The following is a 57,671-nucleotide window of genomic DNA, read 5'->3' on the forward strand; positions in this document are numbered from 1 at the left end:
GTCAGAATTTCTCGCGAATATGTCCCACGAATTGCGGACACCGTTAAATAGCTTGTTAATTTTGGCGAAATTGCTGACAGATAATGTCGATAAAAACCTCACTGCTAAACAAGTCGAGTATAGCCGTACGATTTACTCAGCAGGCAACGACTTGTTAACGCTGATAAATGACATTTTGGACTTAGCAAAAATTGAATCTGGAACGATGTCAATTGACATAGACCAGATGTTGTTTACAGAATTGCAAGAACACATTGAGCGCACCTTTAGGCAAGTCGCTATTGACAAGGGACTCAATTTCACCGTTGACTGTGCTTTGGATCTGCCGAGAAGCATCCACACTGATGCAAAACGCTTACAACAAGTCTTGAAGAATCTGCTTGCCAATGCTTTTAAATTTACAGAGCGTGGAGAAGTCCGCTTGCACGTCTTCGTGGCAACGCAAGGGTGGAGTCCCGACCAGGGAAGTTTGAGTCGCGCTCAGACTGTGATCGCCTTCGCAGTCAGCGATACAGGAATTGGCATTGCCCCTGAAAAGCAAAGAATCATTTTCGAGGCGTTTCAACAAGCTGATGGTACCACAAGCCGCAAGTATGGTGGTACGGGGTTAGGCTTATCAATAAGCCGCGAAATCACCCGTCTTCTTTGTGGAGAAATTAAACTAACGAGCCGTGTTGGGCAAGGTAGTACGTTTACACTTTACTTACCCCAGTCACTTGGCTATCATCAAGAAATGGGAACATGGGAAGATGGGCAGAGCATTTCACCACATCAGCCCACCACAGCGCTTCGTCAAACACCCCAACCTTTGCTAAGCCCTATGGCTTCTCCTGACAGAAACGCTGCGGGAACAGGACGGCGTAACTCCTCCGGGCAGCCACTTTCGGTACCTAGTCTCCCCCAAGGGCTGACGGACACACCACGCGAGACACCCTTTGCACAAAACGCACCGCAAGCATACGCGAACTCTAGCGCGGAAGAAGCCGAACCTCCTACAACAAACCCCAACACCATATCAGTAGAGCAAGTCACCACTTCTTTGCTTGATGACAGAGGCAATATCCAAGAGGGCGATCGCATACTTCTGCTTGTCGAAGATGACATTCATTTTGCCCGTATTCTTTTAGACATGGCGCGACAACAAGGATTTAAGGGCATTGTCGCCCACAGTGGCAGTACGGGTTTAGGGCTGGCACAACAATTTCAGCCTTCAGCAATCATCTTAGATATCCGCTTACCTGGAATGGATGGTTGGGCAGTGCTGGATCGCCTCAAGCATGACCCAAGTACCCGTCATATCCCAGTTCATATTATGACAGTTGAGGAGGGACGACAGCGCGGATTGCAACTAGGCGCAATTGCTTATATCCAAAAGCCCGTTAGCAGTGAGGCGTTGCATCAAGCATTGACCAAAATCAAAGGTTTCGTCGAACGCCGGGTGAAAAATCTACTCGTCGTGGAAGACGACGAGAATCAACGCCACAGCATTGTGGAATTAATTGGCAACACCGATGTTGCTACCACTGCTGTTCGCACCGGTGCTGAGGCGCTAGAAGCCATACAAAATGGGTATTTTGATTGTGTCGTTCTCGATTTAGGTTTGCCCGACATGAACGGGTTTGAACTGATCGAAAAAATCAAACAACAACCCAATGGTGAAGCACTACCAATTATCGTCTATACTGCCAGAGAGTTGAGTAGGGCAGAAGACACTCAACTTAGGCGCTTGGCAGAGACGATTATTATTAAAGATGTGCGTTCTCCAGAACGTCTGCTTGATGAAACAGCTTTGTTCCTGCACAGAGTTCAGGCAAATATGCCTGCGCCCAAGCGAGAAATTCTGGAACAGTTGCATTCCACTGACTCGGTACTTGTGGGAAAAAAAGTTCTCATTGTAGATGACGATGTGCGTAATATCTTTGCCCTCACGAGTATGCTAGAGCGTTATCAAATGCAGGTCTTATACGCTGAAAATGGCAGAGATGGCATCGAAGTTTTGCAAAATACACCTGATATTAATGTGGTGTTGATGGATGTGATGATGCCAGAAATGGATGGTTATGAAACAACCCGCCAAATCCGACAGAACAATCAATTTAAATCCCTGCCGATTATTGCACTGACCGCAAAGGCAATGCAAGGCGACAGAGAAAAGTGTATTGAAGCAGGTGCATCAGACTACATCACCAAACCTGTAGATATCGAACAGTTGCTTTCACTGTTGCGCGTGTGGTTATTTCGGTAGGATTACGGTTCAGATAACATCGTTTGCAGCTTGCACCAGTTTATAACTTATGTAATGAAAGTGCATGCACTTTCATTACACCCATAGGATTCTCACAAATAATATAATAAGAAATCTGGGTTTAATCACTCCGTATTTACAATAGCGATCGCTCGTTTTTTCACCACTCTGTAAAATGATTATCATTATTGTTAATTATTTTATTTTTTGGTAGTTTTTTTAGCAACATTTTTATCACCACCATAATTTTTATCAATATCAAAAGCTCTAGTATAAAGCAGCAAGTAAAAGTACAATAGATTGTTAATCAGGGGTTATAGCAATTACTGCTTCATTAATACCAATTCTGTGTGAAGCTGCACATTATTTTTCCCCCTCCTAACCTCCCTATGAATCAGGGGAGGTGCCGCAGGCGGTCGGGTTCTTTCTATGCATCTTTATATGGAAACGGTATAACTTAGAATTTGACGATTATTAGGTCAGGTAAACCAAAAAGTTTAAGCTGTGTTTCGTTAAACTTTTCGATTTATCCTGCCAAAGAAACTTGGCGAACTATTAGGTATAAAGGAATAATGTTGAAACGTCGCACAATACTAGCTGGTTTAACTGTACTAGGCTTCACGCTGGCTGTGAGTACAAAAGTCTATGGACAATCCACTAGCGGGTCAGAAGCTTGGCAGACTGTCTACAATGATGCGGTTGCCGGGGCAACAAGGACAGTTACAGTTCCGCTTTTGAGTCCCTTATTATCATTGATCGTGCAAATATTCTTCAACTTGGCAGGTTTTTGGGGCGGTTAATCCTTTGTCTCATACCCAAACAGAAAAAGAGTCTAAATAGACGCTTTTGCAGTGTAATTTTTTGGTAAATTCTCAGCCTGCGATGGCGTTCCGCCCACCGTAGGTGATCGCCTAGCTATATCTCTCATTCGTTAACGCAGATTATCCCATAGCCAAATATTCCATAACCCGTGAGGACTTTTCTTTTTATGTTCAAACCTCGCACAATTTCTAGTGCCTTAACTGCTATTATCCTAGCGTTTGTCATAGGTACACAGATATATATACAACCCGCAGTAGCCGCTGGAGGAACGTGTAATCCAACTGCGGCTAACCTACCTATATGCCCAAGTGCAGCACCGTCGGCGTCCGCTACTTTCGTCGATCCAACTGCTACAATCACCAATCCAACAAATATTAGCTTGGGCGAAAAAGTCTACGTCGCACCGTTTGCCGAGTTAAACGCTACTACAGCCCCCATTACCATCGCGGCAGATTCTAACGTCCAAGACCAAGTGAGAATTCTGGCTTCCGGAACAGGAGTGGAGATTGGTTCGCGAGTCATTATGGCACACATGGCTACTGTCAAAGGTGCAGCCAAAATCGGTACTCAAGGCTCAACAGGACCCTTTAGCGACCCGATTACCAACACTCAGTTCAACAACGATATTGCAGAGACATTTCTCGTCTTCAACTGTGAAATAGATGGTGCAACTATAGAAAGAAACACCGTAGTCAGCTTTCTCTCGCGGGTTGGCCCTGGTGTTACCTTACCTGCTGGTAAAGTTGTCCTGCCAGGTAAAAACGTCACAACCAACCTAGAAGCTAGTAGCGGCACCCTTGGAAAGGTTGCAAACCTGACACAAGCTGACGTTGCATTAATGGAAGGTATCATTGAAGTCAATGAAGCATTTGCCAAAGGTTATACAGACTTAGCTAGAGCAGACTTGACAAACGTACAAGGGATAAATTACGCTCCAGTAACCTTTTTTAACCCCGGAGGTCTGCCGCAGAGAGGTGGGAGTGTCACTCGTGATCCAAACTTCCGTAACCGCATCATCGGTAATATCGTTCTGCAAGATTCTCTGCCACAGCTTGACAACAAAATAGGTAATAGAATTTCGCTGCGTGCTGATGAGGGTCAACCTTTTAATGTCGGGCAAATTGCTGGTATGGCAAACGATGTTGTCTTTCACGCTTTAGAAACAACTAGCTTGACTCTTGGTAATGGGATTGGTTATGGGCCTCGCGCTCTAGTTCATGGCGGTAGACAGGTTGTCAATGGTGTTGCTAATGGCCCTGAGACCAGCGTAGGTGATGCTGTAGGTCTAGCACCGAACTCCGTTATATTCCGCTCAGTTATCGGCGCAAGATCAGCAGTTGGGCAAAGAAGCGCAGTCTTCAACTCTACAGTGGCTCCCAGAACGGAGATCCGTTCTCGAACAATCTATGCCGACAACGGCAGCCTTATTTTACCTGTGGAGTGGTAAGCAATTAACTTTTGCATAATGATGAATTTGAAAAGATTGCCAGTAGTGCTATTAAAATGCCTACGATTGATTCTGCTGTTCACTTTGATATTTGGACTGATACTAAGTGTTGATGACGGTTCATCTTTAGCCGGACAGAACATTGGGCAACCTGGATTTATAGACCCCGTAAATGCTGACATCACCTCCAATCAGCCTCAGGCGGTACAACCTCCAGTCACCGGACTTGTTTCTACATTGTCGGATGAAGTCCAAGAATTACCAGCAGAGCTAATTCGCTGGTCAACTTACTGGCAACTTTGCTGGGAACCATATCCCGAAGCTAAAGAATACGAACTGCAAACGGTGCTTATGGAAGGGAAATCTCCAAAGTTGAAACGTCAAAGCGATCGCTGCTTTCGTATACAAGCTGCATCTAATGAAAACCAAAAATCACAAGGATTACTCAACCGTGAATTAATCTTGTTGATGCATAAGATTCAGCTTGGTTATCGAGTGCGAGCTGTCTTAGATAGCAACCGCGTCAGTGAATGGTCTCAAGTAATGGCAGTCGGTGCAACTACTGTGTCTGAATAGAATGGTACTAGGATAAGCGCATGACAAAATGACTCAGTGTCCCTGAGTTGATGAGCTACGGTTATGAAGAGGTCAATGTAGAGACGTTGCATGTGAGTCCAGCGCTCTTGGTAGGGTTTCCAACGACAGTTACCTACGGCGGGTCTCCCGCCGTAGGTACTGTCTCCTCCGCAGGCGACTGGCGTAAGCGCAAAGCGTGCCGCAGGCTTACGCGTAGCGTGCCGTATCTCCTTCGGAGACGCTGCGCGAACGGCGATAGCCGTGGCGTTAGCCATAGGCATACCCGTTCGCCCTTGGCGTGCCGCAGGCATAGGGCAACGTCTCTACATGTGTACAATCTATGGCACATTCGTGCCACGCGCTCGTCCCTGAGTCCTTACGGACACGCTGCGCGTATCCCTCACGGGATCCGTTCGCGTTCGCGTCCCGTGAGGGATACGCTATCACCAACAATCCTTAACTGAGCCGTATTGTATTATAGGCAATAGGCATTGCCTACCCTACACAAAACCTCTGTAACTGAACGGTATTGAGCCTGCTGCAATCAAAGCATTAGCATTAACGTCTTGTTGTTGCGCAAACAATGTCCCGGTATTGCTATCTTTACTTGGGGTGTTGTTAGCTATTTGAGGCGCTAGTAATGTCTCAAAGATTGTGTCGAGACGACCTGTAACAGCTTTGTCGTCGCTCAGTTGAAGGTTTTTAACGCAGTCAGCGTTTGCACCTTCACCAACTACGAAACTCTCACCTTTAGGAGCGGTTGAGAGCGTGTTGTTGTCCACACCACCGTTGAGCAGCCAATCATTAGGTTGCTTGGTTATGATGTCACTACCACTTCCTTTGCTGTCAGAACCAGATCCAGGTGTAGGTTGAGAATCCGAAGAAACAATACTGCCCAATGTACTTGTAAGCCTGGACGTAGATTCCGGGGCAGGTGCTGATTGGGCTACAATCTCTGAGTTAGATGTAGAGCCTGGTATGTTGCTAATCGGGTTTGTATCACCACTACCAAAGCCCTGAACCCAATAGTTGTTATAAAAACCAACGCCGATATCAGTATATTGGGACCTGAGGATATTAGCTCGGTGTCCAGGGCTATCCATCCAACCTTTTACAACCTGTTCAGGTGTTCTTTGACCTGCAGCTATATTCTCTCCCATCATTCGAGCTTCATAGCCAACTGCCTCTGCTCGATCCCAGGGTTTAGAGCCATCTGGTCCTGTATGACTCAAGACACCACGTTTTGACATCTCTTCAGCATATTTGTCCGCAGCATAGTTCAACTCAGCATTTGCTTTCAGAGGTGAAAGACCATTCTTGGCTCGTTCTTGGTTAGTGAGTTCAAAGACCTGCTGTTCAAATGTCCTGTTGTTTAATTCCATCAATCCGTCCTCCTAAAGATTTGTTCAGATGAATTCAGCAGGGATAACAATTCTGCTGCAACTTTTGGTAGAAGCAAACCTGAGGAGTGTTACTCCGTTTCCACGCAAAGATTACCCATGATCGCAGCTTTCGGAAGCAGGAGAAGCAGGGGGAGAGAAAATAGGAAATTTTACACGCAAAAAGGGGAGTAAGTAAACAGTGAAAGCGTATCTCACCAGAGAAAGTGTGTATGGCAGAATACCAAACATAATTACGGGTAGTGACGAAGCTGCAACAACCGTGCTTGCGACGAGAAAGTCGTGTCTTGGGCGCATCTGCACTACGTGAGCTACAGGCTGTCCTCTTTGGAGACTTCTTTGTCTGGTGTCCCCATGTAAAAGGGGTGAAAGTAGCAGTTGCATGGCTGCCGATTGCTGCAGTTTTCTTTTAGGTGGGCAAAACGAGCAAGGGTATTTTGTAGTTATCGGAACCGCTACACTGTCAGCGGTTTGCTACTTTGCTTTATTCACAACTAAGCAAGTAGAAACAAGTATCTCCACAAAAAAATGAGATACTTGCGAAATCTAGGGGTTAGGATGCAAACCTGTATACGTACGCTCTATGACGTATTTGCTTTAGAAGAAGTATATCAACTTGATCGATTTTTGTATATATAAAAAATCGAAAATAGTCCTTCCGATTTAAAGATAAGTTAAAGTATTACCTTTATGATCGTTAGTCCTGCGTATATGAAGTAAAGCTATCAAAACAAGCTGTTTCAGCAAAAATCATGCCGTTTACTATGTTAAAATTTTCCTCAAGTTGATGAAAATTACAGTAATATTTTTATACTAAAAAATCAACAAAATTAAGTAATAATATTGAGTTTATTTTTTTACTATTGTAGAAATTTCATCAAAAATCGCAAGTGCAATTTTTCAGTGGCTTAAACACAGTTAAAGTAGGGGCACAAAGCAATGCCTTGTGCCCCTACCATGTACTCCATGCAATTGAGAACCGCTATACGTGGGCAAGTAAAATTTTTCAAATGATAATACCTCACAGCCAAACAAAAGTTAACACCAAAGTCCTACCAGGTGTGGTAAAAAATTGGTCTGCTCGCAAAAGTTGGCTACAAACATTATTAAGTGCTTTCACCTTCGGAATCCTCTCCAGTATTACCACCACAACTCCGGTACTAGGAGCAGAGGGAATTGAATTCTTCTATCCTCCGTTTGGTGAGTTTTCTATCTCCACAGCTTCCTTAGAAGTGTTTGCCAAGGAAGGTAAGATTACTAAAGAATTTTCCTTTTATGCTAAACGTGTCCCACCACAGCAGTTGGCACAACTGCGAAACTTCCTCCAAACAAGGTTTAATGTTACCCCCACCCTAGTCTCTCAGTTCAGCTACTCAGCCATTGGTGAAAACTTGCTGAAACGTCTGGGCGAATTGCTACTTACAGAAGCTAGACAAAATGGTTTCTACGCTCTACGTTCTGCGCTCATCTTGGGTGCTGCTGACTCAGAAGGCTTAACTGTTGTGAATGTAATCCGTCGCTATCCTAGCCCAACTATCAGGCTGAATTTGAGCGAAACCCAAGGAATTATCGGTAGCTTATCAGAACTCCTTCAGAAAAGAGATGCAGTTGTTGTTGTACTCAAACAAATAGCAGAAACAGAAGCAGGAAATCAGGCAAGCACGGATTTTTCAAAACAGCCAGACTTACGACGTGCAGGTTCTTTTCGCTTCTCAAAACAAACCCTGACTCTCAATGATAACTCTCGAAGTCGGCGTTTTGAGGCTGATTTATATCTACCTCAAACAGCAACGAAAACTCAAAATACCCAAAAGCCTCCTTTCCCCGTGATCGTGATTTCTCACGGCGTAGCGGAAGACCGGCAGACATTTGCTTACGTGGCTCAGCATTTAGCTTCTTATGGCTTTGCAGTTGCTGTCCTCGAACATCCTGGGAGTGATGCTAAGAAATTTGAGCAATACTTTGCTGGTTTGGCTAGTCCACCACAAGCTACAGAGTTAATTAATCGTCCACTGGATGTCAAGTTTCTTTTGGATGAACTTCAGCGTTTTTCTGAAACTAACCCCACCTTTAAAGGACAACTGAATTTGCAACAGGTAGGCGCAATTGGTCATTCTTTAGGAGGATATACTGTTCTCACCTCGGCAGGAGCAACAATTAATTTTGAGCAAATTCGTAAGGATTGTTATCCCAATCGTTCTTTGAATTTATCAGTTTTCTTACAATGCCGAGCTGGTGATCTGCAAGCTGATAACTATCCCCTACAAGACCAAAGAATTAAAGCAGTGATGGCACTCAATCCCTTGGGTAGTACGATTTTAGGACAAGAGGGATTTCGCCAAATCCAAGTTCCTGTGATGCTGGTTGGAGGTAGTCAAGATATTTTTACGCCAGCTGTACCAGAACAGATTCGTCCGTTTACCTGGCTGCAAACTCAAAATAAGTACCTTGTCTTAATCGAGAACGGAACGCATTTCTCTACTGTGGACAAAATAAATCCTAATACGGGACTTTTACCTGTTCCCCCGAGTTTAATTGGTCCAGATCCGGCGATCGCTCACTCCTATGTCAATGCTCTTAGCTTGGTATTCTTCCAAACTCATTTGATCAATCAACAGCAATATCGCCCTTATCTGAGCGCATCCTACGCCAAATTTATTAGCCAAGCACCGTTAAACTTGAGTCTGGTACAGTCTTTTACAGCCGAACAGTTTGCCCAGATATTTAATGGGACGTATCCACAGTCAGGCACTTCCAAAAGTCAACCAACCTTAAACACGCCCTAGTCACAATAACTCAACTTTTAGCTCACTCTACCTCAAGTTGAGCTGCCGTCACTGCATCAAAAGCAAAAGCCAAAACTAGAGGCATTGGACATTTGAGCAAATAGGTAGACATCACAGCTACAAGTGTGCCAATAACTGCTGAGACCGACCAGAATTTTTCCTGAGATGTCAGTCCCTTTTGAGCTTTAATCAATTTGAGAGTGTGAGTCGGAATTGGCTCAGGCATAACTGCTCCTGGAGGAAATGCCCAGTAGTTGTTACACCGCTCCTCAAAGAGATCTGTCCAGCCATTTTCTAGGCACCATTCCTCAATCCATTCATTACGATAATGCTTCATATTGGGGCTGGGAAGTTGAATTGGCATAATGTTTAGAACCTAAATAGAAATTCCTTGCTAATGTTTGACGACTCAACCAATTGGTATAGAACTAAAGATTAATCACTAATTGTGAAGCTTTGTTAACAGTCTGAAACACCTGTAATAGAGTTGAATTGCTGCTTTGCTCAATTCACAGGCTAACAGTATCTACCCTATTCTTGCATTAAAAAAAAATAAACTTGGTTTGGAAATTTGAAATGCAATAATTCTAAACAAATCAGTGATTGCTCTAAAAACAGTTATGCCGGCTTTCAATTGCATAGAATACCTTTTGAAAGAACGTAGAATGCATTCTAATTGGTGAGTTTTGAGTTTTCGCTCTTGTTGGATGTACTTCACGGATTTGAAAACCGCTACTTTTAGGCTTTAGCTAAATAGCTAGGAAAAAACATATCTACCTTAAGAAATATAAAATATAAATAAATATATATAAAAAAATGTGACAAAAACAAAGCCACCAGAAATCGAGCGTCTATATAGCGCTTCATAGCGCTTCGAGCAATGGTTTTTGCTCAACAATGTAAAGAACTAGAACACAGGAGTCAGGGTCATTCGCAAGTCAGTGTTTCTACGCTGGGCTAGTAGCTTAAGAAAGAGTATCAACAGGTAGAAGCTGCTTTGCAATGACAATATTCAAGGAGACAGCATGCCTGATGCCGACTTTCAGAATAATCCACCATTGATTCTTGTTGTAGATAATGAAAAAGCTTTTCGCTTACTGCTGCAGCGGGCTATGGAGAAGGAAGGATATCGATTTGCCGAGGCGTGCAACGGACAACATTGTTTAGATATTTGTCAGCAACAACCACTAGACATGGTTTTATTAGATGCGATGATGCCAGGAATGGATGGCTTTGCTTGTTGCGCCAAGATGCGAGCTATTTTGGGTGATGATTGTCCTCCAGTTTTGATGATTACTTCTCTTGGCGATCGCAAGTCGATTCATCGAGCTTTTGAGGTAGGCGCAACGGATTACATTACAAAACCAATTGATTGGGAAGTACTGCGTCAACGAGTGCATCGCTTAGTAGCATATAAAGGGGCAATGACGGAAGTACGACACAAAATTCAACGAGAGTGCCAACTCACAGTGCAACTGGAGGAGGTAAACCGGGAGTTGCAAAGCCTTGCTTGTTTTGATAACCTCACTAAGCTCGCGAATCGTCGCTACTTTGATGAATATTTACAGCGCGAATGAAAACGATTGGAAAAAGTCCAATTACCTCTTTCTTTGATTTTGTGTGAAATTGATTTTTTCCCAGCTTACAACGACCAGTATGGAGTTCAAGCTGGAGATGAATGTTTTAGCCAAATTGCTTACACGATTAGCAGCTGCAAGCGGCGAGCAACGGATATGATAGCCCGCTATGATCGTGAGAAATTCGCGATCATTTTGCCAAAAACTGATGCAGAAGAAGCTTGGCTGGTAGCAGAAACAATTCGAGCTTCTGTAAAAGCCCTAGGCATAGTCCATGCTGCTTCAACAGTCAGTAAATTCGTCACGCTTAGTATAGGAGTTGTAAGTGTTATTCCTTCTGCCAAATTATCTGCATCTGATCTCCTGACAATAGCCCACTCATCTGTTGAGCAGGCAAAGCAGGAAGAATGCGATCGCGCTTTTGTCCCGATCTTGGGGCGCGATGCTTCCTCTGGAAGCCACCCAAAGGGCGATGGGCTACGCCCCGCCCAAGGCGATTGCACAGGTGCCAGTACCCTAAAGGGCAATCGCGTTGTGATATCAAATCCGGTAGCATCTGAATTATAAAAAAACCACAGAGACGCTGAGGGCGCACCAGAGAGAGGAAGGAGAAATCATTCCTATACAAACGGTTTGATATGATTCTATCACTCTAAAGTCTTGTAACATAGTGGTGCTAAGCTTAAAAGCAGCATCTAAACACCAAACTGGCTAATCAATATGTTTTGGCGGGGATTGGCGGCTGTACTTTCGCTCATGAGTGTCTTGTTTTGTGCCTCCCCTGCACTGGCAGACTGGACTCATCCTATGTCATTTAGCAATGCAGAGTTGACAAATCGCGATTTTTCTGGTCAAAGTTTGCAAGCCGCAGAGTTTTCTAACGCTAATATGGAACTGACTAACTTCACGGGCGCTGACTTGCGAGGAGCAGTTTTGAGTGCTTCTGTAATGACGAAATCTAATTTGCACGGAGCAGATTTAACAAATGCAATGGTAGATCAGGTAAACTTAACAGGGGCAGATTTGAGTGATGCTGTTTTAAAAGAAGCCCTCTTGTTCCGCGCTACATTTAATAATGTAAATATTACTGGTGCAGATTTTACTGACGCAATTCTAGATAAAGCGCAAATTAAGGAACTGTGCCAAAAAGCAAGTGGTGTAAACTCTAAAACTAACGTGGAAACTCGTAATTCCTTGGGGTGTCGATGAAGCGTGTTGGTGTCATTGGTGGCGGACAATTGGCATGGATGATGGGAGATGCCGCAAAGAAGTTGGGAGTAGAATTGGTGGTACAAACTCCTAGCATCAACGATCCAGCTGTATCTATATCAGTAGACAACATTTTTGCCTCTGTGGATGATGCTCACGCTACGGCTGAACTTGCTAAGAAATGCGATGTCATCACCTTTGAAAACGAGTTTGTTGACATACAAGCTTTATCAAAGTTGGTACAACAAGGGGTTTGCTTCCGCCCTCAACTCGAAGCTTTGACTCCCCTTTTAGATAAATATCACCAACGCTGTTATTTACGCGATTTGGGTTTACCCGTTCCTCGGTTTGTCGCCCTAGACTTGGCTTTTGCTGATGATGCGACTTTCAACCAACTGGGCTTTCCTCTGGTTCTCAAAACCCGACGCCACGGTTATGACGGTCAGGGGACTTTTATAATCAAGGGAATAAAAAGTTTAAAGCAAAAATTAGAATTACATAACATAAATGAAAGTCAAAATATTTTTCTTCTAGAAGAATACATTCCTTTTGAACGGGAATTAGCAGTCATTGCGGCGCGTTCTTTTCGTGGCGAAGTTGTCATTTACCCAGTTGTAGAAACCCAGCAGGAAGAACAGGTGTGTCGCCGAGTGATTGCACCTGCTGATATTTCACTAAACGTGGCTGTTGAAATAGAAAAGATTGCCCGCACTTTACTAAATAGTCTCCAATCTGTGGGAATTTTTGGTATAGAGTTATTTCTTACGGCAGATGACAAGGTGCTGGTGAATGAAGTAGCACCGCGCACTCACAACTCAGGGCATTTCTCTATAGATGCCTGCGTGACTTCTCAATTTGAGCAGCATCTGCGAGCAGTTTGTGGTATGGAGTTAGGTAACACTGCTATGATTTGCCCGAGTGCTGTTATGGTTAACCTCTTGGGCTATGAAATTTCCCAGAGTGATTATATGAGCAAGCGCCAGCAAATAGAGCAAATTCCTCAAGCACGCGTCCACTGGTATGGAAAAAGTGAATCGCGTCCTGGGCGCAAGCTAGGACACGTCACCGTTTTACTCGATAATCACAATCAGGAGCAGGGGATGCTTGCCATTGCCCGAAATATAGAATCTATCTGGTATCCAAATTGAATCTGCCAAAAATTTTCATCTGGGGACACACAACCGATTTTTGAAAGCTATAATAGTTTTGTTGCACTGCAACGTTGGTGACTGCCATAAAGTTTTTTGATCTATGTCCGAAAAGAAAAGGGAACCAAATAATTCTCGTGGCAGTAGACCGGACTAAGTATCCGGAAACTTTAAACGAGAGACATCGGTACCCACCTGGTTTATCCAGGTCATAAACTTAGGTAAAACGGCGTTGCGGTCGACAAAATATAGAGCTCCCTTGGTCAATTAGAACATGGGAGCTTTAATTATAGAAAATGAGTCTATGCCCGTAGGGCAGGGTGTAAGGGTATAAGGGTGTGAGGGTGTAGGGTAAAAGAAGCAGGAGCACGCTACGCTCAAGAGCTCTTAGAACAAAGCAGGGAAAAAAGCTAATGGAAAAGAACTCTTCTCTTCCCAGCACCCTGCGCCCTGTTCCCCTTCTTCCTCCCCCTACACCCTTACACCCCCACTCCCCTATCCCCAGTTCTGGTCACAAATGTAATACATAAGCAAACTTCACGTGTATTTGGCAATTAACATCCATAAGCTTGTTTTAGGCTTCATAATTTATAGATAATGTTCGTATCTTGTCAAGAAAAATCTCTGTAAAGTCATCCGAATCTAGATACCAATAAGGGTTAAAATCGCAACAATTAAGCGAAATTTTGGTTAAAGCTGTAAAAAATTGTTAAAAAACCTGATGAATGCCGCGTTTCCAGCCTCGGTTTTCCAACTAGACAACGGTTTAACTTTGATTCATCAAGAAATTCCTACTACCCCTGTAGTTGTGGCAGATGTTTGGGTACGTGCAGGTGCGCACTTAGAAAAAGAACCGTGCTTCGGTATGGCTCACTTTTTGGAACACATGATTTTTAAAGGGACTGCGACGCTAGCGCCAGGGGTATTTGATCAAAAAATTGAAAATCGAGGTGGAGTAACCAATGCGGCGACAAGCCACGATTACGCCCATTACTCTCTCACCACAGCAGCAGTGCATCTAGAAGATACTTTGCCCCATTTGGGAGAGTTGCTACTTAATGCGGCAATACCAGAAGATGAATTTAGCCGCGAACGGGATGTTGTGCTAGAAGAAATTCGTCAAGCACATGATGATCCAGATTGGATAGGATTTCACGCTCTGATCTCTAGCGTCTACCAACATCATCCTTACGGACGTTCCGTGTTGGGTAGTGAGCAAGAATTAATGCAGCAATCTCCAGAGATCATGCGCTCTTTTCACCGCAATCACTACCAACCAGAAAACATGACGGTGGTGATTGTCGGCGGAATACCCGAAGAATCTGCTATGAAATTAGTGAGCCGGACATTTGTTGATTTTGGCAATCGCTGCTGTGATTCTCCGGAAAAAAAAGAAGTGACACCAGTCATAGCTGGAATTCGCCGTCAAGAACTTCATTTACCTCGTTTAGAACAGGCGCGGTTGTTAATGGCGTGGACAGGACCTGGAGTGGAACAAGTTTGCACTTCCTATGGTTTAGATCTGCTGTCTGTATTACTTGCAGAAGGGCGGACTTCCCGTTTAGTGCGCGATTTGCGGGAAGAGCAGCAATTGGTACAAGGTATTTGCAGTAATTTTTCACTGCAACGAGAAGCAAGTTTATTTACAATTACAGCCTGGTTAGAACCAGAAAATGTAGAACGCGTGGAATCGTTAATTCGCCTTCACTTGAATGATTTAATATGCAACCGAATCAGTGAGCAGGAACTAACACGCTGTCAACGCTTGCTATGTAACGATTATGCCTTTTCAACCGAAACACCAAATCAACTTGCAGGGCTTTATGGATACTATAACACCATCGCCCAAGCTGAATTAGCAGTGACTTATCCCTGGCAAATTCAATCTTATAGTGCAAAAAAACTGCAAAAATTAGCACAAGAGTATCTTTCACCCAATCATTACGCGGTTACAGTACTCAAACCCTGTTAGTCATAAGTCATTCGTCATGAGTTATTAGTATCAAAAACAAATGACAAAAGACCGCCCGTAGGGAAAACGTAAACCCTGCGGACAGGCTATGAATTACGCGTAGCGTCTCCGACGGGACAAGGAAAGGTAGGACAAATAACAAATGACAAAGGACAAATGACAAATGACAACATCTGTGCAAAAATCGCATATCCATCGCACTGTATTGAACAATGGCATTGTAGTGCTGGTGGCAGAAAATCCGGCTGCGGATATTATTGCAGCGCGGATTTTTATCCGGGCTGGGAGTTGTTATGAAAACCAGGAGCAAGCTGGGTTAGCACATTTGCTATCAGCGGTACTAACGAAAGGCTGCGAGGGACTTTCGAGTTTGGAGATTGCAGAACAAGTCGAGTCTGTCGGGGCGAGTTTGGGCGCAGATACTGCTACTGATTATTTTTTGCTGTCGTTGAAGACAGTTACATCTGATTTTGCAGAAATTTTGAGTTTGGCATCACGGATTTTGCGATCGCCGACATTTCCAGAAACAGAGGTAGAACTAGAACGGCGTATTGCGCTACAAGATATTCGCTCGCAACAAGAGCAGCCGTTTACCATTGCCTTTGACCAATTGCGGGATGCAATGTATCAAAATCATCCTTATGCAAGGTCGGTATTGGGAAATGAAGCCACAATGAGCCGCTTAACTCGGAAAGACTTAGTCCAGTATCATCAGACTTATTTCCGTCCAGATCATGTCGTGATTAGTATTGCTGGACGAATCACACCAGAAAATGCGATCGCTCTTGTGGAAGGAGTTTTTGGAGATTGGCAACACGCAACTCAGCCGCTGCAAAAACTAGATTTACCAGAACTCAACGTTGAACCCCAAATCAAAATTAAGCCCCAACAGACACAGCAGTCCATCGTCATGTTAGGTTATTTGGGACCATCGGTGCTATCTTCTGATTACGCTGCATTGAAGTTGCTCTCTACTTACTTGGGAAATGGTCTTTCCAGTCGCTTGTTTGTGGAATTGCGCGAAAAACGCGGCTTGGCTTACGAAGTCTCGGCATTTTACCCCACACGGCTTTTTCCAGCATCATTTGTTGTTTACATGGGTACAGCACCCGAAAATACCCAAGTAGCTCTTCTTGGTTTGCAGACAGAAGTTGACTTACTCTCCAGAGCGCAGCTAGAGGAAGATGCACTCCAAGCGGCTAAAAACAAAATACTAGGGCAGTACGCCTTGGGCAAACAAACCAACGCGCAAATTGCCCAAATATATGGTTGGTATGAAATTTTGGGACTAGGAATTGATTTTGATCGGAACTTTCAGGAAACAATTGCCTCAGTTACTGCTCTTGATGCAATGACAGCTGCTTCCCGATATTTACGGGAACCTTATGTGTCATTAGTTGGTCAAGAAGAAGCGGTGAATAGTGCAATTGTATATTTTAATTCTTAATAAAGATTTAAAATACCGCAACTATAATAGTTGCATTATACACCAATTACCGATAAGTGTATTAGCATGAGATTACCCAGGGGCAATTCCCATGAAAGACAGCATGAAAATAAGTATCTTAAGTAGCTTAGGGTTTCTCAACCCGTCCGTAAATTGCTGTGCAATAAAAAGGGAGCAGAGGTATAAATCTTTGTTAGGGGTTGAAATACTGCTCTACTGTGCTATGTCTGGGTTGCTTGGCTTCTCTGCTACAGTATCGGTTGCAGCTCAACCACAACAAATCGCACAGACAAGTTCGCCGGAAGCCATCAACCGTCCGACTCTCCAAGTTGGTAGCAAAGGAGAGCGTGTCACGGAACTTCAAGCAGCTTTAAAACTTTTGGGCTACTACACAGGGACAGTAGATGGAGTTTATAACGAAAGTACCGTCCTCGCTGTTTCCCGCTTTCAGGAAGCTGCAGGTTTGAAAGCAGATGGTGTTGTTGACGCAACGACTTGGCAAAGGCTCTTTCCAAACGAGCCAACGGTGGCGTCTTCTGGGTCGTCACCCAATACAAGCAGGTTTCCTGTTCCGTCTGGGACTTCCAACACCAATAGGGTTGTTGTTCCGACTTCAGATTCAAGACCTACAACATCAACTGCAACTACCGACACCACAGTTGCTACTTCCAATCCGGAGCCAAGATCTACAACTTCAACGACAACCACTAGCATCAGAACAGAGAATTCCAACCCGGAACCAAAACCTGTAACACGGAATACAGCGACCACCACTAGAGCAGAGAATTCCAAACCGGAACCAAAACCTGCAACACGGAATACAGCGACCAGCACCAGAGCAGAGAATTCCAAACCGGAACCAAAACCTGCAACACGGAATACAGCGACCAGAACTAGAACAGAGAATTCCAACCCGGAACCAAAACCTGCAACACGAAATAGAACTGCTAGTTCACAAAGGACGTACACACCACAATCAACATCTACTCGTTCTCAACAAACCACTCGTCCTACCTCAACGACTCGTACTCAGCAAATTTCTTCAATTCAATACACCTCAGAAGGATTAGCGATTTTACGTCTAGGAGCGCGTGGTTCTGAGGTTACTAAGTTGCAAAGACGACTGCAAAGGCTCGGTTTCTTGAATGAAGGCGATGTTGATGGCAATTTTGGCGCAGCAACCGAGGCTGCAGTGATAGCTTTACAAAAGCGTTATGGTTTGGATGCTGACGGTGTCGTTGGTGGAGGAACTTGGGAGATTCTCATGCGGCGGCGCGGACGATAAACAATTCAAAATTCAAAATATAGCAATCCTAAATTCTTGGTGAACAACAAGATTCCCGACTTCTTCAAGAAGTCGGGAATCTTAGCGAAGTAGCTAAATTTTAGCTTTTGCAAAATTGGCTCTATATTTTTATGAAACCGTTGCAAAGTTGAATTGAAACCAACCCCTGTAATACGATAAAGATACCCCCAACAACAAGGTATCATTAAATGTCAGTGCCTAAAAAGTCTATTTTTTTAAGAAAAAATAAAAACTAAGAAGATTCTAAAAAAACTTATGAAACACTTTTTATTAACTTGGCTAGGCACTGCAGTAGCGTTGCTCATTACAGCTCATATTGTTCCTGGATTTTCTATAAAGAATTTTGTAGCTGCTCTTGTTGCTGCGATAATTATCGGGTTAGTAAATGCAATAATTAGACCTTTTTTAAGCATTTTGACATTTCCTATTACCTTGCTCACTTTTGGGTTATTTACATTTGTTATTAATGCTCTGACTTTATTGATAGCAAGCGCCCTTACCCCCCGTGAGCTTTTTGAAATTAGTGGTTTTGGGGCTGCTTTGTTAGGTTCAATTATGTTAGCAATAGTTTCTAGTATTATTAATTATTTTTTAAGAAGGATTGAGTAAAGGGAACTGGGGATAGTCAACAGTGAACAGTGAACAGTGAACAGTGACCAAAAAACTGGTAACTCGAAACTGCGCTGGTACATGATAACTGATAACTGATAACTGATAACTGATAACTGTCCCCAGTACCCAGTCCCCTTTATGAGTTTGGTAACATTTGAGCAACAGCTACCGTTACCGCTCTTGGTTGCCCTTCTAAACGGAAAATTTGTTTAGCAACTAGTAACTCCCCTAACTTTTGTGTTGTGCCCTGATGGGGAGACTCTAGGGGGGTGAGGTTAGATGCTGCACACAAAGCAGCAGCTTCCGCCACGCTAGGGGTTCCCACTTGTTTGGCGACAACTTTAGATGGGTTGGGGACTGAGACTTTGTTGAGAACATCAGAGGGAAATGTTTTCAAAGGCAAATTACGTTGGTGGCAAAGTTCCACTAAACCAGTTTCATGAGATTTAATATCAATAGTCGCAATACCTGCGATCGCACTTTCTGCCAGTTGATTTTCTCTAAAAACGTGTGCAATTGCCTTTTGGATCAACTGTCGTGAAGTTCCCCTCCCACACCCAATTCCCACCCACAAAACCCGATGGCTGCTTGCTACTTCCATCATTTGCCTCTTTAATTTATACTTACTTAAAATTTTAAAATTATAAAGTTTGAGTAATTTTTTTGCAAAGAAATACAGTATTAATACCATCAATACTTTTGCCACTCATACGTAAGCCTATATAATTAGGAAAAATTGAAGCATCTTAATACACACTTTAATTCCAAGAATCTACCGCAAGTAAATACATTTCACGTTTAGCCAGGGTGAAATAGTCAACACAGGTGTATCTATCACTCGTTGTAAATTCAACAAAAAACACCAGTGTGGCAAATGACTACGGAAATAGAGCAAAAAAACGCCCTCAGAGTAAGTGGCGTAAGTCTTTTTATATCTCATTTCCAAATACACAGTTCACCTGCAGGAGCTAGTTGCATGGCATCAATCACAAGCTTAAAGACAAAACTTAAAACCAAAGTCAAAAAGCTAACAGTATTATTTGGCAGTGCTGCTGTGATGACATTGGGCATGAACGCCTCAGCAATGGCAGCAACAATGTACGATGTCACCAACTTAGGTAATGTAGGTCAATTTTATTTCAATTACGCCTTAGGCATTAATGATGCAGGTCAGGTGGTAGGTTCTTCAGGTATTAATCCTAATCGCGCCTTTTTGTGGAACAGCAGCACTGGCATGACTGACCTCGGCACCCTTCCAGGAGGGAGGGACAGTTACGCCTATGGCATCAATAATGCAGGACAGGTGGTGGGGTCTTCAGATGGCCAGGGCTTTTTGTGGACCAGTAGCACTGGCATGACTGCCCTTGGTACGAGTGCTGCCAATGCTATCAATAATGCAGGACAGGTGGTGGGTGGGGAGAATCGCGCTTTTTTATGGAGCAGCAGCACCGGTAGTACTGATCTTGGTACCCTCCCAGGTGGGTCTTCCAGTCGCGCCTCTGACATAAATGATAATAGCCAGGTGGTGGGGACATCCAGTACCAGCAATGGCACATCTCACGCCTTTTTATGGAACAGCAGCACTGGTATGACCGACCTTGGCACCCTCCCAAACAAGAATTCCAGTTCTGCCTCCGCTATCAATAATGCAGGTCAGGTGGTGGGGAATTCAGGTAATAGCAATGGCAGTCAAGGTAGTCGCGCCTTTTTGTGGAGCAGCAGTACTGGCATGGTTGACCTCGGTCTGCCGCCAGGTCGATTTCCTGCTTCCGATAATGACTCTAGTTATGCCAATGATATCAATGATTTAGGACAGGTGGTGGGGAGTTCAGATAGCACCTTCAACGGTCGTCGCGCCTTTTTGTGGAGCAGCAGTAATGGCATGGTTGACCTTAACACCCTAATTGACCCTGGGATAAGGCTGGATACAGCAACAGCTATTAATAACAAAGGTCAGATTGTCGGTTATAGCAGAGCAGGTTCATATGACTATCGTGCTTATTTACTAACTCCTAAATCATCCACACCAGTGCCAGAACCCTTGACAACAGGCGGTAGCATACTTGCAGGAGCTGGTTTAGTCTATCTGCGTCGCCGCTATGGTCGCCTATATCGATCGCAGAACAAGCCCCTACAAGAATAATTTTATTCACCACTGCTTCGACCATTCCAGACATTTAAGTACATTTGTACCGGGGGAAGTTCCGTTTCAACTGCATGACGACTCAACCACCTGGAGCCAACCCGGACAAATATTCTTACTCCTGTGCGCCCGCTATGCGCAGGCTCCGTACGACACCGGGGTAGTCATTAAACTCTGCGAGCATCAAAGCTGTATAACCACCCTGATTTTTGACATTCACGTCTGCCCCAGCCTGTAGCAACAATTGCACCGCCTCGCCATAACCCCGCGAAGCTGTCCACATCAACGCTGTCGCCCCTGCTGAGTCTTGCAGATTCACATCTGCTTGCTTTGCCAGAAGCTGGTGGATCACGCCTATATGGTTGCGTTCTGCTGCCTTAATCAAAGCGGTTTTTCCATCATCGGCTCGAGTATTGACATCAGCACCATAATCTAGTACGAACTTCACAATTTCAGTGTGTCCCTGGGTTGCTGCTAGTGTCAACGGGAACTCACCCAAGTTTTTTTCGTTCACCTTCGCTCCTTGACGCAGCAGTGCTTCGACAATTTGGCTGTGTCCCTGCAAAGCTGCTAAAAGTAGCGGTGTATCTCCTAAATGGTTCCTGATTTGCACATTAGCATTTTGGCTGAGTAAGACTGCTACCACATTGGTATAACCTTCTACCACAGCAAGGTGCAAAGCTGTTTCACCATCTTTATCTTGAAGATTGACATCAGCACCGTGAGCAAGTATTGCTGCTGCGATCGCACTATGTCCCGCTGCTGCTGCTGCTGATAAAGCCGTACTTCCATCAAGGTTTCGCAGCTTTACATCAGCCCCTGCTGCTAACAGTGCTTGCACAACTTCCAAATGTCCCAAGTCTGCCGCAATCATCAATGCGGTTTCTCCCTCTTCATCTTGAGCATTGACATCTGCATGAGTTTGTAGTATTGCTTGTACAACTGCGGTATGTCCAGCGCGTACTGCCACCTCAAAAGCTGTGTCCTCATCTTTATCTTTGACATCTACCTTGGCACCAGCAGCAAGCAAGGCTTGCACCACCTCCGTGTGTCCTTTGAGAGCGGCTACCATCAAGGCAGTGCTGCCATCTTCATTCGTGGCATTGACATCCGCACCTCTAGAGAGTAAAAGCTTTACAATGTCAAGACTGTTAGCACTCGCTGCTAACATCAAAGCCGTCAACCCATAGCGCTTTCTTTTCAAGTTGATGTTGGCACCTGCATCAAGAAGCGATCGCACAATTTCGGTGTAGCCTAAATGAGCCGCAAACATTAAGGGCGTAGTGCCATCGCGATCGCCCGTGTCTACAACAGTATTAGCATTCAGCAGTGAATGCACCTGCTTGATATCACCATTTCTAGCAGCCGACAGCAGCAAGATATCGTTATTTTTAATCATTAGTCATTGAGTCATTAGTCATTAATTGGGAGCCGGAAGGTGGAGATCACAACTGGTGGAGTTTTTCCGATCTCCCTCATCTGTCAATCTCATCTTCCCATCTACCTATTCCCAATTAGGTTATGCTAATTTTTATGAAGATTTAAGGATAAGGGGAACAGCTATGAATTTGGAACTTTCACCATCAGTAAAATACTGGTCAAACTTCTTTCACCCAGTCTTAATGTGGGCGCTCTTACTACTTTCGTTATATGCAGCATACCTAGGACTGCAAGTCCAACGTACCAGAAATGCTGAGGGTGAACAAAAGAAAGAATTAGTAAAAGGTAGATACAACGTTAAACACTACCAAATCGGCTCTATACTTTTGGCTTTGATGGTGACAGGCGCTGTTGGTGGTATGGCTGTTACCTATATCACCAATGGTAAGTTGTTTGTTGGACCTCACCTACTAGCAGGGCTTGGTATGACAAGTTTAATTGCCTTCTCTGCTTCTCTGTCGCCTTTTATGCAAAAAGGGGCAAATTGGGCGCGTATGACTCATATTTTGTTAAACTTTGCCCTTTTAGGTCTATTTGTTTGGCAGGCTCTTAGTGGCGTGGAAATTGTCCAAAGAATTCTCAGTCAAGCATAGTAGTTAGTTATGACTCATGAGTCAATAGTCAAGAGGATTCTCCTGACTATTGACTCTTGACTTAGCGCTTTTTATTGGAATTGATCCCAAAGGGAATACCACATGATTGGTGAAAATCTTCCTGCACTTTGCGAGTCAAGCGGCGAGAAACTTGGCGGACAATTTGGTTAAGTAGGCGATCGCCTGTAGATTCAATTAAAGACTTGGGTAATCGCTGAATAAACTTGGGAAAGTGAATATCGACTGTCAAATCCAATTCCCATTCGACTCGTGTCATTTCACCAACGCTGATTGAAGCATCGTTTGTCACGTTTTCTACTAATCGTAGGGAAGAGCGGTAGTCTACATCATAACCAGGAGGCTGATAGTCAGGAACGGCGATCGTACGGGTACGGTAGACCCCTTCCTCTGGCGGTAACAGTTCCAAACCAATTTTTGGCTCTACTTCATAACCAAAAGCGCCAAAGCGACCGATGACTAAAGCATAGCCATTTTCCCCCAGAGGTTCCACTTTCATCGGTTCAGCACACCGGGAAAACCATGAAGCGTGACTATCGAGATATTCTGCAACGGTTCCAGGTGCAGCGTACATTTCCATACAGTCGCTATAACGACCGTAAAACCTTGTTGGTGTCCCTACAGCTTTCTCTTGGGTTCCGTCAGGTGCTTCTTCTAGAGTCGATGTCACGGACAAGACTGCTTCAGTTGTTTCAAACGATTGACAATCGGTGTTTTTTGAAAGCATAAAAGGGTTCTTCTATAGTGAGAGCGTTTGTCTAAATTAAGAATTCCCCTCGCAGGGACAAAGTTTCGCACTAAATCCCCATTTTGGCGGAAATCTCAATCATCTGTCATATAGTTCATCTAATCTCTACATAATCTCTACAATAGAAAACTGAAAAACAGATACTAGTTTTCTAGGATAGCGCTTATTATGAAAGCATTAGTAGCAGGGGCAACAGGTGAGACAGGTCGCCGAATAGTACAAGAGCTGATAGCGCGGAATATTCCCGTTCGTGCCTTAGTGCGGGATGTACAGCAAGCAAGGAGTATTTTGCCAGCGGACGCCGAGTTGGTGCAGGGCGATGTGTTAAAACCAGAAAGCATAACTGCTGCTTTGGGAGACAGCACAGTACTACTGTGTGCCACTGGCGCAAAACCAAGCTTTGACCCGACCGGACCTTATAAAGTGGATTATGAAGGAACTAAAAATTTGGTAGATGCAGCAAAGGCAAAGGGAATTGAGCATTTTGTCTTTGTTTCTTCTTTGGCTGCTTCTCAATTGTTCCATCCACTGAACTTGTTCTGGCTGATTTTGGTTTGGAAAAAACAAGCTGAGGAGTACCTCCAGAAAAGCGGTCTGAACTATACTATTGTGCGACCAGGTGGTTTAAAAAATGAAGATAACTCCAACTCAATTGTGATGCAAAGCGCTGATACATTGTTTGATGGCAGTATTCCCCGGCAAAAAGTCGCCCAGGTTTGCGTTGAGGCATTGTTTGAGCCAGCAGCCAAAAATAAAATTGTAGAGATTGTTGCGAAGGAAAACACTCCCGCGAAAAGCTTTGGAGAACTTTTTGCGAATGTCGCCTAAGTTAAGTACTGGGTACTGAGTTAAAAGTTAATAGTATAATAACTATTGACTTTTGACTCATTTTGTGAAAATTTCCTGAATGAGTGCGTCGAACACTGTTGTTATATTTTGATGACAATAGCAGGTAACTGTAAGGAGTCGGACTCTGAAAAAAGGCTTAGAACGCAAAGGCGGCGTTGAAGAACTCATAGGACCAATAGCCGCACTTCTTGGCTTGGTATGTTTGTTGCAGTGGTATGTCTTTGGAGATTTGCGATCGCATTCTGATCCCACCTTTGGCAACAAACAGCCTCCCTTAGTTATGAAAGGGGGCGATCCTTACATCCGCGCTTTAATGCGAACTATCTCAGCCAGTGAAGCAAGTAGTTTTCGTCCTTATTCAGTGTTGTATGGTGGACGCCACGTTGACAACCTCAGCCGCCATCCTCAGGTATGCGTCACCATTGTCACAGGTCCCAACAAGGGAAATTGTTCTACAGCTGCTGGCAGGTATCAAATCATTAATACTACCTGGTATAATCTAGCTCCTCGCTATCACCCAAAGCCAGGACAATTTATGTTTTGGGTTTCTTATAGTTTTGAAGCAGAGTATCAAGACGCAGTGGTTTACCGGTGGCTGAGCGATCGCCAATTCTGGGGAACTGATATTTCTCAACAACTGCGCCAAGGAAAGTTACAAGAAGTTTTGCGGCGGCTGTCTCCTACTTGGACAAGTTTGGGATATGGTATTGAAACTAATTCTGTGACTCGATCTTTACCACAGATTTATCAGAAAATTTTGCAAGAAGAATTAAAGGCGGCTGGAAAATCACTGTGAGGAATGCAGTAGGCATTTCTATCGCAGTCCGCCCTTGGATTTGTGAAATACCTCCCCCAAGTCTTCCTTGTCTTCGGGAGCATCCCAAATGTTTGAGTTTATTTTAAAACGCAAAGGGTCGCAGAGGTTGGCGCAGCGAAAAGTTCTGCAGGAGGTGAGACCAGTGCTGCAGGAGGGTTTCCCTCCGTAGGCAACTGGCTCTCCCGTTGGGGTTTCCCGACCTAGGAAACTTTTCAAGACAAAGGAACACAGAGTGTGAATCAGAGCTACTTTGTTTTGCGTTTTGAAAAAATTGGGATGCTCCCTTGTCTTCCCTTTTTCACAAAATCAAAGAGGATTGCTATATGTGTCGGCTGTCCTCATCATTTTCTCCAATATCTGCCAACCCATGACATTAGTCCTACTCAAGATTCCTACGAAAGTCATGTCGGGTTTATGACTTCCATACCTGTTGTATGACAGAGTGAATTTCTATCTTAGATATTAAGTCGGCTAAAAATTGCACCGACTGAATCTAAGATAATTGAAAGGAGATTTATTGATGAAACGCATTATCGCAGGTACAATGCTTGCTCTACCATTAGCTATTGCCTCGATACCAACACAGGCATCGGCATTCGAGGTTATCGTAAACCCTCGCGTTCACACAGTTCCAACCAAAGCCGTAGTTGCTAGGCGAATTCAACGGCAGCGGTTTGAACGCCAGAGGTGGGTTCCTGGACGTTGGGAGAGAAGACAGAACCGTCGGGTATGGGTTCCTGGTCATTATGAGCGTTACTAGGAGCAAACTGAGCTCAACTTGACCGATTTTTAGTTAACTTAGGGGATGTATGAAGGGTGCAAATACCTGGTTAGAGGCAATGCCCACATTAACTCTAACCAACTTTCCCGTCAACTTTAGCGAAGGCAGACAACTTTAAGCTAAGCAAGTATGAAATCAAGCTTTAATTATAATTCTATCAAACATTTAAAAGATTCTACCTCAACGAAAAATCTTCTAAGATTTTCAACAAATGACTTGACATTCTCAAAATGAATATTATGTCCAGAACTGTTAATAACTTTTAGCAGGCAATATTTACAATTTTTAGTCATTTTTGTATTTAAATCTATAAATTTTTCATCATACTCTCCTGCTAATAAAAGCAAAGGATTTTTATTCTCCTTCAGTTTTGTCCATAAAGAATGTTGAGATCCAGTCCCCATTAATCGCAGTGATTTCGCTAATTGAATGGGATTATTTTGCAAACGAACTTCTATAATGTGCTGAAATTGGGAATGGTTTTTGATACAGCCAAAAATAGGCTGATTGTACCAGTTGGATAGAAAAACAGCAAAATCATTCTTATTAACACTTCTTTCTAATTTCCTGGCTATTTGCTCATCACGTTTCACTCGTTCTACTCGTTCTGCTTCTGTAAACAAACCAGGAGAAGCTGATTCTAAAAGAACTTTAGAAAAACGGTGAGGAAAATGTAGGGTGAGGTATAAAGCTAACCTCCCTCCCATCGAATAACCAACCAATAAGCATTTGGTAATTTTTAAATCGTCTAGTAAATTGATTATGGCATGGGCAGTGTTTGGCATTGTATAACACTCATCACCACCTAAAACTTTGGTTTCTCCATGTCCAGGAAGGTCAACTGCCAGACAGTAAAATTCATGAGACAGTAATGAGATAGCTTGATCAAATTCATGGCTGTTACCCATGAATCCGTGTAAAAAAAGAATCAGTGGTTTATCTGGATTGCCACTGAAAGAATAGTGAAATTGATAATTTTCAATCATCATATTTAGTTTAGAAAGGGTGTGCTTTGCATATATTTACGAAATTAACTCCTGTTTTTTGAAAAATGCAAATTGCACACAAGTCCCCTAGGGTAAAAACCTATCCAATGCCGCTTTAAGTTGTTCCAGTTCAACTTCAATATCGCCTCTTTTGCCGCTCTAGCAATACACTCTGTTAAATGTTCATCTAGGACAATTCGCGCCACCCGATCCAGCGCTCCCCGCACTGCGGCAATTTGGAGTAATACATCAGGACAAGGACTACTTTGCTGCACCATTGTTTTGATGCCGCGAATGTGCCCTTCTATACGTGACAGCCGATTCTACTATTCGCCGCAAAGACTCTTCGCTATGAACGTGAGAATGAACCAACTCTTCAGGGTTATGAATATGCTGTGTATTGTGTTTATCTGTATCGTTAAGAGTAGATCCTTATCCTGTTTAGAAGTAGGTAAGGACTGTTTTGTTAATCGGTTCGATCCAGTCATAGGTTTTTAGAGGTGCTGCCAGTAAATAAGATCCTAGCCTAGACAAGAGAGGAGGGGATGGGGGGATGGGGGGCTTTGGGGTTCCCTTTTTAATACTGAGTAATTAATTTACATAAAAATTTCTTGAAGATGTGAGTAAATTAATAAATAAATGACTTTATGAGGATTAGGTAGAAGAAACGAAACCTGGAGCAATTAGCTAACGTCAATCGACAGTAGTTCTCATCGAACCTGCAAAAATAGCTATAGAGAGATTTTTCACGATTAAACAACAATTAGGCTGAAACATTAGGTTGTGGTTATGCGATCCAAACTACCCCGATCAATCCGCCAACTAAGTACTCATGTGTTAGCCATAATTTTGGGAGTTTTGCTAACTGTTGGCACTTTGCGAGTCTCACCCTCCCAAGCAGAACCTGCACCAAGTTCCGTGGCTGCTGAATCTGCACAACTCGTTGCCCAGAGGCCATCACCAGCGACTGCTGCTATTGGTAGTAGTAGCTTTGTTACAGCAGCAGTCAATCGCGTTGGTTCAGCAGTCGTCAGGATAGATACTGAACGCACAATTACCCGACGAGTCGCCGATCCATTCTTTGACGACCCCGTTTTCCGGCGGTTTTTTGGTAACGGTTTCCAGGGGCAATTGCCTCCTGAGCAATTACGCGGTCTTGGCTCTGGTTTTATTATTGATAAGAGTGGATTAATTCTGACTAATGCCCATGTGGTGGACAAGGCTGATAAGGTGACAGTCCGCCTTAAGGATGGACGCAGCTTTGAAGGAAAGGTACAAGGCGCGGATGAAGTGACGGATTTGGCAGTGGTCAAAATTAATGCTGGTGCTGATTTACCAGTTGCACCCTTGGGTTCTTCAAATAATGTACAGGTGGGTGACTGGGCGATCGCAGTCGGTAACCCTTTAGGATTAGATAACACCGTCACCCTAGGAATTGTCAGCACCCTCAGACGTTCTAGTGCCGAAGTTCGTATTCCCGACAAGCGCTTAGAGTTCATTCAAACTGATGCCGCTATCAACCCCGGTAACTCTGGTGGACCACTCTTGAACGGTCAAGGTGAAGTCATTGGAATTAACACAGCCATTCGTGGCGACGCGATGGGTATTGGGTTTGCCATTCCCATAGATAAAGCTAAAACAGTCGCAGCCAAACTAGAACGAGGAGAAAAAATCGCTCACCCATTCATTGGTGTGCAAATGGAAGAGTTAACACCCGAACTGGCAAGGCAATTCAACTCTAACCCGAATTCTCCTATTCAATTACCAGAAATTAATGGTGTTTTGGTCAGGCAAGTGGTACCCAACTCTCCAGCAGCAGCAGCAGGTATACGTCCGGGAGATGTGATTGTTCAGGTTGATGGACAACGCATCACTAAGGGCACACACTTGCTTGATATTGTGGAAGCTAGCCGTGTTGGTCAGGAGTTGCAGTTGAAAGTGCAGAGGGGTAACCGGACACAACAGCTATCAGTACGCACTGCTCAAATGCAAAATGCTTCATAAAAATCTTGCAATTTGATAGAAACCCAGTTTCTTTTATTGAGCTGTTTCGCCGTAAGCCTCCCACTGTACTCGGTACTACGAATGTCAGTGGTGATATATAAAGCGGGTAATCAGGTTGCAACCCCTAACCTATGCGCTTCCGTCGGCTGGCGCGGGAATGGGATCAGCAACCTCGATTACCTATCTCTATCTTCGGTAGTCGGTCAATCCAATCTTCTACGAAACAGGAGGGGTAATGCATGAATGACCCGCAAAACATCTTGCTTGGGCAATAATTAACCCTCCACTTATTAGCACTTTGGAAATTTACCATTACCAAACCTAATTCTTTCGTTGAGTCCAACGCCAAGCCAGCCAGCCAAAAAGCAAGGTAGCAGCAAAACTCCAAAACAACGATGTCACTATGAGATGCGGCGGTTTGTTAAAAGATATTGTCATTGGTTTGTCAATATGTTGTGTGACAACCCCAGAGACGATCGCACCCCCACCTAACCCCACACCCACGATTTGGATAGTGTTTTCTAAAGAGCGATCGCGTTCGGCTTGTTCTATTTCTACTATGCCGCGAATTGAGGATATAGCTTGCTCTAACAACGTAGAACCGTGGCGGAAATATCCCAAATCAGCTTGAATTTGTTTTTGGAAAAAAGGAGAATTGTCCTGACTGAAAGTTTTGAAAAACGCCAATTCACCATTTTCAATTATACCACTTATTTGTTGCAATCGTTCTGAATAATTAGACTCATTTATGGCAATTGTATTTTGATAATCTTCTAAATTTCGCAGCAAACGAGTATACTTCAAAGCTAATTGCGGTAATTCTTTCAACTTGTTTTTTAAGTCTTTTAATTCGCTTGTTGTCACCTCATCGTTTTCACCTTTTTTGGGCAACTTATCAATTGCGTCTTCTATCTCTTTATAAGCTGAAGCAACATCGTGATAAGTGATGCGACTGTCTTGATAAGCTTTGATAATTTTGGTGCGAAAGAAGAACAAGTCTAACAATTCTTGATAACATAGATTTAAATTCTCATCTGCCTTGCTATCACGGAATAACCAGATGAGGACGTGTTGGTAGTTAGTTAACTGGCTAAATAAGCCATATTCAAAAATCGGACTTCCAAATAACTCACCTTGACGATGAAAAGGCGGACGTTGAGATACATTAGGAAAAACTGCTTCCAGACACTCTTGAGCAATTTGATAAAGATATTTTTCATCTTTAGCCCCTGTTAGCCAAGCAGTTATTAATAAAGTTTGTCCGAGAAAGAATTTGTTTTTTTCTAAGGTGAAACAATTATTTGGATTTAACTTGCTCAAGAGAGCAATATCGACATCTTCCGTTGGTGTAATTCCATCATCTTCTTTTTCTGGACGACGTAAATTGAGCCACAAACCGTAGCTATCAAGAAGTCGCAAGGGATAAGCAAAGCCTTTGATGACGACTTGTTGTTTGTCAAAGGAGATTTTACCCTCTGTATCTACAGCATAATTATCATCTTTGACTTCTGAGTCTTTGAGCAAATCAACGCGGGGACTTTCCGTTTCTTTGTGAATATCTATGCGCCGACTCAAATGTAAATCTTGATGTAAAGTGGAGTGGACTATTTTATCAGCAACTTGCCACAGTTGAATATCATCAGCTTGCACAGAAGTGGAATCTACATTTGCACCCTTGTAAAGCTGAAAAGCGAAGAGGTGAATATTAGGAGCATAGATTTTCATGTAAGGTTTTGGTACTTAGTTTTTGATATTTTCTCTCTTCTCGTTCCCTTCTCGTTCCCTTCTCGTTCCCTTCTCGTTCCCTTCTCGTTCCCTTCTCGTTCCCTTCTCGTTCCCATGCTCTGCATGGGAATGCATTCTGTGAGGCTCCGCCTCCAGTTTATCAGTTTTGAGGCAGAGCCTCAAACCATGCGTTCCCAGCCGGAGGCTAGGAACGAGAAGCCGGAGGCTGGGAACGAGGAACGAGAAACTCTATTTTTGCTCATCTCCCTTCTTTCTTTCTTGTAATTTTTGCACTTCCTCTTGCAAAACTCGGTAACGATTTTCCAGAGTGTTTTCTTGGCTTTGCGGTTTCGTCTTCGCAACTTTACTAATTTCTCGTTCTTCAACCAGCATGGCATCTATCACAGATTTATGATTTTTGTACCACTGACTAATCACTTCTACAATTGCTTCTGAGGTAAGATTTTCTATCGCAGCAAGATTTTTTTGCAGTGTCGGTAAATCGGCGATCGCATCGTCAGAAAACACATAATCTTGTTCTCTCACGACTTGGGTAAAGGCTTCGATGATCTTATCTGGTTCCATAGTTTTTACCTGTTTGAGATTTTGGATTATTTTTCTCGGTTGTATCCTTCATACAACCTGATTATGAATAAGGAAATACTCCCCCTCTCTGCTTGCGGAGAGGGGGTTGGGGGGTGAGGTTATTCTCCAATTGCACAAAAAGCTGCCCAAAAACCCGCCTGCTCAAATGGTTTATGTTCTGGGTTATAGTTTTCTAATCTCTCTTTTACTTTCTGTTTTTGTTCAGCATCCATATCTGTTTTACCATCAAGCCATTGCAGTAACTCTTCTTGGGTGACTCGACGAAACCACTCCTGTGCAGAGTTAAGAGCAATTGGCACATTGTGAGTTAAAGTTTGCAGGTTTTCATAAAATTTAATCATTAACAAAGCCGTGGAAAAGTCATCGACAGCCCATAAACTACTGACGATACTCGCTGCACCGGCGCGGATAAACCCACTGGGTAAACCAATATATTCATCACTGGTATTGAAACCGTCAACTAAGCCTGTTTCGCAAGCGGAAAGCGTGACAAGACGACAGTTAGGTAAATTTAATTGAAAGATATTTTCTAAGGTAAGACATTTTTTTAAATCAATTCCGGCGTCTTCAGAAACTCGCAAATAGCGGGAGATTTCTGCATCTTCTGGGAGAGGAGAAATCTCAGAAGCTGCTAACTGTAAAGCGGATTTTTCAGGAAGGTTAAAATTGAAGTAGCCGTGACAAGAAAAATGCAGCCAGTTTGCATCGCGGAAATATTCGGCGGTTGGTGATTCTGTCAAAGCTTGTGCTGTCGCTTCATTCTTTTTCAGGATTTGGCGTGGGTGAAATGCTGCAGCAATTGTCTCGATTTCGATGTCGGTGAATTCTAAATTATCTGTCGGGTTTTGAATGGCGAATAGGTGGCGGAATTGCGAGTTAGATAATGTTTTGCCTTTGTTTTGAGTCACCCGCCAAAGTTGACAACTGGGGGCGTATCCTACTCCCTGGGGGAATAATTCCAGGAGACACGATTCCTGTATGGGTAAAGCATGGAGAGGGAATAGGTGCAGGTAACGATGGGGTATTAAAATAACTTTCTTGCACTCTTGTGGAACAACAGAAAGAATTTCTTGTATATGTAAAATCTCAGCAAGTTGACTGAGTTTATCATTCAGGCAATATCGCCAGTGCTTTTTGTTATCAGAGTAAAGCTGGAGATATTCATCTCTCCAATTTTCTAACTTTTCTAAGTCTTGAAGTTGCGACTGCCAAATTTCAGGTTGTTCCTTGTGGCAGGTGATAATGAAAGCACGAAAACAATTGTCAAAGATGTAGAATTGGACGATCGCACTTTCCTTATCTAGCAGGTTGTAAATTTCGTCATAGCGGATGGGGTTCAAGCCGATAATTCTTGTGATCAGTTGTTCTCGCTGTTGACGCAACTTATTCAGCAAGCCATGATCGCTATCTTGGAGATTGGATTTTTCTGCTTGTTCTATACGGCGCTTTTCTTGTTCGATGTCTTGCTGTAACTGTTGGAATTGATTTTTCAATTCTTCAGAAATTGCGAGTTTGGGATACAAGTCAGGGGTGAACAGCAGTTCCACCAAGTTACGGGTTTTGCTACGCTCAATATATTCGATTGCTTCGGTAGATTTTTTCAACTCCAGACAAACTTCTACCATGCAGCGGTAAATTCGATTAAAGTATTCTGCTTGCTTGCGTTTGCTTTCATCGCCAGAAACAATTTCCCCCCGCAACAACTCCGCTGTTTCAATAGCAGATTTAAAAGTTGTGTAAGCGTCAGTGAACCTTTGTACATCTTGGTAAGCAATACCCAGGTTGAATGATGTCTCAGCATGGTTTTGCGGGAAGGCGTCTTTGGTTCTAACGGACAATGCATTCGTGTAAGATGCGATCGCCATTTCTATATTCTGTGCTTTCTCCCCCAATATTCTGTCAGCGTAAGCAGCCGCCAGATTATTTTGCGTTGTCGCCCAATCTTGGGGAAACGCTTCGCGGGTTCTAACGGACAAAGCATTCGTGTAAGATGCGATCGCCATTTCTATATTCTGTGCTTTCTCCCCCAATATTCTGTTACGGTAAGCAGCCGCCAGATTATTTTGCGTTGTCGCCCAATCTTGGGGAAACGCTTCGCGGGTTCTAACGGACAAAGCATTCGTGTAAGATGCGATCGCCATTTCTATATTCTGTGCTTTCTCCCCCAATATTCTGTTACGGTAAGCAGTCCCCAGATTATTTTGCGTTGTCGCCCAATCTTGGGGAAACGCTTCGCGGGTTCTAACGGACAAAGCATTCGTGTAAGATGCGATCGCCATTTCTATATTCTGTGCTTTCTCCCCCAATATTCTGTTACGGTAAGCAAGCCCCAGATTATTTTGCGTTGTCGCCCAATCTTGGGGAAACGCTTCGCGGGTTCTAACGGACAAAGCATTCGTGTAAGATGCGATCGCCATTTCTATATTCTGTGCTTTCTCCCCCAATATTCTGTCAGCGTAAGCAAGCCCCAGATTATTTTGCGTCATCGCCCAATCTTGGGGAAACGCTTGGCGGGTGTGAACGGACAAAGCATTCGTGTAAGATGCGATCGCCATTTCTATATTCTGTGCTTTCTCCCCCAATATTCTGTCAGAGTAAGCAGCCGCCAGATTATTTTGCGTCATCGCCCATTGTTGGGGAAACGCTTGGCGGGTGAACACGGTTAACACGGCTTCATAACCAGCAATAGCAATTTCCATGTTGCTGGCTTTGTCACCCAAGGGGAATTGCTGAATGAGATTACTAAAATTGACAATATCTACGGCGATGGATTGTGCTACATCTGTCTCCACTTCCGCCAGCTTATTTGTCGCCCAACGCCGCAAGACTTCTGCTAAAACAAGATTGAGATATTCTATGTTTTCTGCCAGCAAGGGGTAAAGTACCTGCGCATCACCCTTGCTTTCTGCTGTTGCTTGCAGCACCGTCATCAAAAATTGCAGATGCGCTTGTAACGCCTCTCCATCAGCGGTAAGGGGATAATTCTCCCCCCTCTCTGCTTGCGGAGAGGAGCCAGCGCCGTGCGGGGGTTCCCCCCGTTGAGGCGACTGGCGTGGGGGTTGGGGGGTGAGGTTCAACGCTTCCCTCAACTGATTTGCCAAATTTCTCAACCAATTCCCTATTCCCCACATTTTCCTACCCCCTGTAGTGAGAATTTCTCCGCCACAGCTTCCAGCATGAGCAAGAATTCAGCATCAAGTAAATCAAGGTTCGCCTGTAAAACCTCTGGTTCTTCCCCACTCGGACAATTCAGCAGTCTTTCAATCAAGTTGAGATAAGCTTGCTGGCGCTGTTCGTTCATCAGTAGGCGCGGGTGTGAGATATCAATATTATGATGCTTCAAGAGTATTGCCCGCAATTACGGAAATATACGCCTGTTGCATTCATGACTTACATCTCACCCCGCCCTTACAGACACCCCTGCTCCAAATTGGGAGACGGGACGAGGGCATAGGTGTCTAAGGCAAGAACCTTGTCATTAAGTTACATCACGGCTTTATACTTACCACCCCGAAGCTGCTTCACCCCACCCCGGCTTTGGCTAACGCCAAAACCGCCCCTCCCCTTAACAAGGGGAGGGGATTAAGGGGTGGGGTAATCAACGTGGAATAAACATTTGAACGTGATTGTTGACACGTATGGCTTCTAGCCCGTCCTATAAACTGGGGGAACTAGATGCCATTGGTCTCAACTTAAGCCAAACCCTTCTAAAATCTCGTTTCCAGGTGGAACCTGGAAATGCAATTGAAGCGGCTAGTAACGCAAGTAAGGCAGGCAGAGCCTCCCAGTAGGCATTCTCAGCCTGAGGCTGGGAACGAGGCAAACGCCAAAACCGCCCCTCCCCTTGTTAAGGGGAGGGAATTAAGGGGTGGGGTAAATCAACGTGGAATAAACGTTTTAACGTGATTGTTAACACGCATGGCTTCTAGCCCGTCCCATAAACTGGGGGAACCAGATGCCCACCCCACTCTCATTAGATAATTTATTTGTTGAAATATTCTTTACGACCAATTGCGCTGTTGTGAAGCTGACTTTATCTGCGCACACCTTCTCCATTATTCATAGAATAGCATAAAATCCACATTTTTTTGTAAGCAATTTCCCCTTGAGTTACGACAACACCTGCAAATACCTTGCCGAAAACTACCCAGCCGATTTTGCCAGATGGTTACTCTCATCTGACACCTCAGATATCGAAGTCCTGAAAACAGAACTCAACCTAGAACCAATTCGCGCTGATGCAGTCACCTTCCTGCAAATCTCCAACCAAATCCTGCATCTAGAGTTTCAAACTTCACCAAAATCCACACCGCCACTCGACTTTCGCATGCTTGATTACTACACAAGATTGAAACGACAATACTGGTGTGACATTGAGCAAGTGTTGATTTTCTTACAAGCCACATCCTCAGAAATTGTCTTTAACACTGAATATGTGGACAGAAAAACCAGACACGAGTATCGAGTGATTCGTCTGTGGGAAGAAGATCCAACACCACTGCTAGCTAACCCCGCACTCCTTCCACTGGCGACATTGGCGAGAACCGACTCACCCCAAGACTTATTAGAACAAGTCGCCGCTGCTGTCGATATGATTGAGGAAAGAGATGAACGACAGAATATATCAGCTTGCGTACAGGTTTTAGCTGGTTTGAGGTTTCCAAAAAATTTGATTACACAGCTATTTAGAGAGGAAGTTATGCAAGAATCTGTAATTTATCAAGACATTTTGCAAAAGGGATTGCAGCAGGGAGAACAAAGAGGTCTACAAAAAGGAGAGGTAGCGGTGATACTGCGTCTTTTAATACGTCGGTTTGGTGCAATTGAACCAGAGATAGAACAGCAGATTCAGAGTTTATCCATTACTCAGTTAGACGAGTTAGCTGAGGCGCTATTAGATTTCTCTAGTCCAAGCGATTTAGTCAATTACCTGGTGAATATCTCCCCAGCGCAACCGAACCAATAAGATAAGGGACTTCCAAATTAAAAAGTATCCAATTTTTTCTTGTGGGATGGGCTTTGCGCCCGTCCTATTAACAGGGCGGGCAGGATGCCCACCCCACTCATATTGAATAATTTATTTTTTGGAAGTACCTAAAGCGAGTCGTACTCAGGCGATCGCCACGCCTAACACCACTCAACTACAATAAAGAAAGATAGACTTTGTTGAGATTTGTATAGTTAGGATAAACTATCATGGCTGCCGCCGTTTTAATTGAAAATTTAAAAAAGCGCTACGGCACGGTTGAAGCCGTGAAGGATGTTTCCTTCAAGGTAGAACCAGGGGAAATCTTTGGTTTACTCGGTCCCAATGGAGCGGGAAAAACCACTACCCTGCGTTCTTTGTGTACTCTCACCACACCGGATGCGGGTAAAATAGAACTATCAGGCATATCTGTTATCAATAACCCTAGGGCAGCAAGAAAACGGCTAGGTTATGTCGCCCAAGAAGTGGCGCCAGATAAAGTACTGACTGGGCGGGAACTTTTGCAACTGCAAGCAGCGCTGTATCACTTACCTGGCACAGTGGCAAAACAACGAGTGAACACGATGCTGGAGTTACTCGGGTTGCAGGAATATGCCGATAAAAAGACTGGCACTTACTCTGGCGGCTTACGCAAACGCCTAGACTTGGCAGCGGGATTACTTCATGCACCAGATGTCCTGGTTTTGGATGAGCCAACGGTAGGACTTGACATAGAAACCCGTTTTGTGGTGTGGAATTTCTTGCGGAAGTTGCGAGAAGCTGGAACAACGGTAGTGATTACCAGCCATTATTTAGAAGAAATTGACGCTTTGGCTGATAGGGTGGCGATTATTGACCGTGGAGTTGTGATTGCCAGTGGGACGCCTTCAGAGTTGAAAGATAAAGTGGGGGGCGATCGCATCACTTTACGAATCCGCGAGTTTTCACCCGTTGAGGAAGCTGAGAAAGCCAAAGATTTGCTGAAATCTTTGTCGTTTGTTCAAGAAGTGATTATTAATAACGCTCAGGGGAATTCCCTCAATTTGGTAGTCACTCCGCAAAATGATGCTTTGATTACCATCCAACAATCGCTCAATTCTGCTGGTTTACCGATTTTTGGTATTGCCCAATCTCGACCGAGTTTGGATGATGTTTACCTAGCGGCGACAGGACGAACTTTGATGGATGCGGAACTGGCGGCTGCTGGAAGTCGTGATCCCAAGGCTGAAAAGAAGCAGAGTATGAGATAGATATTAGGGAATGAGTTCGTAGTGAGCGCTTAAGCGCTTACTACAAGCCCAATTTACAACTAACAACTAACAACTAACAACTACTATGAGTGGTACTGTTTCACCTCCAAAATCAAATATCAATTGGCAGCAAGTAGCGTCACCTCAAGCCTATGATGACGCTGCTCCTAATGTATTTGGTGAATTTGTGCAAGAGACGTTAGCCTTGACTCGTCGCTTGTTTATTCAACTTGCTAGGCGTCCCTCAACGTTAATTGCGGGTATTATTCAGCCGGTGATGTGGCTGGTGCTGTTTGGCGCTTTGTTCCAAAATGCACCGAAAGGGTTATTTGGTGACACCACAAATTACGGGCAATTTCTAAGCGCAGGTATAATTGTTTTTACTGCATTTGGTGGGGCGCTGAATGCTGGCTTACCCGTGATGTTTGACCGAGAATTCGGCTTTTTGAATCGTTTGCTGGTAGCGCCACTAGCATCGCGGTTTTCGATAGTTTTCGCTTCGGCTATCTTTATTATCAGTCAAAGTTTGGTGCAAGCAGCCGTCATTGTGACAGCAGCAGCGTTTTTAGGGGCTGGTTTACCAGATGCAGCAGGTTTGGGAACAATAGCTTTAATTGTCTTCCTCTTGGCATTAGGTGTAACTGCTATCAGCCTTGGTTTGGCTTTTGCTTTGCCTGGACACATCGAACTGATTGCGGTTATTTTTGTCAGTAACCTGCCATTGTTGTTTGCCAGTACTGCTTTAGCTCCTTTGTCTTTCATGCCGAAATGGTTGCAGGTTGTAGCTACCCTTAATCCCCTTAGCTACGCCATTGAACCAATTCGTTATTTGTATTTTCACAAAGATTGGGGATTCAATAGCGTGGTAATGCACGCCTTTTGGGGTGATGTTACCTTTGCTGGTGCGTTGCTGGTGTTGGTTGGCTTCGCTCTTGTAGCATTGTTGAGTATTCAACCCCAACTGCGGCGGACTCTTGCTTAAGATCAAAGCATTACTTATTTTAAGGTAAAAACTTATCCGCACTCCCACATCTTGAGGGTGTGCGTTTTCAAAATTCTTGGAGGCTTTTATGAAAATACGATTTTTACCGCTTAAGCAACTATTTGTACTCACTTTTGCAGGAATGAGCTTTGCTTCCTTAGTATTGCCTCAACCCACCTTAGCTCAATCTAATTCCAGAAGTATTCTGCAAGACCTCAATCCACAACAGGGTGATGATCCATTATCGCCTCGGAGCGATGAGGTGAGTAATTTCGGTATGTTTAATATATTGCATCGCCTTCAACAGGGAAATACGGTTTGGAATGCAAATGAGCAGAACCAACAACTGAATGACGCCGCAGCTCAATTCAGAGCAAAGCAACAACAATTGCTTCAGCAGCAAACTCAACAGCAGCCAAACCAACCACGCTTTCAGGTGACTACGCCTCAGACGACTAAGTGAAAAAAGTTGGGGAGCATAAGGAGGATGAGGAAGTTATCCCTCTGTCCTCCTTATCCCCTGATCTCGTCTACAGCCCCAATGTAGCTAAAACATCGCTAGCATGGGTAGATGTGTTGACACTAGAGTCAACCTGGATGATTTTGCCGTTGCCATCAATCACGTAGGTAACGCGCTTCGCATATCCACCACCATCAACATCGTATGCTTTAATCAAGCTTTTATCGGTGTCAGCCAGTAGCGGAAAATTGAGATTATATTTTTGGGTGAATGCTTGGTGGGAGGCTTCATCATCTGCGCTGACTCCCAATATCACTATATCTTTGCTCTTGTATTGGTCAACTGCGTCCCGAAAGCTACAAGCTTGTTTGGTACAGCCTGGTGTGTCATCTTTGGGGTAGAAATACAAAACTACCGTTTTCCCCTTAAAATCAGATAACGAGACAGTGTTGCCGTTGGTGTCTTTGACGGTAAATGTAGGTGCATCACTACCAACTGCTAGTGCCATAGTTTTAGTATCTCTCGTATACAAGGTTAGCTACAGGGTAAGTCATGTTAATAACATGGTTCAACTTTCCCTGACGAGTGCTATTGTATCAAAGTTTGTGTATTTTTTTTAAGTGGCGTCTACTACAGTGTTCTCGGGGGCTGAGGATTAGGGATTGGGATTAGGGATTAGGGATTGGGATTAGGGATTAGGGATTGGGGATTAGGGATTAAGGATTAGGAACAGTATTGTTCAGTCCCGAGTCCCGAATCCTGAGTCCCCAGTACCCAATCCCGTCGCGCCGAGGAGATAATAGGTAATATGTAAAGATTTGTGAAATTAGGTATCTCCTGCTACAATTTCCTAAGCACGAGATATCTCTCTTTAAAAAAATTATCAAGAGAGCCATAATGCCTGTTGTCGATTCTCAAAACCAGAAAACCTTTGCTTACGCCCAGCCTACGCTAAAACGAGCTCAAAGAGCGCTGGTGTGTTCTCCCTTCAATCTTGGTTTGTTTGAAGCAATGCGCTCACGCCGTGTAGCAATAAGTGAGATGATTGGTAATTCTGGTGTTCAGAAGAACTTCACAAAACGACCTCTGTCAGAATTGACAGCAGATAACGCTTTGGTGTGGCTGATCCAAGTGGGTGTACTGCGGCGCGAAGTTGATGGTCAGGGTATTACAGACAGTTTTCGGCTGACTCCCCTAGGTCGCCAATTGGTGGAACAATCTCAGGGTAAAGCTTGGGGTAGTGCTACATGGGGCGATCGCCTTTACAATGCTGTCATTCGTTGGTTTAGACTACCCTTTTAGGATTAAGGGTCAACAACAGTTAAGAGTGGGGAATCAAAGGGAACAATAAACAAAGGAAGTTTCAACTCAATTCATGAACTCTTGATCATAGGTATCCGACTTCATTGGTGAAATCTTGGGTTTTTAGTCAAAAGTCCAAAAATTTGTGACTCATGGCTAATGTCTCATAAATCACCCTTAACTCCTTAGGCTAATACACCCAATCTGGAAAAACAGATATTTGGTTATGAAAGCAATTATGATAGTGGGAACGACATCCCATGCCGGGAAATCACTGTTAACCGCAGCTATTTGTCGGATTTTATCGCGCCGTGGCTGGCGAGTGGCTCCCTTCAAAGGTCAAAATATGGCTTTAAATGCTTATGTTACCGCCAATGGTGGGGAAATTGGCTACGCTCAGGCGGTACAAGCTTGGGCTGCGGGAGTTATTCCTTGGGTAGAAATGAACCCAATTTTACTTAAACCTCAAGGAGATATGACCTCGCAAGTCATAATCAAGGGAAAGCCTGTAGGCAAAGTCAGTGCTGCAGAGTACTACGAACAATATTTTGACCTAGGGTGGCGGGCAATTGAAGAATCACTACAGCATTTGAGCACAGAATTTGATTTGTTGGTTTGCGAAGGTGCTGGGAGTCCGGCGGAAATTAACCTGAAACACCGAGATTTGACGAATATGCGGGTGGCAAAACACCTGAATGCAGCAACTATACTGGTTGTTGATATTGACAGAGGTGGTGCTTTTGCCCATGTGGTAGGAACTTTGGAGTTACTGGAGCCAGAGGAACGCGCTTTAATTCGGGGTATAGTCATTAACAAGTTCCGTGGACAGCGATCGCTCTTAGAACCGGGAATAAAATGGTTGGAAGAACGCATTGGTATTCCTGTTATCGGTGTTATCCCTTACTTGGAACAGGTATTTCCCGCTGAAGATTCTCTTGACTTGTTGGAACGTAGAGTCCAAAAATTACAAAGTGAACTTAACATCGCTGTTATCCGGTTACCGAGAATCTCTAACTTTACCGACTTTGACCCACTAGAATCAGAACCTACAGTCGGAGTGAGATACTTAAGTCCTAAGCAAGAATTGGGACATCCTGATGCCGTAATTATACCAGGAACCAAGACCACAATTCCTGATTTGTTGCTACTGCAAAAAAGTGGTATGGCAGAAGCAATTCAGCACTACGCAGCAGCTGGTGGTACAGTTTTGGGTATCTGTGGTGGGTATCAAATATTAGGTCAGATGATAGCAGATCCAGAGGGAATTGAGGGACAAGCTGGCAGATATCAAGGACTGGGGTTATTACCGATAAAAACTGTGATCACAGGACAGAAAATTGCCCGTCAGCGGCAAGTCAGCTCGAATTATCCGCAAATGGGCTTACCCGTGATTGGGTTTGAAATCCACCAAGGGCGATCGCGCATAGAAATTCCCACAACAGAGCCTCAGAAGTACCATACTCTGTTTGACGATGCTAATTTAGGTTTGGTGGATAATTGCTTATCAGTTTGGGGTACTTATCTCCACGGTATTTTTGACAACGGTCCTTGGAGACGTGCTTGGTTAAATCGCTTGCGTCAACAGCGGGGTTTAAAATCTTTGCCTACGGGCGTTGCCAATTACCGGGAACAAAGAGAGCATATATTAGACTCTCTTGCAACTGAAGTTGAGCGCCATTTAGACTTAACACCATTTTTGTCTTGAGGATGGTTTTGATGAATGTTCGCGTCCGGTTTCTACCAGATGATATTACAGTTGATGCCGAAGTGGGAGAACCACTGCTGGATGTAGCAGATCGGGCGGGGGTGTTTATTCCCACTGGCTGTCAAATGGGGTCGTGTTACGCTTGCAGTGTGGAAGTAGAGGACGGAGATACCATCCGCGCTTGTATTGCCGCAGTACCACCCGGACGCGACCAATTGACGATAAATTTGTTTAGTGACCCGACTTGGTAATGGGTTCATATAGTTTATAGGTGTGCTGAAACACAACTACAAGCAAATTACCTGTTGATCAGTAACTACCAACGAAACCGTTATAACCACTTATAGGTGAGTGATTTCTTGACACTCCCCACGGCTATAAGCCGGGGGATTCTTGGCTCAACGTCGCAACTTGCGATTGGCTGGGTTGCCCCAACAAGAGTAGAGGTTCCGACTCCCCAAGCGTTACTTCCCACTTGCCCAGTGGTAGACTTTGCTTTACACAAAATATTGATGGCTGCATTCACATCACGTTGTAGAACACATCCACATTTACAGGTGTGTGTTCGGGTTGACAACCCTTTGTTCACGATATTTCCACAACTACTACACTTTTGACTTGTGTAGTGAGGCGGGACAGCCACTACTTGAGTATTGAACTTAACAGCAAAGTATTCCAACCAACGACGAAAAGAATTCCAAGCAACATCACTGATTGACTTGGCTAGACGACGATTTCTTACCAGCCCTCTCACATTTAACTCTTCATAGGCGACAAAAGCGTTAGCTTTGCATACGTTACGCGCGATTCTCTTCGCGTGTTCTTCCCGTTGCCTACTTACTTTTAAATGCTTACGGGCATATCGCCATGACGCTTTTCGTCTATTGTTTTTCCCTTTCTCTTTAGAGTAAATGCGTCTTTGAGCGTGTTTGATAGCTTTTTCAGCTTTTCTAAGAAAACGGGGATTCTCCTCATGATACCCATTTGAATCAGAGTAAAAATACTCCAACCCAACGTCTAATCCAACCTCACTATCACCTGTTCTGGGTTCTTGGATTGCGTCCACCTTGACGCAAAATTGAACGTAGTAGCCATCAACACGACGCACAATCCGAACCCGTTTAATTAACTCAATTGGATATGTATGGATATCCCATTTACCTAATAGCTTGAGTTCTCCAATACCTTTCTTATCTGAAAAAGTTATGCGTCGTTTAGACGGATGTAGCTTCCATCCTGAGGTTTTGTACTCAACAGAACGGCTATCTTTTTTAAAGCGTGGATAGCCTTTTTTACCTGGCTTCTTGTTCTTACAGTTATCAAAAAACCGCTTAATAGCTCGTTCCACATTCTCAACAGATGCTTGGCAAGCATGGCTGTTTAAATCTTTAACAAAATCAAATTCTGCACGTAGCTGAGTGTTGTACTGGTAGAGTTCTTTCTTCCCAATGCCACGATTATCTATCCAGTAACGCAGGACTTTGTTACGTACAAATTGACTTGTACGAATAGCTTCGTCTATTGCCGTTGATTGGGATTTTTTAACTACAGCTTTGTATTCCAGCACGAACACTCTTGAATCACCCCCTTAATTTGTTATCATAAGTCTAGTAGACCTATTATAGATGATAAAGGTTCCCTATGGCAAGGAAATATGCAGCAAAAAAATTAACTGTTCGTCTCAGTGAGCAAGAGTGGGGAATAGTTCAGCAGATATCAGAATCTGAGGGTGTTGACTATAACGACGTGATTCGTGAAGCCGTACGGAAACTAGGACGGGGATTAAAATCCCCATCGGGCTTATCCCCATAAATGGAATTTAGGGGCTTGCGCCCTTCGACTTTCGGTCAGCAGAACTTTAACAGCACTACTCATCACTAACCGATGGTAAAAGCTATATCAGGAATACAGCTTTCGATAGATCGCTGTACTACTCATTACTGGAAATTAGATTTTTGAGTTCGGAATCTACCTGGTGCAAGTACTGCTGGTTAGTTAGAAAGTGTGATGGTAATTTGTTGTCCTCAATTGCAGCTTGGACAAGCGTTTTAGCAGTGATATTTCCAGATTGATAAGCATTAAGCAGGGCTGCGTAACTGGGAATTTTATACTGCTTCAACTCACCTTGATAAGCCAAGAAAACCAGATTCTCTGGTTTGATTTTATAATCTGAGGAACTCTCGACCGTGGTTGAGCTAACTGTTGTTGTTTGTGCTTGTACAATGGGCGCTGTGGTAGCAGACAAAAGCAACAGCGATAGACTATTCAGAATTAGGTGTTTCATAGTAGAATATCCAAAAGCATGAACTATTCAAGTCAAAAAAATTGTTGAGTAGCAAAAACTGAGCCCAGCACTTGGTGATGGTACTGAGGCTTGGTAAATGCTCAAACTTTTGATCTTTCGTATATTATTTGGCTTATTTGAAGAGAAATAAAGGCTAGATATACCAGTTAATCTGGAAGTTAGCAATAATTTAGCAAGATAGCGTAACACTCAATTTAGGACATTGAGAAGAGTAAAATCAAGATTGAGCCGTTAAGCTGCAACTTATTGAGCTTATCCCAACTAGGGCTTGCGTTTATGCAGCAAAACCCCAAAGTTTCGGGGGTGGAAACGTGGGGTTACATTAACTACATTCAAATTATGATTAAGATTGATTTAATTTCACCTGAAGAGCGTATTCTCGAAACCTTTCCATATTACCGTTAAGAGTTGATTCCACCGCCCTTCCCAAAAACAAATTATCCATAATTTTGCCAATGATACCGGGGATAGCATAAGCAACAGAAAGTTTAACGATACTGCTACCGTGGCGATCGTAAAAGCGAATAGCTCCTTGATTTGGCAAACCATCAATTGATTCCCATTGGATAATCTGATTGGGAATAACCTTGGAAATACGGGATTTCCACTTAAACTCTAAACCACCTGTGTTGAGTGTCCATATGGATATATCTGGATTATCCTCCGGAACCTTCACCGATTCAATCCACTTCATCCACCGGGGCATTTGCTCCAAATCAGCCCAGAGGCTCCATACTAACTCTATAGGAGCTTCTACCTCAACCTGCACACTATGCTCCAACCAATCTGCCATATCTGTTATTCCTTGGCGTCCTTAGCGCCTTGGCGGTTCATTTCTTGAGATTCTCCAAAATCGCCTTCGCCGCACGCCTTCCCGAAATTGTTGCCCCCTCCATACTATCGATGTAATCCTGCTGCGTATAACTACCTGCTAAAAAGAAATTAGAAATCGGCGTCTTTTGCTGAGGACGATAAATATCAACTCCTGGTGCTTCTCTGTACAAAGACTGAGCAAGTTTGACCACACTGTACCAAGTCATGTTTAGTTCTCGCGAGGAGGGGAACAACTCATGCACTTGCTTGAGGACGTGTTGGGCGATCGCCTCATTACTTTGCTTAATAAACGGATCACCTGGTGTCAGAACTGCCTGCAATAGTGAACCTTGCCCTTCCCTGTAATAATCCCCAGGGCTTGTCAATGCCAAATCAGAAAAACACGAAAAGTCAGCATCAGCAGTATAAAGCAAATTATCAATTCCTGCTGCATGGTTGAGTTGTTTGCGCTCTTCAGCATCATGGAGTTCCGTCACCCAGCCATCAAACCGCAACTGTACTGTTGCTACTGGCACACATTCCAATTTATATATATTTTCAAACTCTGACCACTTGCGCCACGCTTGAGGCAGCAAACGCTGGATTCCTGGGACATCACAGGCAGCGACATAGGCATCAGCTGTGATCACTTCTTCTGTATCACCATCAGCCACTACCATTCCAGTAACACGGGTTTGGTCTGCCTCTTCAGTAAACTGTATTTCTCGCACTCTCCGACGAGTGTAAACTTTTGTCCCCCTAGCTTCGAGATACTCCAAGATAGGCTTGTGCAGGTACTCAGAAGGGGAACCTTCCAGCATTCGCAGTTTCGACGCTTCGGTTCTGACTGCGAATAACTGAAAGACTGTTAGCATACAACGGGCAGAAATATGTTCGCAATCGATAAAACCGAGGGCGTAGGCGATGGGGTTCCACATCCGCTTGATGCTACCATCATTACCCCCATGACTGCGGAACCAGTCGGCAAAGCTGACTTTATCCAAGTCACGAATATTTTTCATCGCGCCGTCAAAGTCTACCAAGCCGCGTACTATAGGGCTAGTTCCTAATGCCACTGCATTTTGCAACTTATCCAGCAACGAAAGTTGGGAAGCGGTGAAAAATGCTTTTAATCCATTAAAAGGCGCACCCATGATGAAGCGAAAATCTAAAACACCAACTTTTCCCCCCTCATTAATGAAGGTGTGGATATGTTCCTTAGGGCGCAGGTTGTCCAACGCCCCCACTTTCTTCATCAATTCCAACATCTGGTAGTAGTTGCCAAAGAAGACGTGCAACCCCATTTCAATATGGTTGCCATCGCCATCAACCCAGCTGCCCACTTTCCCACCCACAAACGGACGGGACTCAAAAATGTGGACTTCACAGCCAGAATCCGATAAATCGACAGCGGTTACTAGCCCAGCCAGTCCCGCACCTACGATTGCAACGCGCATTCCGTCCTTCCTTTTCAGTTTCATTACAAATTGTAACTGGGTTGGTGTCGGAATTTGCCACTTATATCAAGTTATGTGTGAGGAAGTCATAGTCAGTCGTTGTTAGTCGCTCGTCAAAAACCTTTGGATTATTGACTTGAGACTCTCAACTTAGCGAGTGTCTCCTTAGCGACTTGCTTCTTTAGCCTCCTCGGAGGAGAGCGGCAGTCCTCGGATCAGCTCCCGGATGACATCCGTTGCTGGTCTACCCGTCTGCCCACAATATTTTTCCAGTTTTTCCGCCTCCTGTGCTGCTAAATTCACAGTGATACGTTTTACAGCCCATTTCTTATTTGTCATTTGATTGTACTATCTGCTGGTTGTTAACATCATCAAAAGAAACTAACTAGAGATGAAAAGGATAAGATTATCAGAGTTTTTGTCAGGAAACAAGTAATTTGGTTGAGACTAAAAATTTGTTCAATTTTGAGAAAGTATGCTTCATTTTCCAATAAAGTCCAAATAGAGAACTCCTTTAATAGCTCTTGTGACAGGAAAAATAGCGCACACTGGTTGCTAAGAGATTAAACTCAGCAACAAGATGAATAAAGCCTGACTATGAATTTTATAAATTTAGTTGAGATATCTTCTGTCAACCAAATAACGAATTTTAATGTTCGTAGTTACAAGAGCATTTAACTTTGTTTACAGCCCAAGTTAACCAAACACTCTAGTGATAAAATCATAATCTTACTTCGCAGCTACCTTTTATCCACCTTCGAGTGGCTTCTACAGGTGGTTTCCAAAGACTTTAAAGTAGGCACCAACAAGCAACTGCTCCCAAGACGAAATCTGTTTTGTGAACATTTGGCTGGTGCCATGAAAGTGCATACTTACAAAGTTGATAAATTTGGGCTCAAGACTTGTGCATTTCTTCTTATCGCCTTCACTTCTACACTATTCCATATTTGGTAACTCATTGGCAGTCACCCGAATAGCTACAAGTTCCAACCCCTGTTCATAAGGGAGATCACCTTCAAAAGCTAGTGTCATAACCCACGAAAATAGGTTAGAAGCACTTTGCGAGGTGTAGATATCCAAAGCTGTCTGGGAATTCTAAGAATACACTACAATCTCCCACAGATTCATGATCTATGGATTCATGCAATGTCGCTGAGCTTCGACTGATAGCATAGCTTCAGTTTTGTTCCAGAGTTTTTTATTAACATTCCGTAATATTTATATTAATTTACGGGTTGTTTTTTCTCACCATGCTTGTAGTGATAGCTTGGTTAAATTTAGGCTAGAGTTCGTTTCTATCTCCAGAGCATCAATTTGGAGATTCTGTAAATAGCATTGAAACCACAGCAGCTTTAACATCCAACACTATCATTGTTTACTTTGTTTGTTAAGTGGTTGATTTTATCAACTCAAACCTTTTGTAACAACTTTAATTTATTGCCATAATACTCTATGAATGAAACATTTTACTTATTACATTGTATATGGTTGTCGAAAGATTTTTTACTCTTTACTCACATTTCATCGTTTGTATTACAAACATAAATTTTACTTTAAGCATAAAATATTTTTAAAGCCATCATAAAATTTTCAAAATACTTTTTAAAGATTTCGAGAAAAGAAAATTACCAAAAATTTATGTTTAGCAATATTTTCAACTCACATGAGATTTGTAAATCAGATCCGAGGTAATGTAGTGTCATCTCAATTAGAGTTAGTGATTACTGACTAACTGGTCACAGATGCAATTTGCATTTATCAGCAGATATTAATGGTTGCACAGAAGCCCAAGAATAGATAGGAACAGGGATAGGAAGAAAAGAGAATTTTGAAGAAATTTCGTGATATCTGCTATTCATGTGACTTTTAGTCTCCATCAGCTTTACCCCAAAAGCCTGGAATGTCTCAATTCTATTGTGCTAACTTTAAGGAAAGTTGAAGCTCAGCCTGTATCACTCTTAGAGCGTCAATATTCATTTAAGTATTACGTACTGAGCCTGCACTAGTGTTTACTACAAAGACAAATTCACTACGAATACACTAAAGTGTTACTAACAAAATTTAAAGTGCTGCTCATAATGTATTTTTTCCCACATTTGAGCTAAATAATACTTTGACAGCACATGACTCTTTTATCTGTTTTATAGGTTTAAAAGTTTCAAAACTTAAAAATAAATTTTTTGTTTAGTTTTTTTAAAATAAAGACTTTAAAAGTAAAACAACAGTATATTGCCGCAAGCAGCAGTAATATCGCTTACACAGTGGGGTTATCTACTCAGACTGAGTCAGGGATATAGGGCAATACCGTTCGTTTAAGAGGCAAACGGGAAAGGTGAAAGGGAAGAAAATAAGTTTTTCGCCCTTTCCCCCTTAACCTTTTACCTTTAACCAAACACTATTGGGTGATGTTTTTTCCCTAACCTCTACACCCTTCCAACAGTCCTAATTTTTTGTTTCACGGACTTTATTCTGCCACCTATCATAAATTTGGACTGGGCATTTCGCCCAGTCCAAAAAAGATATATTGAATTTAAAAGAGAATGACCTCATTCTCTATGCTTTTGCCTAGACGCTTATTCAAATTGGAGTTGGGGCATGAGTTGGAGAGTGCCAATGCCTAAATCGTTCGGAGAAAGGAAGCGCGCTTCAAACAAAGCCATCATATCTCGTAACTGGGGATTACCACGAGAAGCCCCTGTCAATCCTTTGGCAATGATCAAGCCACAGTATCCTTTGGTATTTTTACACCGCTGATTCCATTTTTTACGGGCTTCTACGTGTATTGGATCGTCATCTTCAAACTCACCGAACAGGAACAATTCACCGTTTTCAGTTTGTAACAAACCTAAGTCATAGCCTTTGCTATCAAAAGGATCAGCACCTGGATTAAAACAAATTGCTTTGAGTCCTCCAGCTTCTTCGATATTTGAAATCACAGTTTTCGCTTTAGGACGGGAAGTTTGAATTAAAATCACGGGCAAACCATCCCCTGCTTGTGTGATTTCTCCACTTTTGTGATATTTGGCACCTTGATGCAAGTACTCCAACATCTCCCATGACACGACTCCTAAGCTGAGGAATGAGTCTTCTGGTATCAAATCATCTCGTAGTGACTGGAACATTGGTGTCGATTCTGACTCAATGTCATCGTCATCATCCTCGACGTCAAAACCTCCTATTTCCTCTAACTCCGCGGCTAACTGCGGCATGGAACAGACAGTTACAGGCAGTGATTTTGTTGGTTCATTCGATGACTCGGGTAAGGGAATGCGATAGCGACGACTGAGGGTAGGAAAGGTGTCATCAGTAAGTTGACGGCGGTGATCGCGGATAAAGCGATTTAGGCTTTCTAATGCCACCAAGACTACAAGTGCTTCTTCGTCATATAAAACAGACCGCAGTCCTTCTAAAGGATGGATGTTACCGAAGGTGGGTTCTATTTCCGATAACGGCAAATCTGCTAAATCGCCGAATTCTTCATCATCATCCTCATCATCATCTTCGTCAATGTCGTCAGCACTCTCAAAGGTCAAAAACAGGCAATCTTGTTTAAGGAAAGCTTCTTCTAAATGCCCTTGCGATTCGTCTTCTGTTAAAACTGTTGCGCGAAACCGCTTCAACGACTCTTCTGAACGATACAACAAAATGCCATACTCCATCCCCAGCATTCCCATAACTGAGGCGTAGAGTGTACCAACATCCCATTTATTAATTTCTATGGACAAGATTTGCTGTTCTTCTAATAATTCCCAAGGTGCTGCTTGCCAAATTGCAAATGCTTTTTCTCGCAGCGCTTTTTCATACTGTGGGGGCAAATCAGGAACTTGGCTATCCAAGATGTCGGTAAACCCACGAAACAGCTCATCGATCAAAGGCAGTTCTGGTACATAGTCAATCGCAATGTCCAAATCTTGCAGGACTCCGCGCAGGTAAAATTGGATTTCGCGATCCTTGACTACAATTCTTTGAGGGCGAGCAGGTTTTGCTGGACTGTGAGGATGCTCCATTGCTCGCATGAGGGTACGAACAATTGCTTCTGGACCCGTTTCTGCTGCGACTACGTCCATACCCCGGACAATGCCTTGTGAGCCATCTACCCAAAGAATGCATTCGCCCTTTGCCTCTAAGTCTGAGTTGTGAGTTTGTGATGACGACAATGGACGGCGATCGCCCTCCCATACAGAAGGAATTTGGGTTAATTTCTTCAGCCGACGACTGGTAGAGCGATTAAAACTTGTCATAGAGGTAAGTTAATCAAAACAAGCTATATAGAATTAAACTTTCAACTTGGGCTTACGCCTCGGATCAAAACTCTCTGGCTGTTTGTGAACAGTGGTTGCTGCTGGTGGCTACCACAAGGCTTGAACTTCAAAATATCGAATCTCTAAATACATTGAATCTCTCAATTCTAGAATAAAAATCTTTGTGTGCTTTTGACGCAGTGTTTACAATTTGCATTCCTGGGGCATTAATGTCGCTAGAATGGATACAAAAACCTTTACAGCCACCAAGCTTACCGCTTGGTGTTGAAACTAGAGTGCTTGCCCCCACACAGCCATGCTCACACCAACTGATACCATTTGACTTTAAGGTTGATATATATGGGCAAGCAGTTCTTGAGCAGGAAAGGCAAGGGGAGTCAATTGTATCAGGATTTTTGTGAAACCGTATAAGGAGTAAAAACAGCAGATGACACAAGCAACTCAGTCTCAACAACGGGGAATTCAATTGAGCGAAGCCGCATTGCGTCAGGTGAAATTCTTGCAAGATCAGCAAGGCGGCAAAGACCTATGCTTACGGGTTGGAGTGCGTCAAGGTGGCTGTTCCGGAATGTCTTACTTGATGGATTTTGAAGACCCCAGCAAGATTACTCCTCAAGATGAAGTTTTTGATTATGATGGCTTCAAAATTGTTTGCGATCGCAAAAGTTTATTATATCTGTATGGTTTAATGCTAGATTATAGCAACTCTATGATTGGCGGTGGTTTCCAATTCACTAACCCCAACGCCAGCCAAACCTGCGGTTGCGGTAAGTCGTTTGGTGTGTAATATAGTCATTTGTCCTTTGTCATTTGACGAAGGGCTTGTGACTGATGACTAATGACTCATGACTCATGACTAATACAGTTGACTCTCTGTTTGATACAGGTTTAGAACGTTATAAAGCTGGAGAAGAAGCTTCAAGTCTTATTCCTGTGTTTAAGGATCTGTGCGATCGCGCTCCCAGAAGTAGTCCTGCTTGGACTTGTCTAGCGTGGTTGTATTTACTAGATGACAAACCCAACCTTGCTTACAAGGCTGCACAGAAGGCGGTAAAGCTCAATCCACAAGATGCCCAAGCACGGGTGAACCTTGCTGTTGCCATGCTGGAAACAGGTCAAAAAGGTTTGCGACAACACGTTGACTTTGCACAACAGTTGATTTTTGTCAACCCAGACTGGCGAGAAGAAGTCAAAAATAGCATTGAAGACGGTTTCAACAGAAAACCAGATTGGCAGAGTTTGGCAAAAGTCAAAAACTGGCTGTTTCCCGAGGAATAATTGCTAAACAGTCCCACATCTACAGTCAATAGTCTAAAACTATTGACTGATAATTAATGACTATGAAAGATAAGTTTTTAAGCTGGCTAAACTTGGTTTTAGTGGCAGATGTGTTCCTAGTTTTGTTTGGTTTTGGGTGGTTGGCGGTTGCTGCTATTGGTGAAGCAGTTGGAGTCCCACTGGGCTTAGATTTGTGGCATACGCTTTGGCAACCTGTATTTAACCCGGCTATTGGCATCCTGATGGCTGGTGCGCTCATCAGTGGCATTGTTAATTGGGTTTCTCAGAAATTCTTAAAAACTGGCAACGAGTAATATCAGGTTCGGTTGATTATATCAACTTGACTTAAGTATAACTACTTAAGTCAAGTTGATATAATTAGTATTAGTAGGGACTGAGTACTGGAGACTAGGGAATCAAGAGTCCCTAATCGCTAATCCCTAGGATTTGAGAATTTTTACCAGTGCTGGTTCCAAATTGGGATACTTGTACTTGAACCCACTTTCTAAAGTGCGTTTGGGAACAACTTGTTGACCTTCCAGAACGACCATTGCCCCGTCCCCTAAAAGGGCTTCGAGAGCAAATGCCGGAACAGGTAACCAAGAAGGACGATTCATGACTTTTCCCATAGTTTGGGTCAATTGAGCCATTCGGACAGGATGAGGGGCAGTGGCGTTATATACCCCTTGCATTTGGGGTTTGGTTAAAGCTAGAAAAATCAGGTTAACGACATCATCTAAGTCAATCCATGAGAACCATTGCTGACCACTACCCAAGGGACCACCAGCGAAGAGTTTGAACGGTGTAATCATTTTACCCAAAGCACCACCGTCACCCAAAACAATACCCAATCGCACAATGACGAGTCGCACGCCAGCATCTGTTACCTTTGTTGCTTCTGCTTCCCAGGCTTGACAAACTTGGGCAAGAAAATCGTGACCGGGTGAACTCGTCTCATCAAAGGTAGCCGTTTCACTCGTACCGTAGTAGCCAATAGCCGAAGCGTTCACTAACACACTAGGCTTGGGGTGAGCGTTGGCAATTGCGTCCACAATGTTTTGTGTAGCCAGTTTACGGCTGTTTAAGATTTCCTGCTTGCGTTCGGGTGTCCAACGTCCTTCAGCAATAGATTCGCCTGCAAGATTAACGACACCATCACAACCAGAGATGGCACTTTGCCAACCTCCAGATGCTGTTGGTGTATAGGCAACAATTTCCACATCCGGAAAAGCCGTAGGTGGAAAAACCTTTTGCGCATAAGTGGTGTTACGAGTTAACACTAGCACTCTTATACCCTCGACCTGTAGTCGTTCCACCAAACGACTACCTACAAATCCTGTTGCTCCAGCAATTGCTACTTTCATAATCAACCTCCGCCAAACCGCTATTTTAAAGTTTTTTATCCAAGTTTTGGCTTATGCCACCGTAGTTGACTCTGGAAATTTGCTTGTGTGTCTTGTGCTGCTTTTGTCTTTACTCAAAACACAGGTTCTTTAATGAATCTATAATGATTTGGCTTTTAGATGGTTCGGTATTATAGGATGGACGGAGTGTTGCAAGGCTTGGGGCTATTATGGCTCGCTATACGTGTTCATTTATTCTTTCTGTTCCTCTTGACCAACTTCAACCGTTACTTGTAGAACTTCTGCAAGATTGTAATTTGGATGTTCAATACTATACAGCCGATTACATCATGGCGCGTGAAATTCCTGGTCATATATCCTTTTTAAAGTTAGTGACGGTGGAAGCATTGATTGACAAAAGCACAGCTACTGAAACAGAAACCCGGATGAGTATCGTGATTAAAAACGAGGAACTAGCACTTCAGCGAGAGAATCACTGCCGACAAATGTTTGAATACGTTAAGCAGGCAATTGAAGACTGCCGCCACTGGCATCTGATTGAGAGTCTCGCGGGGTAAGTAGCTATTGGCGCTTTTGACGCTTTCCCGCCTTTAGGCTGGGAAATTGTTGGCTCAATGAGTCGCCTTATTCTATAAAGAAAGGCGTCTGCTTGGGCTAGCTCAATGACAAGGCTAGCTTATAGCAAAACGCCCCTCCAAAAAATGTGCTCTTGTGACAGTAGAAATATTCCAGAATCAATATGGCTTCAGTCCTCCAGTTCCTCGGTCATGCCGGGGTTTATTAGTGTAATATCATACTCACTGGAATCTGTTTGTCCTCCTGTACACATACTATCTCGCAGTAGGTAATAAATAGCACGTACTTGAGGACCAAAAACGATTTCGTCCTCATTTTTCAGGTCATGAGCGGGGATCTTCCGCCCGTTATTAATCATTAGACCATTGGAACTCGGTTTGCCTTTGGCGTCACCATCGACAATCCGATAATAATAGCTATGCTTCTTACCATCGCGCGGTAGCCTAATGAGTGTGGCATGGCGGCGCGAGACAAACTGCGAGATTAAACGGATATCGCAGTGGGCGTCCCTACCAATGGAATATACGGGGCGATCAAGAATAAATTCTTTGCGTCCTTGATCGTCTTCTATTATCAGTAGATGGCTTTCATTTGTTTCTGCTGCCATTGAAAAATCGTTGCTAAATTCGTCGGTTGAACTGTTATTAATCAAGATTTGTTTCGTATTGTTTGCTGCCATTCTTTGAGTAAAAGTCTATGGTAATTATCTTATATGCTTTTAAATTGCTTAGTTGTTCACAAGAGTAGAACAAGCTGTCCTACTCTTTTAACTACTGTAGGCATTGCACCCGTCTCAACAGGTTTTGTGGGTCTCGAAACAGCTAACTACCGACCTAGTTTAACGTGAGATTGGCAAAACCAAATATTTACGCTCACAAATAATACCTCGAAACGAGGAGATTAGGGGCGATGAGCAAAACGTCGTAATAAAAGGGAATTAGTGACGACACTAACAGAGCTAAAAGCCATTAATGCAGCTGCACCCGATGGGCTTAAGACAAAACCTAAACTTGGCAACAAAACACCAGCAGCTAAAGGAATGCCAAGAGTGTTATACGCAAAAGCCCAAAATAAATTTTGACGGATTTTGCTCAAAGTTGCACGACTAAGTTGTATGGATTTTACAACATCAGTTAAGTTATCCCGCATCAAGACAATTTCCGCTGTTTCCATCGCAACATCAGTACCCGAGTGTAAGGCAATACCTATATCAGCTTGAGATAGGGCTGGGGCATCATTAATGCCATCTCCTACCATCGCGACAATAGAGTGATCACTACTTCGCTTTGTTCCCCATGCTTGTAATTCTTGAATAGTAGCAGCCTTCTTCGCAGGGAGAACGCCAGCCAAAACATCACTGGTATCTAGTCCGAGTTGTTTTGCTGTCACATTTGCTGCTTGTTGTGTATCTCCACTGAGCAACATCACCCGTAAACCCATCTGGCGCAGCTCGTCTAGTGCTGCTTTAGCATCTGGTCTTAGGGTATCTTGAACAGCAATCAGTCCGGCTACCGCGTCTCCAACTGCTACGAAAACTACCGTTTTACCATCTGTTGCTAGCTTGTGAGCCTGTTTTTGTGCAGTTTCACTGATAGAAATTCCGTGCCAATGCAACCAGTCACAGTTCCCTAAAAGCACCAAAGTGCCTTCTACGACAGCAGAGACACCAAGCCCTGGTTCGGTACGAAAGTCCACAGCATCTGGGATAGATAACTGTTGCCGTTGAGCTTCTTGCTGAATTGCCGTTGCTAAAGGATGAATCGTGCCGATTTCTACTGCTGCTGCCAGTTGTATGAGCGATTGGGGATTGGCGATGAGCGATTGGCGATTATTCTCCAGTCCCTCAATTGGTAGGCAATCTGTGACTACGGGACGACCTGTGGTAAGAGTACCAGTTTTATCAAACACGACTGTGTTTAATTCGTGTACTTTTTCTAAAACGTCGCCGCCTTTGATCAGCAAACCCCGTTCTGCGCCAATGGCTGTTCCTACTAAAATTGCTGTTGGTGTAGCAAGCCCTAAAGCACAGGGGCAAGCGACTACCATTACGGCTATTGCTAGCTTTAAACTCACAAGGAGCGGGGTGTAGATCGTGGGGTGTGAACTGTGAGGCGTGCTGAGTAAGGAGTGGTGAGAGATTTGCATGGCATACGACATAATTGCGTCATGCCAGATGTGCGTGCCGAAAAAGTACCAAAAGACAAATGTTAACAATGCCGCCGTTAATACACCGTAAGTGAAGTACCCAGCAACTGTATCTGCTAATTTTTGTACCGGCGCTTTACGGGTTTGTGCGGCTTCCACTAAGGCGACAATTTGAGCCAAAGTCGTATCACTTCCAGTGCGGGTTGCTTCAATGGCGATCGCTCCTGATTGATTGAGTGTTCCTGCTGTCACCAAATCTCCTGGTTGCTTTGTCACTGGCACCGCTTCTCCAGTTAGCATGGACTCATTGACAGTTGTTTGCCCATCGACGACTTTACCATCGACCGGAATTTTCTCTCCTGGCAAAACTTGTAACCATTCACCAACACGCACCACCTCAGCCGGAATTTCTACAATTCCTTTATTGGAAGACAACGCGGCAGCCGATTCCGTCGTTTTAGGCTTGGCAATCAATCGTGCAACAACCGGCTGGAGGGCGAGCAATTCCTTAAATGCTGCTGCAGCGCGACCTCTGGCTTGTTTTTCCAGTGTCCGTCCTAGTAGGATAAAGCCTAACATCATGACTGGCTCGTCAAAGAAGCACTCCCACCCAAGTTGAGGAAACAGCAGAGCCACCAAGCTAGCGATGTAAGCTGTTAGTGTTCCCAATCCCACTAGAGTGTTCATGTTGGGTGCATTGTGCCGTAAACCCCGCCAGCCATCCACTAAAATTGGGCGACCAGGGATGAGAAGCGCTAGCGCTGCCAATCCACAGTGGAACCAGATGTTATGCAAAATCGGTATTACGTAACCACCAATGTTACCTATATGACCAATAAATGACAGGATCAGCAGGACAGCAGCAACGATCAATTGCCGTTTTGCAGACTGCATTTCTTGGCGCTGTCGTTCTGCTGGGTCTTGTATTGATTCTGTCTCACCTACTACTTTCCCGCCTAGTTTCCGGGGTTGAGTTGGGAACCCAGCAGCTGTCAATTGCTTTGCCAGTGCATCCGCATCGACTGCACCAGCTTCCAAATCTACGACTGCTACCTCTGTCGCCAGGTTCACACAGGCGCTTTTAACTCCTGGATACTCAGTAAGCCGACGTTCTACTGCCCTCACACAGCCAGCACACTTCATACCCCCGACATCCAAAGTGATTTTCTCTGTTGTCGAGGCTGGTTCTGGGGAAACGTTAGTTTTCGAGACAATTTGCATGGAAAGTTTTTGAATTTGCTACGATGAAACTTTAACGCCTCTCTAAAAGCGTCTCTAATTCGAGCGTAGGCGAAATCCAAAGCTTTGACATAATGTCAAACTTATTAAGTTTTGTTAAGTTATGGTTGTATAGGGGTGTAGTTGTGTATTAATTATAAAAAAATTGTTTTTCTTTTGAATTTCTAATTTAATTTACACCTTCAGACCCTATCACCGACGGCTCGAACGCAGATAAGTCACGTATATAAGTGTAACTAGCTGTATTGGTATAAGGAGCATCTCGCTTTTCCAGAAAGGATTGACTGCGATATGAGACATACTGCAGAAA

Annotated in this window: 53 protein-coding genes, 1 other RNA gene and 1 pseudogene (1 of these 55 only partly in view); 33 read left to right on the forward strand and 22 right to left on the reverse strand. The window is 43.7% G+C overall.

Going from position 1 to position 57,671, the window contains the following annotated elements; all coding sequences use genetic code 11:
• The 4 genes from V5G28_RS34430 to V5G28_RS34445 all read left to right on the forward strand — a co-directional run.
• A protein-coding gene (locus V5G28_RS34430; protein ID WP_332996011.1) for a HAMP domain-containing protein crosses the window boundary here: on the forward strand, window positions 1-2,245 show its final stretch. 3,812 nt of this gene lie to the left of the window's left edge; the window shows 2,245 of its 6,057 coding nt (coding positions 3,813-6,057); its start codon lies beyond the left edge, outside the window; the stop codon is at window positions 2,243-2,245.
• 572 nt (window positions 2,246-2,817) lie between these two features.
• The gene (locus tag V5G28_RS34435) at window positions 2,818-3,045 is read left to right on the forward strand and encodes a hypothetical protein (RefSeq protein WP_096561241.1); all 228 of its coding nucleotides are present in this window, start codon (window positions 2,818-2,820) and stop codon (window positions 3,043-3,045) included.
• A gap of 188 nt (window positions 3,046-3,233) precedes the next feature.
• On the forward strand, window positions 3,234-4,514 hold the full coding sequence (locus tag V5G28_RS34440) for an acetyltransferase (protein WP_336231538.1): 1,281 nt from the start codon (window positions 3,234-3,236) through the stop codon (window positions 4,512-4,514).
• An 18-nt stretch (window positions 4,515-4,532) separates the two neighbouring features.
• Complete coding sequence (locus V5G28_RS34445) at window positions 4,533-5,090, forward strand: hypothetical protein (RefSeq protein WP_332996016.1); 558 nt, start codon at window positions 4,533-4,535, stop codon at window positions 5,088-5,090.
• Here V5G28_RS34445 and V5G28_RS34450 read toward each other — a convergent pair.
• Window positions 5,051-5,401, reverse strand: coding sequence for a hypothetical protein (locus tag V5G28_RS34450; protein WP_332996018.1), 351 nt, complete (start codon window positions 5,399-5,401; stop codon window positions 5,051-5,053). The genes V5G28_RS34445 and V5G28_RS34450 overlap by 40 nt on opposite strands.
• A 189-nt stretch (window positions 5,402-5,590) precedes the next feature.
• Window positions 5,591-6,472, reverse strand: a complete 882-nt coding sequence (locus tag V5G28_RS34455) for a CAP domain-containing protein (protein WP_332996022.1) — start codon at window positions 6,470-6,472, stop codon at window positions 5,591-5,593.
• 260 nt (window positions 6,473-6,732) lie between these two features.
• Between V5G28_RS34455 and V5G28_RS34460 the strand changes: the two genes are divergently transcribed.
• Both V5G28_RS34460 and V5G28_RS34465 read left to right on the forward strand, forming a co-directional pair.
• The gene (locus V5G28_RS34460) at window positions 6,733-6,903 is read left to right on the forward strand and encodes a hypothetical protein (protein ID WP_158054665.1); all 171 of its coding nucleotides are present in this window, start codon (window positions 6,733-6,735) and stop codon (window positions 6,901-6,903) included.
• Between the two features lie 597 nt (window positions 6,904-7,500).
• Window positions 7,501-9,276 carry an alpha/beta hydrolase gene (locus tag V5G28_RS34465; protein ID WP_332996025.1) on the forward strand — a complete coding sequence of 592 codons (1,776 nt, stop codon included), beginning with the start codon at window positions 7,501-7,503 and terminating at the stop codon, window positions 9,274-9,276.
• 22 nt (window positions 9,277-9,298) lie between these two features.
• Here the strand turns inward: V5G28_RS34465 and V5G28_RS34470 are convergent, their stop codons facing one another.
• Entirely contained in the window at window positions 9,299-9,613 is a 315-nt protein-coding gene (locus V5G28_RS34470; protein WP_096570403.1) for a hypothetical protein, read from the reverse strand.
• Window positions 9,614-10,301: 688 nt separating this feature from the next.
• Between V5G28_RS34470 and V5G28_RS34475 the strand changes: the two genes are divergently transcribed.
• The 9 genes from V5G28_RS34475 to V5G28_RS34515 all read left to right on the forward strand — a co-directional run bounded on the left by V5G28_RS34475 (window position 10,302) and on the right by V5G28_RS34515 (window position 18,544).
• On the forward strand, window positions 10,302-10,853 hold the full coding sequence (locus V5G28_RS34475) for a response regulator (protein WP_332996028.1): 552 nt from the start codon (window positions 10,302-10,304) through the stop codon (window positions 10,851-10,853).
• Between the two features lie 6 nt (window positions 10,854-10,859).
• On the forward strand, window positions 10,860-11,420 hold the full coding sequence (locus tag V5G28_RS34480) for a diguanylate cyclase domain-containing protein (RefSeq protein ID WP_332996030.1): 561 nt from the start codon (window positions 10,860-10,862) through the stop codon (window positions 11,418-11,420).
• 153 nt (window positions 11,421-11,573) lie between these two features.
• The gene (locus V5G28_RS34485; RefSeq protein ID WP_332996032.1) at window positions 11,574-12,062 is read left to right on the forward strand and encodes a pentapeptide repeat-containing protein; all 489 of its coding nucleotides are present in this window, start codon (window positions 11,574-11,576) and stop codon (window positions 12,060-12,062) included.
• Window positions 12,059-13,210, forward strand: a complete 1,152-nt coding sequence (locus tag V5G28_RS34490) for a 5-(carboxyamino)imidazole ribonucleotide synthase (RefSeq protein WP_332996034.1) — start codon at window positions 12,059-12,061, stop codon at window positions 13,208-13,210. The genes V5G28_RS34485 and V5G28_RS34490 overlap by 4 nt, the downstream gene beginning before the upstream one ends.
• A gap of 60 nt (window positions 13,211-13,270) precedes the next feature.
• Window positions 13,271-13,455, forward strand: a non-coding RNA gene (gene ssrS, locus V5G28_RS34495) — 6S RNA.
• A 476-nt stretch (window positions 13,456-13,931) separates the two neighbouring features.
• The gene (locus V5G28_RS34500; protein WP_332996036.1) at window positions 13,932-15,182 is read left to right on the forward strand and encodes a M16 family metallopeptidase; all 1,251 of its coding nucleotides are present in this window, start codon (window positions 13,932-13,934) and stop codon (window positions 15,180-15,182) included.
• Between the two features lie 163 nt (window positions 15,183-15,345).
• A complete protein-coding gene (locus V5G28_RS34505; RefSeq protein ID WP_332996038.1) occupies window positions 15,346-16,629 on the forward strand; it encodes a M16 family metallopeptidase in 1,284 nt (427 codons plus the stop codon).
• A gap of 223 nt (window positions 16,630-16,852) precedes the next feature.
• Window positions 16,853-17,914 carry a peptidoglycan-binding domain-containing protein gene (locus V5G28_RS34510; RefSeq protein ID WP_332996040.1) on the forward strand — a complete coding sequence of 354 codons (1,062 nt, stop codon included), beginning with the start codon at window positions 16,853-16,855 and terminating at the stop codon, window positions 17,912-17,914.
• 276 nt (window positions 17,915-18,190) lie between these two features.
• Window positions 18,191-18,544 carry a phage holin family protein gene (locus V5G28_RS34515; RefSeq protein WP_332996042.1) on the forward strand — a complete coding sequence of 118 codons (354 nt, stop codon included), beginning with the start codon at window positions 18,191-18,193 and terminating at the stop codon, window positions 18,542-18,544.
• 139 nt (window positions 18,545-18,683) lie between these two features.
• Here the strand turns inward: V5G28_RS34515 and V5G28_RS34520 are convergent, their stop codons facing one another.
• A complete protein-coding gene (locus V5G28_RS34520; protein WP_332996045.1) occupies window positions 18,684-19,151 on the reverse strand; it encodes a cobalamin biosynthesis protein in 468 nt (155 codons plus the stop codon).
• A 372-nt stretch (window positions 19,152-19,523) separates the two neighbouring features.
• Between V5G28_RS34520 and V5G28_RS34525 the strand changes: the two genes are divergently transcribed.
• Window positions 19,524-20,690, forward strand: a complete 1,167-nt coding sequence (locus tag V5G28_RS34525) for a DUF3466 family protein (RefSeq protein ID WP_332996046.1) — start codon at window positions 19,524-19,526, stop codon at window positions 20,688-20,690.
• A 115-nt stretch (window positions 20,691-20,805) separates the two neighbouring features.
• Here V5G28_RS34525 and V5G28_RS34530 read toward each other — a convergent pair whose 3' ends face one another.
• Window positions 20,806-22,089: an ankyrin repeat domain-containing protein gene (locus V5G28_RS34530; protein ID WP_332996049.1), complete on the reverse strand. Its 1,284-nt coding sequence runs from the start codon at window positions 22,087-22,089 to the stop codon at window positions 20,806-20,808.
• Window positions 22,090-22,252: 163 nt separating this feature from the next.
• Between V5G28_RS34530 and V5G28_RS34535 the strand changes: the two genes are divergently transcribed.
• A complete protein-coding gene (locus tag V5G28_RS34535) occupies window positions 22,253-22,723 on the forward strand; it encodes a DUF4079 domain-containing protein (protein ID WP_332996051.1) in 471 nt (156 codons plus the stop codon).
• Between the two features lie 61 nt (window positions 22,724-22,784).
• Here V5G28_RS34535 and V5G28_RS34540 read toward each other — a convergent pair whose 3' ends face one another.
• Window positions 22,785-23,468 (reverse strand): DUF1997 domain-containing protein, encoded by a 684-nt coding sequence (locus V5G28_RS34540; protein ID WP_332996053.1) that lies wholly within the window; start codon window positions 23,466-23,468, stop codon window positions 22,785-22,787.
• 189 nt (window positions 23,469-23,657) lie between these two features.
• Here V5G28_RS34540 and V5G28_RS34545 point away from each other — a divergent pair, with 189 nt between their 5' ends.
• From V5G28_RS34545 to V5G28_RS34555, 3 genes are all read left to right on the forward strand, one after another.
• Window positions 23,658-24,317, forward strand: coding sequence for an SDR family oxidoreductase (locus V5G28_RS34545; protein WP_096561226.1), 660 nt, complete (start codon window positions 23,658-23,660; stop codon window positions 24,315-24,317).
• Window positions 24,318-24,462: 145 nt separating this feature from the next.
• Window positions 24,463-25,134: a glycoside hydrolase family 24 protein gene (locus V5G28_RS34550; RefSeq protein WP_332996286.1), complete on the forward strand. Its 672-nt coding sequence runs from the start codon at window positions 24,463-24,465 to the stop codon at window positions 25,132-25,134.
• A 541-nt stretch (window positions 25,135-25,675) separates the two neighbouring features.
• Window positions 25,676-25,915 carry a hypothetical protein gene (locus V5G28_RS34555; RefSeq protein ID WP_332996057.1) on the forward strand — a complete coding sequence of 80 codons (240 nt, stop codon included), beginning with the start codon at window positions 25,676-25,678 and terminating at the stop codon, window positions 25,913-25,915.
• Between the two features lie 167 nt (window positions 25,916-26,082).
• Here V5G28_RS34555 and menH read toward each other — a convergent pair whose 3' ends face one another.
• Together menH and V5G28_RS34565 are read right to left on the reverse strand one after the other, a co-directional pair.
• Window positions 26,083-26,925 (reverse strand): 2-succinyl-6-hydroxy-2,4-cyclohexadiene-1-carboxylate synthase, encoded by an 843-nt coding sequence (gene menH, locus V5G28_RS34560; RefSeq protein ID WP_332996059.1) that lies wholly within the window; start codon window positions 26,923-26,925, stop codon window positions 26,083-26,085.
• An 84-nt stretch (window positions 26,926-27,009) separates the two neighbouring features.
• Window positions 27,010-27,410 (reverse strand): annotated as a pseudogene (locus V5G28_RS34565) (metal-sensing transcriptional repressor).
• A gap of 301 nt (window positions 27,411-27,711) precedes the next feature.
• On the opposite strand from V5G28_RS34565, the gene V5G28_RS34570 reads away from it, so the two are divergent.
• Window positions 27,712-28,926, forward strand: a complete 1,215-nt coding sequence (locus tag V5G28_RS34570) for an HhoA/HhoB/HtrA family serine endopeptidase (protein WP_332996061.1) — start codon at window positions 27,712-27,714, stop codon at window positions 28,924-28,926.
• 321 nt (window positions 28,927-29,247) lie between these two features.
• Here V5G28_RS34570 and V5G28_RS34575 read toward each other — a convergent pair whose 3' ends face one another.
• The 4 genes from V5G28_RS34575 to V5G28_RS34590 form a co-directional block, all read right to left on the reverse strand.
• A complete protein-coding gene (locus V5G28_RS34575; RefSeq protein WP_332996063.1) occupies window positions 29,248-30,651 on the reverse strand; it encodes a hypothetical protein in 1,404 nt (467 codons plus the stop codon).
• Window positions 30,652-30,900: 249 nt separating this feature from the next.
• The gene (locus V5G28_RS34580; protein ID WP_332996065.1) at window positions 30,901-31,236 is read right to left on the reverse strand and encodes a hypothetical protein; all 336 of its coding nucleotides are present in this window, start codon (window positions 31,234-31,236) and stop codon (window positions 30,901-30,903) included.
• A 119-nt stretch (window positions 31,237-31,355) separates the two neighbouring features.
• The gene (locus V5G28_RS34585) at window positions 31,356-34,388 is read right to left on the reverse strand and encodes a CHAT domain-containing protein (protein WP_332996067.1); all 3,033 of its coding nucleotides are present in this window, start codon (window positions 34,386-34,388) and stop codon (window positions 31,356-31,358) included.
• Window positions 34,376-34,558, reverse strand: a complete 183-nt coding sequence (locus tag V5G28_RS34590) for a hypothetical protein (RefSeq protein ID WP_336231539.1) — start codon at window positions 34,556-34,558, stop codon at window positions 34,376-34,378. The genes V5G28_RS34585 and V5G28_RS34590 overlap by 13 nt, the downstream gene beginning before the upstream one ends.
• Window positions 34,559-35,362: 804 nt before the next feature.
• On the opposite strand from V5G28_RS34590, the gene V5G28_RS34595 reads away from it, so the two are divergent.
• The 4 genes from V5G28_RS34595 to V5G28_RS34610 all read left to right on the forward strand — a co-directional run bounded on the left by V5G28_RS34595 (window position 35,363) and on the right by V5G28_RS34610 (window position 38,918).
• The gene (locus V5G28_RS34595; RefSeq protein ID WP_332996071.1) at window positions 35,363-36,223 is read left to right on the forward strand and encodes a DUF4351 domain-containing protein; all 861 of its coding nucleotides are present in this window, start codon (window positions 35,363-35,365) and stop codon (window positions 36,221-36,223) included.
• Between the two features lie 230 nt (window positions 36,224-36,453).
• Entirely contained in the window at window positions 36,454-37,473 is a 1,020-nt protein-coding gene (locus V5G28_RS34600; protein WP_332996073.1) for an ABC transporter ATP-binding protein, read from the forward strand.
• A gap of 85 nt (window positions 37,474-37,558) precedes the next feature.
• Window positions 37,559-38,455: an ABC transporter permease gene (locus tag V5G28_RS34605; RefSeq protein ID WP_332996075.1), complete on the forward strand. Its 897-nt coding sequence runs from the start codon at window positions 37,559-37,561 to the stop codon at window positions 38,453-38,455.
• A gap of 88 nt (window positions 38,456-38,543) precedes the next feature.
• Window positions 38,544-38,918, forward strand: a complete 375-nt coding sequence (locus V5G28_RS34610) for a hypothetical protein (RefSeq protein ID WP_332996077.1) — start codon at window positions 38,544-38,546, stop codon at window positions 38,916-38,918.
• Between the two features lie 67 nt (window positions 38,919-38,985).
• Here V5G28_RS34610 and V5G28_RS34615 read toward each other — a convergent pair whose 3' ends face one another.
• Window positions 38,986-39,423 (reverse strand): peroxiredoxin, encoded by a 438-nt coding sequence (locus V5G28_RS34615; protein WP_332996080.1) that lies wholly within the window; start codon window positions 39,421-39,423, stop codon window positions 38,986-38,988.
• A 389-nt stretch (window positions 39,424-39,812) separates the two neighbouring features.
• Between V5G28_RS34615 and V5G28_RS34620 the strand changes: the two genes are divergently transcribed.
• The 3 genes from V5G28_RS34620 to V5G28_RS34630 all read left to right on the forward strand — a co-directional run bounded on the left by V5G28_RS34620 (window position 39,813) and on the right by V5G28_RS34630 (window position 42,173).
• Window positions 39,813-40,217, forward strand: a complete 405-nt coding sequence (locus tag V5G28_RS34620) for an Npun_F0494 family protein (RefSeq protein WP_332996082.1) — start codon at window positions 39,813-39,815, stop codon at window positions 40,215-40,217.
• Window positions 40,218-40,443: 226 nt separating this feature from the next.
• Entirely contained in the window at window positions 40,444-41,922 is a 1,479-nt protein-coding gene (cobQ, locus tag V5G28_RS34625) for a cobyric acid synthase CobQ (RefSeq protein ID WP_332996084.1), read from the forward strand.
• A gap of 11 nt (window positions 41,923-41,933) precedes the next feature.
• Window positions 41,934-42,173, forward strand: a complete 240-nt coding sequence (locus V5G28_RS34630; protein ID WP_096570397.1) for a 2Fe-2S iron-sulfur cluster-binding protein — start codon at window positions 41,934-41,936, stop codon at window positions 42,171-42,173.
• An 80-nt stretch (window positions 42,174-42,253) separates the two neighbouring features.
• On the opposite strand, the gene V5G28_RS34635 is transcribed toward V5G28_RS34630, so the two are convergent.
• A complete protein-coding gene (locus V5G28_RS34635; protein WP_332996088.1) occupies window positions 42,254-43,495 on the reverse strand; it encodes an RNA-guided endonuclease InsQ/TnpB family protein in 1,242 nt (413 codons plus the stop codon).
• Between the two features lie 68 nt (window positions 43,496-43,563).
• Between V5G28_RS34635 and V5G28_RS34640 the strand changes: the two genes are divergently transcribed.
• Window positions 43,564-43,734, forward strand: a complete 171-nt coding sequence (locus V5G28_RS34640; protein ID WP_332996090.1) for a CopG family transcriptional regulator — start codon at window positions 43,564-43,566, stop codon at window positions 43,732-43,734.
• A gap of 118 nt (window positions 43,735-43,852) precedes the next feature.
• Here V5G28_RS34640 and V5G28_RS34645 read toward each other — a convergent pair whose 3' ends face one another.
• The 5 genes from V5G28_RS34645 to V5G28_RS34665 all read right to left on the reverse strand — a co-directional run bounded on the left by V5G28_RS34645 (window position 43,853) and on the right by V5G28_RS34665 (window position 50,738).
• A complete protein-coding gene (locus tag V5G28_RS34645; protein WP_332996092.1) occupies window positions 43,853-44,206 on the reverse strand; it encodes a hypothetical protein in 354 nt (117 codons plus the stop codon).
• A 364-nt stretch (window positions 44,207-44,570) separates the two neighbouring features.
• A complete protein-coding gene (locus V5G28_RS34650; RefSeq protein WP_332996094.1) occupies window positions 44,571-45,020 on the reverse strand; it encodes an SRPBCC family protein in 450 nt (149 codons plus the stop codon).
• 37 nt (window positions 45,021-45,057) lie between these two features.
• On the reverse strand, window positions 45,058-46,497 hold the full coding sequence (zds, locus tag V5G28_RS34655; RefSeq protein ID WP_096561211.1) for a 9,9'-di-cis-zeta-carotene desaturase: 1,440 nt from the start codon (window positions 46,495-46,497) through the stop codon (window positions 45,058-45,060).
• Between the two features lie 165 nt (window positions 46,498-46,662).
• Window positions 46,663-46,836, reverse strand: a complete 174-nt coding sequence (locus tag V5G28_RS34660; RefSeq protein WP_073632391.1) for a CopG family transcriptional regulator — start codon at window positions 46,834-46,836, stop codon at window positions 46,663-46,665.
• A gap of 2,234 nt (window positions 46,837-49,070) precedes the next feature.
• Window positions 49,071-50,738, reverse strand: a complete 1,668-nt coding sequence (locus tag V5G28_RS34665; protein WP_332996098.1) for a DUF6930 domain-containing protein — start codon at window positions 50,736-50,738, stop codon at window positions 49,071-49,073.
• Window positions 50,739-51,186: 448 nt separating this feature from the next.
• Here V5G28_RS34665 and V5G28_RS34670 point away from each other — a divergent pair, with 448 nt between their 5' ends.
• The 3 genes from V5G28_RS34670 (at window position 51,187) to V5G28_RS34680 (ending at window position 52,351) form a co-directional block, all read left to right on the forward strand.
• Entirely contained in the window at window positions 51,187-51,546 is a 360-nt protein-coding gene (locus V5G28_RS34670) for a HesB/IscA family protein (protein ID WP_332996099.1), read from the forward strand.
• Between the two features lie 65 nt (window positions 51,547-51,611).
• The gene (locus V5G28_RS34675) at window positions 51,612-52,037 is read left to right on the forward strand and encodes a tetratricopeptide repeat protein (RefSeq protein ID WP_332996101.1); all 426 of its coding nucleotides are present in this window, start codon (window positions 51,612-51,614) and stop codon (window positions 52,035-52,037) included.
• A gap of 62 nt (window positions 52,038-52,099) precedes the next feature.
• A complete protein-coding gene (locus tag V5G28_RS34680) occupies window positions 52,100-52,351 on the forward strand; it encodes a hypothetical protein (RefSeq protein ID WP_332996288.1) in 252 nt (83 codons plus the stop codon).
• A 126-nt stretch (window positions 52,352-52,477) separates the two neighbouring features.
• Here V5G28_RS34680 and thyD read toward each other — a convergent pair whose 3' ends face one another.
• Entirely contained in the window at window positions 52,478-53,401 is a 924-nt protein-coding gene (gene thyD / locus V5G28_RS34685; protein WP_332996103.1) for a thylakoid membrane protein ThyD, read from the reverse strand.
• Between the two features lie 209 nt (window positions 53,402-53,610).
• On the opposite strand from thyD, the gene V5G28_RS34690 reads away from it, so the two are divergent.
• The gene (locus V5G28_RS34690) at window positions 53,611-53,958 is read left to right on the forward strand and encodes a hypothetical protein (protein ID WP_073632377.1); all 348 of its coding nucleotides are present in this window, start codon (window positions 53,611-53,613) and stop codon (window positions 53,956-53,958) included.
• A 188-nt stretch (window positions 53,959-54,146) separates the two neighbouring features.
• Here the strand turns inward: V5G28_RS34690 and V5G28_RS34695 are convergent, their stop codons facing one another.
• The gene (locus V5G28_RS34695; protein WP_332996107.1) at window positions 54,147-54,656 is read right to left on the reverse strand and encodes an FHA domain-containing protein; all 510 of its coding nucleotides are present in this window, start codon (window positions 54,654-54,656) and stop codon (window positions 54,147-54,149) included.
• Window positions 54,657-54,877: 221 nt separating this feature from the next.
• Complete coding sequence (locus V5G28_RS34700) at window positions 54,878-57,343, reverse strand: heavy metal translocating P-type ATPase (RefSeq protein WP_332996109.1); 2,466 nt, start codon at window positions 57,341-57,343, stop codon at window positions 54,878-54,880.
• Window positions 57,344-57,671 lie beyond the last annotated feature (328 nt).

The organism is Scytonema sp. PRP1 (assembly GCF_036697665.2).
Taxonomy (GTDB): domain Bacteria; phylum Cyanobacteriota; class Cyanobacteriia; order Cyanobacteriales; family Nostocaceae; genus Kalymmatonema; species Kalymmatonema gypsitolerans.

Excerpts from the sequence above, each read along its gene's own strand:
- V5G28_RS34505 (WP_332996038.1), top strand. The coding sequence starts at position 15,346 with ATGACAACATCTGTGCAAAAATCGCATATCCATCGCACTGTATTGAAC.
- V5G28_RS34680 (WP_332996288.1), top strand. The coding sequence starts at position 52,100 with ATGAAAGATAAGTTTTTAAGCTGGCTAAACTTGGTTTTAGTGGCAGAT.
- V5G28_RS34510 (WP_332996040.1), top strand. The coding sequence starts at position 16,853 with ATGTCTGGGTTGCTTGGCTTCTCTGCTACAGTATCGGTTGCAGCTCAA.
- V5G28_RS34540 (WP_332996053.1), bottom strand. The coding sequence starts at position 23,468 with ATGCTTTCAAAAAACACCGATTGTCAATCGTTTGAAACAACTGAAGCA.
- V5G28_RS34465 (WP_332996025.1), top strand. The coding sequence starts at position 7,501 with ATGATAATACCTCACAGCCAAACAAAAGTTAACACCAAAGTCCTACCA.
- V5G28_RS34570 (WP_332996061.1), top strand. The coding sequence starts at position 27,712 with ATGCGATCCAAACTACCCCGATCAATCCGCCAACTAAGTACTCATGTG.
- V5G28_RS34515 (WP_332996042.1), top strand. The coding sequence starts at position 18,191 with ATGAAACACTTTTTATTAACTTGGCTAGGCACTGCAGTAGCGTTGCTC.
- V5G28_RS34695 (WP_332996107.1), bottom strand. The coding sequence starts at position 54,656 with ATGGCAGCAAACAATACGAAACAAATCTTGATTAATAACAGTTCAACC.
- V5G28_RS34445 (WP_332996016.1), top strand. The coding sequence starts at position 4,533 with ATGATGAATTTGAAAAGATTGCCAGTAGTGCTATTAAAATGCCTACGA.
- V5G28_RS34675 (WP_332996101.1), top strand. The coding sequence starts at position 51,612 with ATGACTAATACAGTTGACTCTCTGTTTGATACAGGTTTAGAACGTTAT.
- V5G28_RS34535 (WP_332996051.1), top strand. The coding sequence starts at position 22,253 with ATGAATTTGGAACTTTCACCATCAGTAAAATACTGGTCAAACTTCTTT.
- V5G28_RS34630 (WP_096570397.1), top strand. The coding sequence starts at position 41,934 with ATGAATGTTCGCGTCCGGTTTCTACCAGATGATATTACAGTTGATGCC.
- thyD (WP_332996103.1), bottom strand. The coding sequence starts at position 53,401 with ATGAAAGTAGCAATTGCTGGAGCAACAGGATTTGTAGGTAGTCGTTTG.
- V5G28_RS34575 (WP_332996063.1), bottom strand. The coding sequence starts at position 30,651 with ATGAAAATCTATGCTCCTAATATTCACCTCTTCGCTTTTCAGCTTTAC.
- menH (WP_332996059.1), bottom strand. The coding sequence starts at position 26,925 with ATGATGATTGAAAATTATCAATTTCACTATTCTTTCAGTGGCAATCCA.
- V5G28_RS34530 (WP_332996049.1), bottom strand. The coding sequence starts at position 22,089 with ATGATTAAAAATAACGATATCTTGCTGCTGTCGGCTGCTAGAAATGGT.
- V5G28_RS34620 (WP_332996082.1), top strand. The coding sequence starts at position 39,813 with ATGCCTGTTGTCGATTCTCAAAACCAGAAAACCTTTGCTTACGCCCAG.
- V5G28_RS34590 (WP_336231539.1), bottom strand. The coding sequence starts at position 34,558 with ATGAACGAACAGCGCCAGCAAGCTTATCTCAACTTGATTGAAAGACTG.
- V5G28_RS34640 (WP_332996090.1), top strand. The coding sequence starts at position 43,564 with ATGGCAAGGAAATATGCAGCAAAAAAATTAACTGTTCGTCTCAGTGAG.
- V5G28_RS34605 (WP_332996075.1), top strand. The coding sequence starts at position 37,559 with ATGAGTGGTACTGTTTCACCTCCAAAATCAAATATCAATTGGCAGCAA.
- V5G28_RS34525 (WP_332996046.1), top strand. The coding sequence starts at position 19,524 with ATGGCATCAATCACAAGCTTAAAGACAAAACTTAAAACCAAAGTCAAA.
- V5G28_RS34435 (WP_096561241.1), top strand. The coding sequence starts at position 2,818 with ATGTTGAAACGTCGCACAATACTAGCTGGTTTAACTGTACTAGGCTTC.
- V5G28_RS34650 (WP_332996094.1), bottom strand. The coding sequence starts at position 45,020 with ATGGCAGATTGGTTGGAGCATAGTGTGCAGGTTGAGGTAGAAGCTCCT.
- V5G28_RS34490 (WP_332996034.1), top strand. The coding sequence starts at position 12,059 with ATGAAGCGTGTTGGTGTCATTGGTGGCGGACAATTGGCATGGATGATG.
- V5G28_RS34665 (WP_332996098.1), bottom strand. The coding sequence starts at position 50,738 with ATGACAAGTTTTAATCGCTCTACCAGTCGTCGGCTGAAGAAATTAACC.
- V5G28_RS34700 (WP_332996109.1), bottom strand. The coding sequence starts at position 57,343 with ATGCAAATTGTCTCGAAAACTAACGTTTCCCCAGAACCAGCCTCGACA.
- V5G28_RS34580 (WP_332996065.1), bottom strand. The coding sequence starts at position 31,236 with ATGGAACCAGATAAGATCATCGAAGCCTTTACCCAAGTCGTGAGAGAA.
- cobQ (WP_332996084.1), top strand. The coding sequence starts at position 40,444 with ATGAAAGCAATTATGATAGTGGGAACGACATCCCATGCCGGGAAATCA.
- V5G28_RS34440 (WP_336231538.1), top strand. The coding sequence starts at position 3,234 with ATGTTCAAACCTCGCACAATTTCTAGTGCCTTAACTGCTATTATCCTA.
- V5G28_RS34600 (WP_332996073.1), top strand. The coding sequence starts at position 36,454 with ATGGCTGCCGCCGTTTTAATTGAAAATTTAAAAAAGCGCTACGGCACG.
- V5G28_RS34485 (WP_332996032.1), top strand. The coding sequence starts at position 11,574 with ATGTTTTGGCGGGGATTGGCGGCTGTACTTTCGCTCATGAGTGTCTTG.
- zds (WP_096561211.1), bottom strand. The coding sequence starts at position 46,497 with ATGCGCGTTGCAATCGTAGGTGCGGGACTGGCTGGGCTAGTAACCGCT.
- V5G28_RS34470 (WP_096570403.1), bottom strand. The coding sequence starts at position 9,613 with ATGAAGCATTATCGTAATGAATGGATTGAGGAATGGTGCCTAGAAAAT.
- V5G28_RS34585 (WP_332996067.1), bottom strand. The coding sequence starts at position 34,388 with ATGTGGGGAATAGGGAATTGGTTGAGAAATTTGGCAAATCAGTTGAGG.
- V5G28_RS34670 (WP_332996099.1), top strand. The coding sequence starts at position 51,187 with ATGACACAAGCAACTCAGTCTCAACAACGGGGAATTCAATTGAGCGAA.
- V5G28_RS34545 (WP_096561226.1), top strand. The coding sequence starts at position 23,658 with ATGAAAGCATTAGTAGCAGGGGCAACAGGTGAGACAGGTCGCCGAATA.
- V5G28_RS34610 (WP_332996077.1), top strand. The coding sequence starts at position 38,544 with ATGAAAATACGATTTTTACCGCTTAAGCAACTATTTGTACTCACTTTT.
- V5G28_RS34690 (WP_073632377.1), top strand. The coding sequence starts at position 53,611 with ATGGCTCGCTATACGTGTTCATTTATTCTTTCTGTTCCTCTTGACCAA.
- V5G28_RS34500 (WP_332996036.1), top strand. The coding sequence starts at position 13,932 with ATGAATGCCGCGTTTCCAGCCTCGGTTTTCCAACTAGACAACGGTTTA.
- V5G28_RS34455 (WP_332996022.1), bottom strand. The coding sequence starts at position 6,472 with ATGGAATTAAACAACAGGACATTTGAACAGCAGGTCTTTGAACTCACT.
- V5G28_RS34555 (WP_332996057.1), top strand. The coding sequence starts at position 25,676 with ATGAAACGCATTATCGCAGGTACAATGCTTGCTCTACCATTAGCTATT.
- V5G28_RS34645 (WP_332996092.1), bottom strand. The coding sequence starts at position 44,206 with ATGAAACACCTAATTCTGAATAGTCTATCGCTGTTGCTTTTGTCTGCT.
- V5G28_RS34475 (WP_332996028.1), top strand. The coding sequence starts at position 10,302 with ATGCCTGATGCCGACTTTCAGAATAATCCACCATTGATTCTTGTTGTA.
- V5G28_RS34450 (WP_332996018.1), bottom strand. The coding sequence starts at position 5,401 with ATGCCTGCGGCACGCCAAGGGCGAACGGGTATGCCTATGGCTAACGCC.
- V5G28_RS34520 (WP_332996045.1), bottom strand. The coding sequence starts at position 19,151 with ATGATGGAAGTAGCAAGCAGCCATCGGGTTTTGTGGGTGGGAATTGGG.
- V5G28_RS34660 (WP_073632391.1), bottom strand. The coding sequence starts at position 46,836 with ATGACAAATAAGAAATGGGCTGTAAAACGTATCACTGTGAATTTAGCA.
- V5G28_RS34615 (WP_332996080.1), bottom strand. The coding sequence starts at position 39,423 with ATGGCACTAGCAGTTGGTAGTGATGCACCTACATTTACCGTCAAAGAC.